The sequence below is a fragment of the Bradyrhizobium sp. CSA207 genome, assembly GCF_029051685.1.
Classification (GTDB): Bacteria; Pseudomonadota; Alphaproteobacteria; order Rhizobiales; family Xanthobacteraceae; genus Bradyrhizobium.
Map to the genome: position 1 here is coordinate 112,286 of NZ_JAACFT010000015.1, position 55,484 is coordinate 167,769.

A 55,484-nucleotide genomic window follows, 5' to 3' on the forward strand; every position below is an offset into this window, starting at 1 on the left:
GAGGTCACCTATCTCGCACAGGCCTCCGGGGCCAAGGCATTTTTGTGCCACGTCGATTTCCCCGAGCACGCTGCGGCCGTCAGCGGCGGCGCGCTGGAATTCACCTGGAGCATCGACGGCAAGGCGTCGTTCGGCGAGACGTCGGTTGCGGATGCCATCGCCTCGCAGGCGAACGCCGCGGTCGAGAACGTCGCAGTCGAGCACGACGATCCCTGCTGGTTCTTCTTCACCTCGGGGACCACGGGCCGTTCCAAGGCGGCGGTGCTCACCCATGGCCAGATGGGCTTTGTGATCACCAATCATCTTGCCGATCTCACGCCGGGCACGACCGAAGCTGACGCGTCGCTGGTGGTGGCGCCGCTGTCGCATGGCGCCGGCGTGCACCAGCTGATGCAGACCGCGCGCGGCGCACGCACCGTGCTGCTGCCGACCGAGAAGTTCGACATCAACGAGGCGTTCCGCCTGATCGAGGCGCATCGCGTCAGCAATCTCTTCGTGGTGCCGACCATCCTGAAGATGATGGTCGAGCATCCCGCGGTCGACAAATACGATCATTCCTCGCTGCGCCAGGTGATCTATGCCGGCGCGCCGATGTATCGCGAGGATCAGAAGACCGCACTGAAGAAGCTCGGCAAGGTTATCGTGCAATATTTCGGCCTTGGCGAGGTTACCGGCAACATCACCGTGCTGCCGGCAGCGCTGCATGATCCCGAAGACGGTCCGCATGTGAAGCTCGGCACCTGCGGCTTCGAGCGCACCGGCATGCAGGTCTCGATCCAGGACGACGAGGGCCGTGAGCTGGGCGCCAATCAGAGCGGCGAGATCTGCGTGATCGGCCCTGCGGTGTTCGCCGGCTATTATGATAACCCCGAGGCCAATGCGAAGGCGTTCCGCAACGGCTGGTTCCGCACCGGCGATCTCGGTCACATGGACGAGGAGGGGTTCGTCTATATCACCGGCCGCGCCTCCGACATGTACATCTCGGGCGGCTCCAACATCTATCCGCGCGAGATCGAGGAGAAGATCCTGACCCATCCGTGCGTCGGAGAGGTCGCCGTGCTCGGCGTGCCCGATCCGACCTGGGGCGAGGTCGGCGTCGCCGTCTGCGTTGCGCGCGAAGGCGAGAAGCCCGTGAGCGAAGCGGAGATGGCGGCGTTCCTTTCGCCGAAGGTGCCGCGCTACAAGATGCCGAAGCGATTCTTTTTCTGGGACGCCTTGCCGAAGTCCGGATATGGCAAAATCCCAAAACGCATGGTACGCGACGAGCTCGAGGCACGCAGGCTGCTCGATCTCGACAAGACGAAAGCGGGCTGAGCGGTCGTCATGCGCAGCATCAAGCAGCCGGGCACGCCGATTCCCGAGCGCATCCAATGGGTGGAGGCGAGGGGACGTGCCTTCTCGTTCACGCTTCAACCAGGTTTGCCGCTGCTGGAGGCTGCGCGCCGCGGCTTTGCGGCAGAGGGATTTGCCGGCGGCGTGCTGAACTTTGGCAGCGGCGCGCTCGGACCGTTCGCCTATGTGATGCCGGCGCTGTCCAAGACCGGCGAGAATGCCGCGTTCTACAGCGACACGTTTCGGCCCGCGGGCGTGACGCGCACGAAGCTCGGCAGCATGACGCTCGGCACACGGGACGGCGCGCCATTCTTTCATTGCCACGGGCTCTGGACCGAGGCCGACGGCAAGGCGAGCGGCGGACACATGCTGCCGGACGCGACGATCGTCGCCGAGCCGTTTTTGGTCGAGGGTTTTGGGATTGATGGCGCGATGTTTACCGCCGAACCTGATCCCGAGACCAACTTCAAGCTGTTCGGGCCGGTCGCGGCTGCAAGCGGTGGCGCACGCGCGACGAGCCGCGCCTTTGCCCTGCGGCTTCGCCCGAACCAGGATTTTCCCGGCGGCCTTGAAGAGTTTTGCCGCGCGCATGGTGTCACCCGCGCGAAACTCCACGGCGGCGTCGGCTCGACCATCGGCGCACGCTTCACCCATGGCGGCATCACCGAACCATTCGCCACTGAGCTCGCCGTCACCGCCGGCACGATCGCACCAAGCAGTTCGGGCGCGCTCGAGGCCACACTCGACGTCGCCTTGATCGACTACACCGGCGGCCTCGCCGAGGGTCGGCTGATCCGCGGCGATAATCCGGTTTTGATGACCATGGAGCTGGTGCTCGAGGCGCTGGGCTAGGCCTCGACCGGTGCTTGCAGTAGTGCTCGAATGCCACTTCCATGAAATGATTGTTCCTGATATGTTCCTGATGTGAATTTTAGCGGGGACGGGAACATGGGCCGGAAAGGACGCCGTCAGACCACGTTGCGAGCGCCGTATCTCAAGCGCGTATGGCTCGATCGCTCGCAGGTGGAGGATTGGGAGATCTATCCGTTCTGCCTTCCCGTGTTCAGGGACGAGTTCGACCTGAGCTTCGATACGGCGATCACCATCATCGTCGGCGAGAACGGTACCGGCAAATCGACCATCCTTGAAGGCATCGCGGGGATGGCCGGCTTTGCCAGCACCGGCGGCCGCAAGGGCTTTCAGGAGATCGATGGCGGCGGCATGGAAGTCACCGGCGTAGAGCTGTCTACCGCCTTGAAGGCTGCCTGGGTACCGAAGGTGACCGACGGCTGGTTTTTCCGGGCGGAGACATTCTTTTCTGTCGCGCGCTATCTGGACCGCTCGGCCGGGAGTGCTGCGCAACTCATGGAGGGTGTGTTTGGCGCGAGCGTTCAGGAGGCGCCAGACTATCTCTCCTTTTCCCATGGCGAGGGCTTTCTGGTCTTCTTCGAGGAACGCTGCCAAAAGCAGGGCATCTATATCTTCGACGAGCCGGAATCAGCGTTGTCGCCGGCGCGGCAGATGGACTTCCTCAAGCTCCTGCACCGGATGGATCGCTCCGGAAATTGCCAGGTCATCATGGCGACCCATGCGCCTCTGCTGATGGCTTATCCAAATGCGCAGCTGCTACGGCTCGGGAAATACGGCCTGGAGCCGACAACGGTGGAGCAAACCGATCACTACCGGGTGATGCGCGAATTCTGTGACGATCCGCGGGGGTTCGTCGAGGCGACGTTGACGGAGTAGCCGCGGGACGCGACCGACACTCGCTCTCTCCATCGTCATTGCGAGGAGCTCTTGCGACGAAGCAATCCAGAATCTCTCCGCGGCGGCAGTCTGGATTGCTTCGCTGCGCTCGCAATGACGGAAGATAGGCCCGTGCATCGATCTCAAATCGTACCTTCAGCGTGTCGTGACGATCGCGATGCGCCCCTCGGCCGGGTTGGGATGGTTTTCTATTCGATAATCAGAAATACGGATAAAGAGAAATATTTGCAGTCGCAGACCTTCCCATGGGTGTTTTGCCCGCCGCGCCACGCAAGAATTTGTGGGCTGCGCGAACGCTCCGCCGCAGCGGCGCCACGAACAGGTCTCCCCCCGGCCCCAAAATGCGCTACGATGATTCCAGCGCGCCTCAAAGTCGCGCACGATCAATGAGACGCATGAGGAAACGAGATGAGGGTGACGATTGGACGGCGCACGGCCGTGGCTGCGGCGCTGGCGGCGGTGGGAGCGGCGGCATTGACTGCGGCTTTTACACCGGCCTGGGCCCATGGGCCGACCCGGCAGAAGGTGCGGGAATCCATCGAGATCAACGCAGACCCGGCCAAGGTGTGGGCCGCGATCGGCAACTTCCAGGACATGAGCTGGCTGCCGCCCGTCACCAAGACCGAGGGCGAGAAGGGCAATGAGATCGGCGCGACGCGCCGTCTGACGCTGACCGGCGGCGCCACTGTCGACGAGGAGCTCTACAAGTTCGACGGCGCTGGGATGACCTATTCCTACCGCATCACTGCCGTTGACGTGAAGGCGCTGCCGGTGACCAACTATTCCTCGACGCTGACGGTGGCGCCGAGCGCCGACGGCAAGGGCTCGACGCTGGAATGGGCCGGCGCGTTCTACCGCGGCTTTCCCAACAACGATCCGCCGCCGGAGCTGAGCGACGAGGCCGCCGTCAAAGCGGTGAAGGGGCTTTATCAGGCCGGGCTCGAGTCGCTGAAGAAGAAGATCGAAAGCGGAAGCTGAGCGTGCGGGCTCTGGTTCTGGCGGCGCTTGCCGCCAGCATCGCGCATGCGTCCGCTGAAGAGGCCTTCGTCACCAACCAGCTCAGCGACGACCTGATGGTCGTGGACCTCGCCACCGCACGTGCGGTGGCAACCATCCCGATCGGCGGCAAGCCGGCCGGCGTAGCCGTCAGCGCGGATGGGCGCTTTGCCTATGTAACGAGCCCGGATGCCAAGGCCGTGACGGTGGTGGACGCAGCAACGCGGAAGGTCTCGGGGCGGATCGAGGTCGGCGGCGGGCCGCTCGGCATCGCGGTCGCGCCTGATGGCAAGACGGTCTACGTCGCCGACTGGTACGCCGCCGCGGTGCGCGTGATCGATGCGGCGACGCGCAGCGTCACGGCCAGCGTCGCGGTCGGTGCCTCGCCGTCGGGCCTCGCCGTGACGCCGGACGGCCGCTGGCTGCTTTCGGCAGACCGCGACGACGACAGTCTCTCAGTCGTCGATACCGCGACACGCGAGCGCAAGGCGAGCATCAAGGTCGGCACGCGTCCTTTCGGCGTCACCATCGACGCCGATGGCAAGCGCGCCTACACCGCCAATGTCGGCTCCAACGACGTCTCCGTGATCGACCTCGCGGCAGGAAGCGAGATCGGCCGCGTGCCGGTCGGGATGCGGCCCTATGCGGTGGCGCTGGCGCAAGGGCGCGGCTTCGTTACCGACCAATATGGCGGCACTGTCAGCGTGTTCGATCTGGCGACGCTGAAGCCGGTGAAGCGTATCACCGTCGGCGACTACCCCGAAGGCATCGCCGCCACCGCCGACGGCAAGCGCATCATCGTGGCCAATTGGGAGAGCAACACGCTTCATATCATCGATGCGACCGAGCTGAAGGTGATCGGCGAGGTCAAGACCGGCGACGGCCCGCGGGCGTTTGGGGCGTTCTTACGGCGGACGGAGTAGAGCGGAGCAATTGTAGCCCGCATGGAGCGAAGCGGAATGCGGGGAGACTTTCCCGGATTGCGCTTCGCTCCATCCGGGCTACCGCGCCGGCCGCAACGCGCGCACGATCTCGTCCATGCGCTCAAACACGTGCTCAGGCCCATGCGCCCGCAGCGCCGCCGGCGCCGCATAGCCCCAGCACACCGCGCCGCAGGCAATGCCGACGGTGCGCGATGCCTCGATGTCGCGCACCTCGTCACCGATCGCGATGACGCGTGCGGGCACGACGCCCGCACGCCGGATGACGCAACGGAATTTTGCGGGCTTGCCGAACAGTGGGGCGGCGCAGTCGAAATGCGCGAACAGCGCCGCCGCATCGCCGAGCTTCTGTCGCGCATTGGCCTCGCTGTCCGACGTCACTAGCGCGAGCTGCACGCCGCTCTCGGCCAGCGTCCGCAGCATCGGCTCGACGCCTGCGAACAGCGAAATCTCCGCCGTTGCTTCCGCCTTCAGCCGCCGCGCATGTCGCGCGATCGCCGGCAACTTCCACAGCGGCACCTCGAGCCGGCTCAGAATCTCGCGGGTCGAGGCATGCCGCAGCGCCTCGACATCCTCATCGGCGACGCGGCGAAAGCCGAAGCGATCGGCGACGTCGTTGATGGTGCGTAGGAACCACGGAAAGCTGTCGGCCAGCGTGCCGTCGAGATCGAAGATGGCGAGGGAGTAGGGCAATGGAGAGGTATGGAAACGGACCACGATGTCAATCAACAAAATTTAAGATTGCAAACAGCCAAGATGCATGACGAGAATGTTCTGTCGGACATCGGGAGCTGAGGAAATGCAGACGAACATGACGTTGGGAGACGGGATACTCTCGGTTCTCTTAGGTGTCCTGGGTTCACTTATTGCGGCGTATCTCTTTCTCTACGCCCCGAGATGGCTTTCTAGGGCCTCTATCGTGTGGGCTGAGCGATCGAAACGTGCATCGCTTGCTCGAATTCAAATCCTAAAAAGTCAGCTGGATCAAATCGACGAATTCCAGAAAAGTCCGGCGGCGTTTCTCGCCTGGAGCATCGCAAGCATAAGTCGTGCTGTTCTCTACGGATTGTTGGGTATGTTTCTCTCCATTCATAACTTTGCAGCCAAGGCGGACTATTCCCTCGATGTGCTTCTAGTCAAATTCAATCTTAGAGATCCGAACTTCGTTTGGGGAATGAGCGACGACAGAGTGATCGCTGTACTCTACAATGGAGCCATTGTGGCGTCGAATATTCTCATCGCGATGAGTGTGTATTCCTTCGTTCGCCTTGGACAATTTCGCAATCTTGACGAAAGGCGCATGGATTTCGAAGCCGAGATTGAGCGTTTGACCAAATAAATCCTACTCCGCCGCCTCGCTCGCCGCGCGCCTCCGCTTCGGCTTCCGCGCCTTCGCCAGCACCGGCGCAAGAAACTTCCCCGTATAGCTCCGCGGCGCTTTCGCGATGTCTTCCGGCGGGCCCCAGGCGACGATTTCGCCGCCGCCGTCGCCGCCTTCGGGGCCGAGGTCGATGACCCAGTCGGCGGTCTTGATGACTTCGAGATTATGCTCGATGACGACGACCGTGTTGCCCTGCGCCACCAGCTCGTGCAGCACCTCGAGCAGCTTCTTGACGTCGTGGAAATGAAGGCCTGTGGTCGGCTCGTCCAGGATGTAGAGCGTGCGGCCGGTGGCGCGCTTGGACAGCTCCTTTGCCAGCTTGACGCGCTGGGCTTCGCCGCCCGACAGCGTCGTCGCCTGCTGGCCGACGTGGATGTAATCGAGGCCGACGCGGTGCAGGGTCTGGAAGGTTTCGCGCACGCGCGGCACCGCCTTGAAGAACTCGGCGGCTTCCTCGACGGTCATATCGAGCACGTCGGCGATGCTCTTGCCCTTGAACAGGACCTCCAGCGTCTCGCGGTTGTAGCGCTTGCCCTTGCAGACGTCGCAGGTGACGTAGACGTCAGGCAAAAAGTGCATCTCGATCTTGATGACGCCGTCGCCCTGGCAGGCTTCGCAGCGACCGCCCTTGACGTTGAACGAGAAGCGACCGGGCTCGTAGCCGCGCGCCTTGGATTCGGGCAGGCCGGCGAACCACTCCCGGATCGGCGTGAAGGCGCCGGTATAGGTCGCGGGATTCGACCGCGGGGTGCGGCCGATCGGTGACTGGTCGATGTCGATGATCTTGTCGATGTGCTCGAGGCCCTCGATGCGGTCGTGGGGCGCGGCGCCTTCGCTGGCGTTGTTCAGCTTGCGGGCGATGGCGCGGTAGAGCGTATCGATCAGCAGCGTCGACTTGCCGCCGCCGGAAACGCCGGTGACGCAGGTGAACAGGCCGAGCGGAATTTCGGCGGTGACGTTCTTGAGGTTATTGCCGCGCGCGTTCACCACCTTGATGGTGCGGCGATGGTTCGGCGGACGCCGTTCCGGCACCTCGACCTCGAGCTCGCCGGTGAGATACTTGCCCGTCAGCGATTTCGGGTTGCGCATGATCTCGGCGGGCGTGCCCTCGGCGATGATGTTGCCGCCATGCATGCCTGCGCCGGGGCCGATGTCGAGGACGTGGTCGGCGAGCAGGATGGCATCCTCGTCATGCTCGACGACGATCACGGTATTGCCGAGGTCGCGCAGGCGTTTCAGCGTATCGAGCAGGCGCGCGTTGTCGCGCTGGTGCAGGCCGATCGACGGCTCGTCCAGCACGTAGAGCACGCCGGTCAGCCCCGAGCCGATCTGCGAGGCCAGCCGGATGCGCTGGCTCTCGCCGCCGGACAGCGTGCCGGAGGAGCGGGAGAGGGTAAGATAGTTGAGGCCGACGTCGAGCAGGAAGGTGAGGCGCTCACGGATCTCCTTGAGGATACGACCGGCGATCTCGTTTTGCTGCGTGTTCAGCGCCTCCGGCACGGTCTCGAACCAGGCGCCGGCGCCCTTGACCGACAGCTCCGAGATGTCGCCGATATGCTTGCCGCCGATCTTGACGCAGAGCGCCTCGGGCTTCAGCCGAAAGCCCTTGCAGGCCTCGCAGGGCACGTCGTGGAAATACTTCGCCAGCTCCTCGCGCGCCCATTCGCTCTCGGTCTCGCGATAGCGGCGGTTGATGTTGGTGATGACGCCCTCGAACGGCTTCTTGGTGTCGTAGGAGCGCACCCCGTCCTCGTAGGAGAACTTGATCTCGTCCTCGCCGGAGCCGTAGAGGATCGCGTCTTTGGTCTTCTTCGCAAGATCCTTCCACTTGGTGTCGAGCGTGAACTTGTAGTGCTTGCCGAGCGCGGTCAGCGTCTGCACGTAATAGGGCGATGACGATTTGGCCCAGGGCGCGATCGCGCCCTTGCGCAACGTCACGTCCTTGTCGGGAATGACGAGATCCTCGTCGACATGCTGCTCGACGCCGAGCCCGCCGCAGGCGGGGCAGGCGCCGTAGGGGTTGTTGAAGGAAAACAGTCGGGGCTCGATCTCCGGAATGGTGAAGCCGGAAACGGGGCAGGCGAACTTTTCCGAGAACAGCATGCGCTCAGGACCGCTCTTGTCGTGGATCTTTGCGGTCTTCTTTTTTTCTTCCGCAGGCGCCGCCGCTCCCGGCGCGTCGGCGAATTCGACGACGGCGAGGCCCTCGGCGAGCTTCAGCGCGGTCTCAAAACTTTCGGCGAGGCGCTGGCCGATGTCGGGCCGCACCACGATGCGGTCGACGACGACGTCGATGTCGTGCGGGAATTTCTTGTCGAGCGTCGGCGCCTCCGCGAGCTCGTAGAAGGTGCCGTCGATCTTGACGCGCTGAAAGCCCTTCTTGAGCCATTCGGCGAGCTCCTTCCGGTACTCGCCCTTGCGGCCGCGCACGACCGGCGCGAGCAAATAGAGGCGCGTTCCCTCGGCCAGCGCCAGCACGCGGTCGACCATCTGCGACACGGTCTGGCTCTCGATCGGCAGGCCGGTGGCAGGCGAATAGGGCACGCCGACGCGCGCCCACAGCAGGCGCATGTAGTCGTAGATCTCGGTAACCGTGCCGACGGTGGAGCGCGGGTTCTTCGAGGTCGTCTTCTGCTCGATCGAGATCGCCGGCGACAGGCCGTCGATCTGGTCGACGTCCGGCTTCTGCATCATCTCAAGGAACTGGCGGGCATAGGCCGAAAGCGATTCGACGTAGCGGCGCTGGCCCTCGGCATAGATGGTGTCGAAGGCGAGCGAGGATTTGCCGGAGCCGGAGAGGCCGGTGAAGACCACGAGCTTGTCGCGGGGAATCTCGACGTCGACATTCTTGAGGTTGTGCTCGCGCGCGCCACGGATCGTAATTGCGCGCAGGCTTGAGCCCGCGTTCTGCTGTTGGCGCTTCGCCTTGATCACTTCATCCATCCTGGTGGTCCTCAAGGAATCCCAAAGACGCGCGATCGCGCCAACGCTGTAGGCGCGCTTCGCCCGGAACCGGGTACGGCGCCGATGGGTATGTCAGCGAACGTAGGAAGAACGGCGACGGATTTCCAGTGACCTTTGCGAATCGTCAACGGATTGTTGACGCGCTGGCGGCATCTGGCAGCAGCGGCGTCCGGAACCGCGCGATGGCGCGCCGCTGCGAGGTCTCGCAAAAACAGAAAGGCCGGCGCACGGCCGGCCTTTCGTAACTCGATGCCGTTGAAAGCGAAGCTCAGTACTTCGCGACCACCGGGCCCCCGAAGTGATAGTTCACGCCGACCTGCACGGTGTGGAGGTTGAGCGTGCCGGTGGGCAGGGTGCCGGAGAAGTAGGTCTCGCCGCCGAGGCTGCGATAGAGATACTCGCCCTTGACCGACCACTGCGGAGCGAAGAACGCTTCGACGCCCGCGCCGACGGTCCAGCCGGAGTGCCACTTGCTGTCCGAGGCGGTGACGCCGAGCGCGGAGAGGCTAAGCTTGTTGTCGATCCAGGCGTAGCCGCCGGTGCCGTAGAACAGGACCTGATTGACGGCGTAGCCGATGCGGCCGCGCACGGTGCCCATCGCATCGGTCTTCGAGCTCAGCGTGGTGGAGACAACACCGAAGCCGGGGACAGCGACGGGGCCGGTCGCCGAAGCGCTGACGTCAGCCCAGGCGCCATCAGCCTCAACACCGAACACGACGTTGCCGGTCTGCCAGTTGTAGCCGGCGGTGCCGCCGACGAAGCCGCCCTTCATCTTCGGGTCGCCCGAGCCGTTCTCCCAGGCGCCGCCACCGACGATACCGAGGTAGAAGCCGGTCCAGTTGTAGACCGAGGCTACAGCCACCGGAGCCTTGGTGTAGGGGCGAGCCGCGAGATCGGCGGCCGAAGCCGGTGCAGCGAGTGCAAGCAAACTGGCCGAAGCCAACAAAACCTTTTTCATTTTCAACTTAATCCCAGTCCCAGTTTCTGTTGTTGCCTTCCGCGAGCGGAAAGACATCGGACGCTGTGGTCCAACTGATGTCGTGCATACATCATTGAAGCCGCAAGTTGTGTACCCGAAAAGCCACAGTATGCTGAAAGGTAGTGCTGGCTGCCCTATTCGCGCCGCCTGTGCAGCAAAAAGGCCGGCGCTAGGCCGGCCTTTGATCGTGAGCATTAATCAGAGGGATCTCAGTACTTCGCGATCACCGGACCACCCCAGCGATAGTTGACGCGGATGAGGCCCATGTCGACGTCCTGACGGATGCGCTCGGTCTGAACGAACGCACCGCCAAACGTGAAGTCGACGTTACGATTGCCGAGGAAAATGTGATCGTACTCGAAGCCTACAGACCAGTTCGGAGCGAAGCCGAACTCGAGGCCCGCACCGACGGTGCCGCCCCAGCGGGTTTCGCGAGTCGAGCCGAACACCGTACCGGCACCTACGAACCCTGGTGCGACGAGAAGGTCATATTTGTCGTTAACCACCGCAGCGCCGCCCTTCACGTAGAGCAACACATTGTTCCAGGCATAGCCAACCTGGCCGGTGATCAGGCCGAAAGCATCGATTCGCGTACGATCCTGCTGAACCGCTAGAGTTGGGCTGATGTTGTCTCCGCGGAAATCAGCCCAGTTGCCTTGGCCTTCGACACCGAACACCCAATTCGCGGACTGCCAGCGGTACCCGATCTGGCCACCGACTGTGCCGCCGGTCGCGTCATGGCAGCCATCGGTGACGAGAGCGCCGCCTGCGGGAGTCACGAAGTCCCAGCAGTTGCGGCTCGAGCCGCCGCCGCCGTTGATGCCGATGTAGAAGCCGCTCCAGTCATAGATGGCGGCCACCATCGGCGCCGGAGCCTTGGTGTAGGGACGCGCGGCGAGATCCGCCGCGCTTGCGGGAGCCGACAGGCCCAACGCCACTGCACCGATTGCACCAATCAAAATCTTATTCATTGCCAGTCTCCCCATTTTCGTCCGCTCCACGAAATCCCCGAAGCGGCTGATCAGGCGCGACGCCCATATGAATTAATTCCGAGGCAAGCGTAGCCTAATCGTGAGGCAGAGTCCGTTTCCGAAATGCAACAGTCGCGAACATTGGAAGCACCTCTAAGCTGGTGAATGTTAATTTGTTTTTCCTCATTTGCGGGAACCCAAAAAAGTTCCATCCGGGCCTTCGAATTTTTCGCTCCCTGGAGGAGTTATGGTGCGTGCATCCGTGCGTCAGGCCCTGAAGAACAAATCTGGAACAAAATTCAGATTGATGCTATATGTGGGGATAACCGGAGGGGACGCGGGCTGATCGGCCCTCGCGAAGCGTATAGGGTCCCCAACAGGGTGGCGGAGGAGCGCGGGCGCGCGGCCCGGCCTTTTGAAATCAGTGGCATTCGGAGTGGAGAGCGGCGATGGCGGGAAGCGTCAACAAGGTCATTCTGGTCGGAAACCTCGGCAAGGATCCGGAGATCCGGCGTACCCAGGACGGGCGGCCGATTGCGAATTTGAGCGTTGCGACCTCGGAGACCTGGCGCGACAAGGCGACCGGCGAGCGCAAGGAAAAGACCGAGTGGCACCGTGTCGTGATCTTCAATGAAGGCCTGTGCAAGGTTGCCGAACAGTACCTGAAGAAGGGCGCCAAGATTTACGTCGAGGGCGCGCTCCAGACCCGCAAATGGACCGACCAGAGCGGTGTGGAGAAGTACTCGACCGAAGTGGTGCTTCAGGGCTTCAACTCGACCCTCACGATGCTCGATGGCCGCAGCGGTGGCGGAGGCGGCAGCTTTGGCGATGAGCCGGGCAGCGATTTCGGCTCCTCTGGTCCCGTCAGCAGCGCTCCGCGCCGCCCGGTGGCCGCCGGCGGCGGGGGTGGCCGCAACAGCGATATGGACGACGATATCCCGTTCTGAGGCGAGCACCCGCGGGCGCTTCTCCCTGAATATCGCCTTGTTCGCGTAAAGCGAGAGGGAATATTACCAAAAGGCTGGTAGAGCTTGGCTTTCCCGGGCTTGGCTCATGTGGCGCCTCTGCTTTGACGGCGGGCGATGTGAATGGTATTAACTTAATGTTAATTCTATTTACATGGCTTGCCTGTTGATCGGAGGACGCGTCGCATGCGTCTCGCGCCACTGCTTGAGGCCGCTCCCGCCATCCCGCTGCATGCCTTCGCGGCCATGATCGCCTTCGGGCTTGGCCTCGTCCAGTTTGCGGCTCCCAAGGGCACGCTGCCGCATCGGACGATCGGGTGGATCTGGGTTGCGCTGATGGCGGCCGTGGCCGCATCGTCGTTCTGGATCCATCAGATCCGCCTGGTCGGGCCGTTCAGCCCGATCCACCTGTTGTCGATCTTCACATTGGTGATGCTTCCGCTGGCAGTATGGCGGGCGCACACCCACCGCGTCACCGATCATCGACGCATCATGATCCTGCTGTTCGCGGGTGCGCTGGTGGTGGCAGGCCTGTTCACGCTGGTGCCCGGGCGCATCATGCACCGGGCGATTTTCGGGGCCTGACGGACGGGTTTGCGGCGGGCGATTTCGAGCCTGTTTCCAAAGGTGGCGCGGAGCGCGTAAGTCTCTGGAAAAACAGTCGGAAAAAGCGCTTCCAATACCCTTGCAAGGGTGGTTATCAGGGGCCCGATGCGCTATATGATTCCCAGATAAATACTCACCGGATTCCCCTTTGGCTGACGACGACAAGAAGCCCGGCGACCAGCCGGCGCAACCCTCGGACATTCGCCCCGTCTCCATCTTCGAGGAGATGAAAAAGTCCTACCTCGATTACGCCATGAGCGTAATCGTGGCGCGTGCGCTGCCCGATGCCCGCGACGGACTGAAACCGGTGCACCGCCGCATCCTGTACTCGATGCACGAGCAGGGGCACACGCCGGACAAGAAGTACGTCAAGTCCGCCCGCGTGGTCGGCGACGTCATCGGTAAGTATCACCCGCACGGCGACCAGTCGATCTACGACGCGATGGTCCGCATGGCGCAGGACTTCTCGATGCGCGTGCCGCTGATCGACGGCCAGGGCAATTTCGGCTCGGTCGATGGCGATCCGCCTGCCGCGTATCGTTACACCGAAGCGCGTCTCACCCGGTCCGCGCTGGCTCTGCTGGCAGATATCGACAAGGACACCGTCGATTTCCAGCCGAACTACGATAACAACGAGACCGAGCCGTCGGTTCTTCCAGCCAAGTTCCCGAACCTTCTGGTCAACGGCGCGGGCGGCATCGCAGTCGGAATGGCCACGAACATTCCGCCGCACAATCTCGGCGAGGTCATCGATGCCTGCGTGGCGCTGATCGATAATCCCGCGCTCACCATCGACGAGCTGATCAACATCGTTCCCGGACCGGATTTTCCAACTGGCGGCGTCATTCTCGGACGCGCCGGCATCCGCGCCGGTTATCACCTCGGCCGCGGCTCGGTGATGATGCGCGGCAAGGTCACGATCGATACCATTCGCAAGGAGCGCGAGGCGCTCATCGTCACCGAAATTCCGTATCAGGTGAACAAGGCGACGATGGTGGAGCGCATCGCCGAGCTGGTCAAGGAGAAGAAGATCGAGGGCATCGCCGATCTGCGCGATGAATCCGACCGCGACGGTTTCCGCGTCGTCATCGAGCTGAAACGCGACGCCGTGCCCGACGTGGTGCTGAACCAGCTCTACAGATTCACGCCGCTGCAAACGAGCTTCGGCGTCAACATGGTTGCGCTCGACAGTGGTCGGCCGCGGATCATGAATCTGAAAGACCTGCTCGCCATCTTCGTCGACTTCCGTGAGCGGGTCGTCACGCGGCGGACCAAGTTCCTTCTGGGCAAGGCGCGCGACCGCGCGCATATCCTGGTCGGCCTGGCGATCGCTGTCGCCAATATCGACGAAATGATTCGCGTCATCCGAACCTCACCGGACCCGACCACGGCGCGCGACACCCTGATGTCGCGCGACTGGCCGGCCCGGGACGTCGAGGACATGCTGACCCTGATCGATGACCCGCGCCACCGCATCAGCGAGGACGGCACGATCCGGCTGTCGATGGAGCAGGCCAGGGCTATTCTCGATCTGCGCTTGCAGCGCCTCACAGCACTCGGCCGCGACGAGATCCGCGAAGAGCTCGACACGCTCGCCGGCGAAATTGCCGATTATCTCGACATCCTGCGCTCACGCGCTCGCGTGCTGGATATCGTCAAGACCGAGCTTGCCGAGGTGAAGGCCGAGTTCGCGACCCCGCGCCGGACCGTGATCATCGAGCAGGAGGGCGAGGTCGAGGACGAGGACCTGATCCAGCGCGAGGACATGGTCGTCACCGTGTCGCATGCCGGCTACGTCAAGCGCGTGCCGCTGTCGGCCTATCGGGCGCAGCGCCGCGGCGGCAAGGGCCGCGCCGGCATGCAGACCCGCGACGAGGATTTTGTCAGCCGCCTGTTCGTCGCCTCCACGCATACGCCGGTGCTGTTCTTCTCCTCGCGCGGCCAGGTCTACAAGGAAAAGGTCTGGCGGCTGCCGATGGCCGCGCCGAACGCGCGCGGCAAGGCGCTGATCAACATCCTGCCACTGGAGCAGGGCGAGCGCATCACCACCATCATGCCGTTGCCAGAGGATGAATCGACCTGGGGCAACCTCGACGTGATGTTCGCGACCACCGGCGGCAATGTCCGCCGCAACAAGCTGTCCGACTTCGTCGACGTCCGCCGCTCCGGCATCATCGCGATGAAGCTCGACGACAATGAAGCGATCGTCGACGTGCAGATCTGCACCGAGCGCGACGACGTGCTGCTCACCGGCGCCGGCGGCCAGTGCATCCGCTTCCCCGTCACCGACGTGCGCGTGTTCACCGGGCGCACCTCGATGGGCGTGCGCGGCATTGCGCTGGCTGAGGGCGACAAGGTGATTTCGCTGGCGATTTTGCGCCATGTAGAGACCATTTCGGACGAACGCTCGGCCTATCTGAAGATGCGCCGCGCCGTGGCCGGCGAGGCGGCGGCGGAGGAGCCTGCGGCGGATGTCGAGGCCGAGGAGACCTCGGGCAGCTTCCAGCTCGCGCAGGAACGCTATATCGAGATGTCGGCGCAGGAGCAGGTCGTGCTGACCGTCTCCGTCAACGGCTTCGGCAAGCGGACCTCGTCCTACGAGTACCGCACCACGGGCCGCGGCGGCAAAGGCATCGTCGCCATGAACGTCAACAACCGCAACGGCAATCTGGTGGCCTCATTCCCGGTCGAGGACGCCGACCAGATCATGCTGGTCACCGACAAGGGCCAGCTGATCCGCTGCCCGGTCGAAGGTATCCGCATCGCCGGCCGCTCGACGCAAGGCGTGATCGTGTTCGACACCGCCGAGGACGAGCACGTCGTCTCGGTCGAGCATATCACGGAAGAGGCCGAGAGCGGGAACGGCGCGAACGGGGAGTAATGTGTAGCCCGGATGGAGCAGAAGGTCGGCGCGAAGCGCCGACCGAGGGCATAATCCGGGACCGCATGTCGCTGAACCTTTGGAATCCCGGATTACGCTTGCGCTCCATCCAGGGTACGCACTCTAGCTAAATCTCCAGCTCCGTTCCGAACTCCACCACCTGCTTGGTCGGCACGCCGAAGAAGGCCGCGGAGCGCTCAGCATTGCGCTGGAGGAAGGCGAACAGGGTTTCGCGCCAGACCCACATGCCCGGCACGTCCTCGCGCGGGATGATGGTCTCGCGGCCGACGTAATAGGTGATGTCGGAGAGGTCGATGCCGGGCAGCTTGCCCTGCCGGCAGGTGAGTGTCAGCCCCTCATAGATGGTCGGGTTCTGCATGAAGCCGTAATGCAGGATGACGCGGGTGATGCCGGGGATGATCTCGATCACGTCGGCGCGTTCCTCGTCGGCGACATGCGGCAATTCCTCGATCAGGACGGTGACGAGGACGACGCGCTCGTGCAGGACGTGGTTGTGCTTGACGAACTGCGTCAGCGCCAGCGGCACGCCTTTCGGTGCCGAGGCGAGGAACACGGCGGTGCCGGGAAGGCGGGCGCTGCACTTGTTGATCGCAGTTTCGATCAAATCCTCCTCGGGCTGGCGCAGCTTCGCGCGCGCCGCCTCGACCAGCTTCACGCCGGCGCGCCAGGTCAGCATCAGGAAGGCGACGAGGGCCGCCAGCAGCAGCGGAAACCAGCCGCCTTCGAACAGCTTGATCGAATTGGCCGAGAAGAAGATCACGTCGATCACGAAGAAGAAGCCGTTGACCGCGACCACGAGCCACGGCGAATAGCCCCACTGGATCGCGACCAGGGCGGCCAGCAGCGTGGTGATCGCCATCAACAGCGACACCGCGATGCCGTAGGCGCCTGCAAGCGCGTCCGAGGTGCCGAAGCTCAGGACCGCGCCGAGCGTTGCGGCCGCGAGCAGCCAGTTTACCAGCGGCACGTAGATCTGGCCGATCGCGTGGCTGGTGGTGTGGCGGATCTGCATGCGCGGCAGGAAGCCGAGCTGAATCGACTGCTGCGTCAGCGAGAACACACCGGAGATGATCGCCTGCGAGGCGATCACGGTCGCCACCGCGGAGAAGGCGACCAGCGGATAGTGCAGGGCATCGGGGCAGAGCTGGAAGAACGGATTCTCGATCATCGTGGGATCGGTGATCAGCAGCGCAGCCTGGCCGAAATAGTTCAGCACCAGCGCAGGCAGGCAGACCGCGAACCAGGCGAGCCGGATCGGAAAGCGGCCGAAATGCCCCATGTCGGCATACATGGCCTCGCCGCCGGTCACCGCCAGGAATGCGGCGCCCAGGATCGCGAAGGAGACATGGAAATCCTGGTGGATCAGGAAGTCGAAGGCGTAGAGCGGGCTGAGCGCGGCCAGCACCGCGGGCGCCTTGACGATGCCGTGGATGCCGAGCGCAGCGAGCACGATGAACCAGGCCATCATCACCGGCCCGAAGATGCGGCCGATGAAGCCAGTGCCCTGCTTCTGCATCATGAACAGGCCGACCAGGATGGCGACGGTCACGGGCACAACGACGGGCGCGAGCGAGGGCGCATCCACCTTGAGGCCTTCGATGGCGCTCAGCACCGAGATTGCCGGGGTGATCGCGCCATCGCCATAGAGCAGGGCGGCGCCGACGAGGCCGACCACCAACAGGTGGGCGCGCCATGTGCCGGGCTGGCCGTGGCGGGCGTGCAGCAGCGCCAGAAGCGCGACGATGCCGCCTTCGCCGCGATTGTCCGCGCGCAGGATCAAAAGCGCATATTTCAGTGAGATGATCAGCAGCAGCGCCCAGAGGATGAGCGAGGCAACCCCCAGGACAGCTTCGGGAGCGAGGGTAATCCCATGGGCGGCCGCCTTGGCGGCTTCCTTCAGGGCGTAGAGGGGGCTGGTGCCGATATCGCCGTAGACCACCCCGAGGGCGCCCATGGTCATGGCAAGCGGCAGCGGATCAGGATGATGGCCGGAAGCGACAGCGGGCGTACTGGACAAAAGCGACCCCCCAATGGGTTCGCGCCCAACGGGCCATTCCGCCGGGCGCGAGCATCAGGCAGTCTGCGACGAGACGTCGCAAATATCCATGGGGTTCATACTGGGATGAGATGACTCGAAGCTGACAGACCCAACTACGGGGTTCGGTCGGCGCTCACGAGGCGAGCCTCGCGGACATTGGTCTTGGTGCCGGCGCGGCGCAGGCAGGAGGCCTCGAAGTTCGGCCAGGCCTGCTGCGAGCAGTCCTTGCCGATGGTGCGGATGTCGAGGCGGTCGCTCTTGGCGAGTACTTGCGGCACGCTGGCTTCGACGGTCGGAGCAAAGCCGGGCAGAAGGGTGAGGGCTGCGGCAACACACGCGGAGAGTGCGATCGCTGAAAGAGCCTTGATCATTGACGGTCCCCTGTAATGTGGCCGCTACGCCCAGTGTGCGGCCTGTCATTTGTTGGCCGGATTAGTAACCATGGCCAGTTTCCGGACGTCTTCGCGGGCGCATGAAATGGTTTCGTTCGCGCTCCCTTTGTTTCGTGGCCGCTCCCAGGACGAAACAAACCGGGGGATTCCGACATGGTCATGCGGGAAATGGGCAGAAAACCTGCCCGGCTTGCCGGGCCGGGCCGGGCGCGGTAGGAGGAAGCCATGCCGCGCATCGCCTTCTATCCGGGTTCCTTCGACCCCATCACCAACGGCCATCTGGACGTGGTCCGGCATGCCGTTCCCCTCTGCGACAGGCTGGTGGTCGCGATCGGGGTCCATCCCGGCAAGACGCCGCTGTTCTCGACCGAGGAGCGCCTGAAGATGCTCCACGACATCTGCGGGCCGCTGGCCGCCCAGGCCGGCTGCGCCTTTGAGGCCACCACCTTTGATGACCTCAGCGTCACCGCAGCGCGCAAGCACGGCGCGACCATCATGATTCGCGGTTTGCGCGACGGCACCGATCTCGACTACGAGATGCAGCTCGCCGGCATGAACGAGGCCATGGCGCCGGAGGTGCACACGGTCTTCCTGCCGGCTTCCCCCATGGTCCGCCCGATCACCGCCACACTGGTGCGCCAGATCGCAGCCATGGGCGGAGATGTTTCGACATTCGTGCCGCCGCTTGTAACAAGCCTGCTCAAGGCCAAATTCGCCGGGTAGCGGCGCGCTTCTTCATTTTACCTGATCCGGAGTTTTCATGATCCGTCGTCTCGCAATCCTTGCCACGATGTTTGCCGCGCTCCTCGGCGCGGTCCCGGCCGGCGCACAGGCCCTGCCGGCGGGTCTCGACAAGGCCAACGCCATCGTCATCGACACCACCAAGGGCCGCATCGTCATCAAGCTGCGGACCGACCTTGCGCCCCAGCACGCCGAGCGCATCAAGCAGCTCGCGCGCGAGGGTTATTACAACAACGTGCCGTTTCACCGCGTGATGGACGGCTTCATGGCGCAGACCGGCGACGGCCAGAACTTCAACGGCACCGGCGGCTCGAAATACCCGAACCTGAAGCAGGAGTTCTCCAAGGTGCATTTCGCACGCGGCATCGTCGGCATGGCCCGGCGCGGCGACAGCGTCGATACCGCCAACTCGCAGTTCTTCATCATGTTCGCCGACGGCGGCAGCCTCGACAATCAATACACCGTGGTCGGCGAAGTCGTGCAGGGCATGGACGTCGTCGACAAGCTGAAGAAGGCTCCTCCCGGTTCGAGCGGCGGCACCGTCACCGATCCCGACAAGATGGTGAAGGTGCAGGTCGCCTCCGACATCAAATAGGAGAGGCGATGGCGCGCTCCGGCGACAAGCTGCTGGTAGCTGCCGCGGCGCTTCTGCTCGGCACCTCCGGCGCGGCCGCCGAGGACGCGCGGGTCAATACCATCCAGGAGATATTCCAGCATCTGCGCACCTGCTGGAAGCCGCCCGCGGTGGCCAAGGCTCGCCCCATCGACATCACCGTCGTCGTGAGCTTCAACCGGGACGGAAACATTCTGGGCCATCCGAGGATTAGTTATGAATCCGCTGAGGCCTCCGACGATGACCGGCTGCAATACCGGATCGCGGTGATGGAGGCATTGCAACGCTGCACGCCGATGCCATTTACCGATGCGATGGCCGGCGCCGCTGCGGGGCGTCCATTCGCGATCCAGTTTCGCAACCGGAAGAGTTCACCCCCAACCCAAGAGAGACGAGCATGAGCGCCACCGAAAACACCCTGATCCTCGAAACCACGCAGGGCCCCGTCACCATCGAGATGCGGCCCGACCTCGCTCCCGGCCACGTTGCTCGCATCAAGGAGCTCGTGCGCGAAGGCTTCTACGACGGCATCGTGTTCCACCGTGTCATCGAGGGCTTCATGGCGCAGACCGGCTGCCCGCACGGCACCGGCACCGGCGGCTCGGGCAAGAAGCTGAAGGCCGAGTTCAACAAGGAGCCGCATGTGCGCGGCGTCACCTCGATGGCCCGTGCGGCGAGTCCCGACTCCGCCGACAGCCAGTTCTTCATCGTGTTCGACGACGCCCGCTTCCTCGACAACCAGTACACCGTGTGGGGCAAGGTGACCGAGGGCATGGAGAACGTCGACAAGATCAAGCGCGGCGAGCCAGTGCAGAACCCTGACAAGATCGTCAAGGCACGGATGGCGGCGGACGCGGCGTAGCCGCTCAATCCTCATCCTGAGGAGCGCGGAACGCGCGTCTCGAAGGATGAAGGCCCCCGCTGCTGCAGTTCGGCCTTCATGGTTCGAGACGGCGCTACGCGCCTCCTCACCATGAGGGGCCGGCTGTATTGCGCCAGGCATCAACCATGCGCACCGATCTCTTCGAATTCGATCTGCCCGCCGAGCGCATCGCCCTGCGCCCTGCAAGCCCGCGCGACTCCGCAAAGATGCTGGTCGTGGAGAACGGCGTGCTGCGCGATCAGGCCATCTCGGACCTGCCGCAATGGCTCAAGCCGGGTGACCAGCTCGTCGTCAACGACACCAAGGTGATCGCGGCGCAGCTCAAGGGCCGCCGCATCGGCCGCGAGACCGAGCCGAAGATCGAGGCCACGCTGATCAAGCGCCTTGATGGTTCGCGCTGGCAGGCGTTGGTGAAGCCCGCCAAAAAACTTCTTGCCGGCGACCGCATCCGCTTCGGCAATGAAGGCAAGGTCTGCCTGCTCGGCCATCTCGACGCCGAGGTCGAGGCCAAGGGCGCGGAAGGCGAGGTGACGCTGTCGTTCTCGTTCCACGGCTCGGCGCTCGACCAGGCGATATCAGATATCGGCAGCCCGCCGCTGCCGCCCTACATCGCCTCGAAGCGCGCGCCTGACGATCAGGATCTTGCGGACTACCAGACGATGTTCGCGGCGAATGAAGGCGCTGTTGCCGCGCCGACTGCAGGCCTGCATTTCACGCCTGCATTGGAGCAGACACTGCGCGACCGCGGGGTGGGCATCAACCGCGTCACGCTGCATGTCGGGGCAGGAACGTTCCTTCCGGTGAAGGCGGACGACACCGAAGGCCACAAGATGCATGCCGAATGGGGGACGATCTCGGCGGAGACGGCGGAGCGGCTGAACGCCGGGCGAAAGAACGGCGGCCGCATCGTCGCCGTCGGCACCACGTCGCTGCGGGTTCTGGAAAGCGCCGCCACCGAGGACGGCACCATCCAGCCCTTCGCGGCCGAGACGTCGATCTTCATCACCCCCGGCTATCGCTTCCGTGCCGTCGATATCCTGATGACCAATTTCCACCTGCCGAAGTCGACGCTGTTCATGCTGGTGTCGGCGTTCTCCGGGCTGGAGACGATTAAGCAGGCCTATGCGCACGCGATCGCAAACGGCTACCGGTTCTATTCGTACGGCGATGCGTGCTTGTTGTTTCGGGCGGAGCAGTAGGGTGGGCAAAGGCGCATCGCGCCGTGCCCACCATCAAGTTCATGGAAAGTGAAGGTGGGCACGCTTCGCTTTGCCCACCCTACGATACCCGCTACGCCATCACCCGCTGCGGCAGCAGCTCGGCGATCTGCACAGCGTTCAGCGCCGCGCCCTTGAGCAGCTGATCCGCCGCCACGAACATCGAGATCGAATGCCCGCTAGGGTCGCTGAGGTCCTTGCGGATGCGGCCGACCATGACGTCGTCCTGGCCCGAGGCGTCGATCGGCATCGGGAAGTAATTCTTCGCGCGGTCGTCAACCACCTTCACGCCGGGTGCCCGGGCCATGATGGCGCGGACCTGGTCCTCGGTGATCTCCTTCTCGCATTCGAAGGTAATGGCCTCGCAATGGGCGCGCAGCACGGGCACGCGGACGCAGGTGACGCCTATGGCGATCTTGTCGTCCTCGAAGATCTTGCGGGTCTCGTTGATGACCTTGGTCTCTTCGTCGTTGTAGCCGGTCTCGGGATCGACCGCGGTGTTGTGGTTGAAGAGGTTGAAGGCGTAGGGGTGCGGCATCACCTTGGGCGTGTAGACCTGCCCGTTGAGATTGGCGCGGGTGGACTCGACAAGCTCGTCCATTGCGGCGGCGCCGGCGCCGCTCGCGGCCTGATAGGTCGAGATGATCACGCGCTTGATGCGGTTGTTCTGGTGGATCGGCCAGAGCGGCACCAGCGCGGTGATCGCGGCGCAGTTCGGGTTGGCGATGATGCCCTTGTGGTCGCGGATGCGGTTCGCGTTGATCTCGGGGATCACCAGCGGCACGTTCGGATCCATCCGGAAGGCGGAGGAGTTGTCGACCACGACCGCTCCGGCCTTGACCGCGATCGGCGCGTACTTCTTCGAAATGGCGCCGCCGGCGGAGAACAGCGCGATGTCGACGCCGTCGAAGGCGCGCTCGCTGAGCTCCTCGATGACCACGTCCTTGCCCCGGAATGACACCGTCTTGCCGGCCGAGCGGGCGCTGGCCAGCGCCCTGAGCTTGCCGACGCGAAAGCCGCGCTTGTCCATGGTGGCGATGAATTCGGCGCCTACTGCACCGGTGACGCCGACAATCGCGACGACGGGATCGTTACTCACATTCTCCTCCATTCAAGTTGAGCATGATCTTGTCGGAAAACCGGATTCCGCTTTTCCGGATCATGCTGTGAGCTGAAGACAACAAAAAAGCCCCGGACCATCGTGGGCGGGGCTTCGGTAAAGCTGATGCGTTTTAGTCGACGACTACGCGCGCACGCCTCCCCGGGCCCCGAAGGCCGTGGCGGTTTTGGTCGTGCATTTGGTGGTCGCGAACATGGCGGCGACTTATGCGGGAGAGTCTTGCGACCGTCAATGGCTTTTCGGCGGGATTGTGGCCGAGGGCGCCACCCCGATGCTACTTTGCCCGGGCGCCCGGCGGCTCGAGGATGACCTCCTTGAGGTCGTCGCCGCTGATGACGACGATCGCGAAGTTGAGCCGTCCGCGTTCGCGCACCAGACCGCCGCTGATCGCCTTGCCGGATGCCGCTTGCTCGGCGACGCGCACCGCATCCGCGAGGCGATGCCTGATGGCACCGAGCGCCGCGAGATTGCTGCGATCGTCCAGATCGAGCTCGGTCAGGGGGAGGGCGGCTTCCCCGCCGACGAGCTCGCCGGTCGAAGCATTGATGGTGTGGCGCCAGATCCGATCATTGTGCAGGGTCTTCACCCTGTAGACCGGCACACCGGCGCCGCCGTCGAAACTCACATCCGCTGTGGTGGCGCCAGCGTGCCGCGCCTCGGCAATGGCCATGGCCTGGCGCAGCGAGACCGACGAGCTGCGGAAGCGTTCGATCTCGCGGCTCACGGTCTGGCGGTCGGCCTCGGCATCACCATCTGTGTGGCTGTGGAGAGTGGTGGGGCTGGCGTCGGCGGTACCGATCGCACGCGCCGGTGCTGCGATCAGCAGCCCCGACAGGGCGATCGCAAGCAGCCTCCAGGAGCGTGATCGTGCCGCCTTCATGCTCGAGATCTCTGGCATTGTTCAAAAACCTTGACCGGCTGATGACGATCGCAAAGAAGTCGCGGCCGACCATGGGCAGCGGCCGGCCGCGGATCGTCGCAACGGGCTGAACCCGTCGCGGCGATCAAAGTCTGAAAGGCGGTCCGGACCGCTTTTGGGGCTGGTGAAAAAGGGCCCGGACCTGCTTGTAACAAAACCATACCGTATCGTTTTATTTCGGTCAACGGCGCAACCGTGAGCCCCGTGGGGGATAGATCGCGAGCTCACGGAATTGTCAGCGGGTGGGGCGGCGCCGCCGCGCACCTTTGGCGGCATCCTGGACGCGGTCCGCAGGCCCGAGCGCACCGGCCAGGAACAGCCTGATTGCCGCGCGCATCCGCTTTTCGGCGGATTTGATTTCCGTCGGCATTCCAAACGTCGCCATGCGGTGGGTGTGGCCGACGACGACGTCGAGAAACACTTCGGCTGCAATGGTGGTGTCCTCGACGTCGAGGGCGCCTTGCGCCATCAGATGATCGAAGAAGCGCGCGGTCGTGGCGACGGCCTTGAGCCAGCCTTCTTCCTTGCCGAGCTTGGCGATGTCGGGAAAATTGATGGCCTGTGACGTCATCATGCGGCTGAAGGCCATGGCGTCGGGCCCGCAGGTGAAGGTCAGCATCTCCCGCCCGATCTCCACCAGGCGCTGCTCGGCCGAGATGTTGGACGAACTGCCGAGCTGCATCTCGGCGGCCGCGGACAGCGGCGCAAGCCAGCGCTCGATCTCGCGCCTGAGCACGGCGGCAAACAATCCGCGCTTGTCGCCATAACGGGCATATACCGTAGGCTTGCTCACCCGGGCCGCTTCAGCGACCGCATCGAGCGAGGTCGCGTCGAAACCGCGATCCAGGAAGAGGCGGGTGGCAACCTCGATCAGCCGCTGATCACGCTCGATCGCGGCGCTTTTGGTCGGCCGGCCGCCGCGAGATTTCGGCACTTCGCGCCGCGGCGCCGCGGGCCTTGTCCTGGTCGCGGTCAATCCCATGCCCGATGATTCCTGCGCGTTCCCAACACTCGTCATTGCTCTATAACGCGCGGCAGCCGGGGCGTCATGGCGAATCTGGCCGAATTGGCCATATCGCCCCGGCGCCATCTCAAGGTAGCGTCGAAGTCCAGGCCTGGCCGGCTGCGGCCTTCTCGTAGCCGTACTGATACAGCGCCCGCATGTAGGTGGTATCGAACCCTTCCGAGGCCGGCGCAGGATAGTCGCGCGCGATGTAGGAGAGGTGGAAGCCCAGCTGGTTGCGCTTGGCGAAATCGTAGGTCGAGAAGATGATGGATCGCGTCTGCGACTGCGTGATCGAGGACAGGCTGCGTGAGGCGACGTCGATCGTGCCGTTTGCGACGAGCTCGAAGTTGCGCTCGATCTTCTTGTTGACCAGGATGTAGATGTCCATCTTCGCGTTGCCGGGCAGACGCCCCTGGAACAGCAGGGCTTCCGGCAGCGTCAGCACCGGGGCCGTCACGCCGCCGTCGACATGCATCTCCTGAAATCTGTGTCCCTGGCCTTCAGCCTCGATCAGGATCGGCGGAAACACCAGCGGAATGCTGGCGGAGGCCGCCATCACGTCGCGGAACAGCTTGAGCGCTTCGGGCGTGCCGACCGCCGCGATCTTGCCCATGTCCCAGATCGCGGTCCGCTGGGTGTCGAGATCGGTGGTGACCACCAACAGCCTCCGGCCCTTGGCATATTCGCGCGCGACCTGCGCCAGGATCTCCGGCCCGACATAGCGTGCCACCAGCTCGCGCAGCCGCGTATTGCCGAACAGGCCGGATCCGAACAACACCCGTATGATGCTGGGATCATTCAGCAGGGTCTCGGCGATGCCGCTGGTGTAGACGTCCTTCAGCGTGTCGTCGTATTGCGGCCCGAGAAACGCAAAGGGCGCGATCAGGCCGCCGGTGCTCACGCCCGAGACGACCGAGAAGGTCGGTCGCGTGCCTGTCGCGGTCCAGCCGTTCAGCACGCCAACACCGTAAGCGCCATCGGCTCCGCCGCCGGAGAGCGCCAGATAGCTCCTGGTCACGGGGAAGTTGAATTTCGTGATGGGCTCGTCGGTGTAGCGCCTCAACCCGTCGATATCGAGCACGCGCGAACTGCCGGCATCGGCCGCGGTGTAGGGCGTCCGCGGCAGTGACGTGCAGGCGCCAAGCGCGAGGCTGCACGCGAGCACGGCGGATCCGAGCAGGCGAAGGCCGGTTCTCCTCATCCGGGCGGGGAAGAGGATCGTTTCAATCTGGACGCAAGGGGAAGGCATTCGCCGTCAATCACCGTCTACGCTACGCCGCCGGCGTTTCCGGCATTCCCCCATCCTGGCCCCGCTGATAGAACTATACGGTATCGTTTTGTTTAACAAGCGGTCCTGCGCTGCGCCCGCGCGGTTCAATTGTGTCCGGCCTGGGGCGGGTCGGACCGCCGCGGCTCAAGAACTGGGCGGTTGATCGGCCTCTCCCGACACGCAATAAGCACCGCCATGAGTCTTCCCGCTGACAGTCTTCCCAATCATTTCGAGCTGCTCGCCACCAATGGCGCCGCGCGCACCGGGCGCCTGACCACGCCGCACGGCGTGGTGCGGACGCCCGCCTTCATGCCGGTCGGCACCGCCGGCGCGATGAAGGGCATGCACTGGCGCGAGGTGCGCGAGGCCGGCACGGACATCGTGCTCGGCAACACCTATCATTTGATGCTGCGTCCCGGCGCCGAGCGGATCGAGGCGCTCGGCGGCTTGCAGAAATTCACCGGCTGGAACGGGCCGATGCTCACGGACTCCGGCGGCTTTCAGGTGATGTCGTTATCGGACCTGCGCAAGGTCAGCGAGCATGCCGTGACCTTCCGCTCGCATATCGACGGCGCCAAGGTCGAGCTGTCGCCGGAGCGCTCGATCGAGGTGCAGCGTTTCCTCGGCTCCGACATCGCCATGCAGATGGACGAATGCGTGCGGCTGCCGGCCGGGCATGATGACATCGAGCGCGCGATGCGGCTGTCGCTGCGTTGGGCCGAACGCAGCAAGCGCGCGTTCGAGACCGCGCCCGCGGGCTACATGCTGTTCGGCATCGTGCAGGGCGGCGACGTGCCGCAGCTTCGTCATGCCAGCGCCCAGGGCCTCGTCGAGATCGGCTTCCACGGCTATGCCATCGGCGGCCTCGCCGTCGGCGAACCGCAGGCCGTGATGTTGGCGATGATCGACGAGGCCGCGCCAGCACTGCCGTCCGACCGGCCGCGCTACCTGATGGGCGTCGGCACGCCAGATGACATCCTCGAAGCGGTGAAGCGCGGCATCGACATGTTCGATTGCGTAATGCCGACGCGCAATGGCCGGCATGGCGTTGCCTTCACCCGGTTCGGCCAGGTCAACCTGCGCAATGCGCGGCATGCCGACGATCCGCGTCCCCTCGACGACGAGAGCGCATGGCCCTCGACGCGTAACTGTGCGCGCGCGTACCTGCACCATCTGGTCAAGGCCGGCGAAACGCTGGGCGCGATGCTGCTGTCCGAGATCAATATCGCTTACTACCAGTTCCTGATGCAGGGTATCGGGGACGCGATCGCACACGGAAAGTTCGAGGAGTTCTATCAGCGCACGCGCGAAGACTGGGCGAGCGGCGACATCGCCCCGCGCTAGACATGATCCGGAAAGGTGTGGAGCGGTTTTCCCTCGCAACAAACGCGGAGCGCGTTTGCGCGGAGATCATGCTCACACCGTACAAGTTCAGTTGCAGAGGAAGCGCTGCTTGACGGCGTGCTTGGTCACAAAGCCGTAGCCGCAGGTGTCGCAAGTCCAGAGATAGCTGATCACGTGGTCGGAAACGTACGCAGAGGCTTCGGCTGCGACCATGGAGTCGGCGCAGACGGGACACGTGGGCAACTCGCTGCAACGCGGATCGCGGCTCGGTGCGATGGTCGACAACACTTCAGCGACAGCTGACATCGTGGTGACCTCACTGCTTTAAGACGTAAGTCTAACATAAGCAGAATCAGTTGACGAGGTCGCAACACAAATGCGTCGATTTCTGATAATTACAGCTCACGCGATTTTGCGATGCAGCGTATTTAACATGTGCCGCATTGCTGCTTGCGTGTCGTCACAGGCTGTCTGCAACTGCATAAAGCTGCGATCAGCGCGCCAATTGTTGCCACAGGGAGTTCATCATGGACGCATCGTCCAACACGGGTGCAGCGCACCAACCCGGCCGCGGCCGGATTTATGATTCGATCGTCGAGGTTTTTGGCGACACGCCGATCGTTCGCTTGCGCCGGCTGCCGGGCATGCACGGCGTGAACGCGACAATTTTGGCAAAACTTGAATATTTCAATCCGGCTGCAAGCGTGAAGGATCGCATCGGGGCAGCCATGATCATCGCCATGGAGAAGGCGGGAATCATCAAGCCGGATACCGTGCTGATCGAGCCGACCTCGGGCAACACCGGTATCGCGCTGGCCTTCGTGGCCGCCTCGCGCGGCTATCGGCTCAAGCTGGTGATGCCGGAATCCATGTCGATCGAGCGGCGCAAGATGCTGGCGTTTCTCGGCGCCGAACTGGTGCTGACACCGGCGGCGCAGGGCATGAAGGGCGCGATCGCCGCGGCCGAGGAGCTCTTGAAGACGACGCCGAATTCGGTGATGCCGCAGCAGTTCAAGAACCTCGCAAATCCCGAAGTGCATCGCCGCACCACCGCCGAGGAGATCTGGAACGACACCGACGGCAACATCGATTTCTTCGTCGCCGGCGTCGGCACCGGCGGCACCATCACCGGGGTCGGCCAGGTGCTCAAGCCGCGCAAGGCCTCGTTGCGGGTGGTGGCGGTCGAGCCGGAGGAAAGCCCCGTGCTCTCGGGCGGTCAGCACACCCCGCACAAGATCCAGGGCATCGGCGCAGGCTTCGTGCCCGACATTCTCGACCGCTCCGTGATCGACGAGATCGTCAAGATCAACTCGACGACGGCGATCGAGACCTCGCGAGCGCTGGCGCGCCACGAAGGTATTCCGGGCGGCATCTCCTCGGGCGCCGCGATCGCTGCGGCCCTCCAGATCGGCAAGCGGCCGGAAGCTGAGGGAAAAACCATCCTGGCTATAGTGCCGTCCTTCTCCGAGCGTTATCTTTCGACTGCTCTGTTTGAAGGAATCTAGCCCATGGCGGATCAACCGAGGCGGCCGCGGACGTTGGGCGATGCGCGCTCCGAAGCCGAGGCAGCGTTCAAGAAGGTGACGGCCAAGGTCGCCGAGGCGCCAGTGAAGAAGACTGTCGTACCCGGCGTCAAGGAGCAGGTCAGCTTGCGGATCGACCAGGACGTGCTGGAGCATTTCCAGGCGGGCGGGCCCGGCTGGCAGGACCGCATCAATGACGCGCTGCGCAAGGCGGCGGGGAAGTAGGCGCTTCCGGCACATACGGTCCTCATCCTGGAGTTACCGCGGAGCGGTCGTCTTGAAGGATGGCCGCGGGACAGAGCCGGGCCCTGATGGTTCGAGACGGCGCTGACGCGCCTCCTCACCATGAGGGGAAGACGAAAAAGCCCGGCTTTGAGCCGGGCTTTGGTTTTTGGATCGGGCTCCGCGGTTTACCGGCGGAACATGCCGCCCATCATGCCGCCAACGACGCCACCGACGAAGGCCGCACCGGCGGCATCGCCGCCACCGTTGCTGCGGGGGGCAGGAGCCGGCGCGCTGCCGGCTGCGGGGGCACTGCTGGCACGCCGGGCCGCCTTCTGGCTGTTATCGCTCGCGGTCGGCGTGCCGGCCACGATCTCCGCGAGCAGGGCCTTGTGTTGGAGCTTGTTGAGGTACCCTGACGACGGATACCCGCGTGCTGCCTGCCAGCGCTTGAGCACCGAGCGCGTCTCATCGCTGAAGACACCGGTCAGCTTGGTGTCGAAGCCGAGCCCGGTGAGACGGCGCTGCACATCGCGACGCTGGTTCTTGTCCAGCCCCATCTGGTCTTCGGTGAGCTGGCTGGCCTCGTCGGTAAAGGTCGCGGGATCGATGCCGGCATTGAGCGCTCGGGTCGTGGTCGACGGGCCGCTCTTGATCGCCGCGAGCCGTGCCAGCGCCAGCGCCTTGAACTGACCGTTCGGATAGGCGGAGAGATAGGCGTTAAGCTCTTCCGGCTTGTTGGATTCCTTCACGGAGCGCCAGTATTCGAGCTCGACACCGTCCGAGCTGCCGCCGGTGGCAGCCGCCGGCACGCTGCCAGCCGCCGTCGGCGACGCGTTGGCCACCTGCGTCGTTGGCGCCTGGTTGAGGTAGACCGCGCCGATCAGGTTGGTGTGACCCCAGGGCAGCTGGCCCTTGTGGGTCTCCTCGTTGACCTGGGCACGCACCTGGGTCATCGCCTGCTGGATCTCGACGCCGGGCTTGGTGATGTTGTCGATCAGCGCGCGGGTGAACGGGCTGTTGTTGCCTTCCTGGCCGTCGAGCGCGGTCTGTCCCGGGCCGGTGGCGAACGCGATCAGCGTGCCTTCGCCGGACTTCATTTCGGCAAGGCCGCTCTGCACGTTGACGCTGCGGGTTGCGGAGTTCGACTTGATCTTCGCGGCAAACGGATTGTCGCGGCAGGCGTCGAGGAAGACGAGCTTGACCTTGGCATCGCCCATGGTTTGATCGAGGGTCAGGTCGATGTTGATGGCGGCACCGAGCTTGACGTCCATCTCCGATTTGATGTCGGCGTCGACCGGCAGCAGATAGTTGGAGCCGCCGACGGCAATGCCGTGACCGGCATAGTAGAACACGGCGACATCGGAGCCCTGCGCCTTGCGGCCGAAATCAAGCAGCTTCTCCGTCATCTGGTCGCGCGACAGGTTCGAACCTTCAATCACCTCGAAGCCGACATTGCGCAGCGTGGCCGCCATCGCCTTGGCGTCGATCGGCGGGTTCGGCAATTGTGCGACGTTCTTGTAGGCGCCATTGCCGACCACGAAAGCGACGCGGCGATCAGCCTTCGCGGCGCTGACCGACAGCGCCATGCACATCAGCGAGGCGAGCAGGGTGAGAGTGCGCATCTGAAATCCCCATCAGAATCGAATTGCAGTCAGCAACAAATTGGCAGCGAACTTACACAAATTGCCCGGCTTCGCGCCAGCAAAACGACCAGTCGCCCAACTCACTGCATTGCGGCCGAATGTGCACGATGGAATGCCCCTCCAACGTGATCCAAATCACGCTCGACCATATGTTTTGTCGCGCGAGACAGCGCGCGGGTTCACTGCGCGCGGGCAGGAACCGGGGCGGCCGGCTTCAGATTCAGGAGATTGCCGAACAGGATCAGTGCCGCACCGAGCACGGTCCAGGCGTCGAGCCGCTCGGAATACAGCAGCCAGCCGGCGGTCGCGGTGAGGGGAACCCGCAGGAAGTCCATGGGAACCACCACCGTCGCGTCCGCATAGCGCATCGCGCTGGCGAGGCAATAATGTGCGAACGTGCCGCAGACCGAGATCACCATGACCCAACCCCAGACATGGGCGGGCGGCCAGGCCCAGACATAGAGCGTCGGCAGGAAGCCTGCGACCGACTGCACGACCAGCATCCAGAACAGGACCGCCAGCGCACTCTCGGTACGGGTGAGCGACTTGACCAGCGCCATGGACACGCCGAAGCCGACGGCTGCGCCGAGCGCGATCAACTGGCCCTGATTGATCTCGCCGGTCGCGGGCCGCACGATGACGATCACACCGACGAGGCCGAGCACGATCGCGGCGATCTTCCACGATGTCATGCGCTCGGATAGGAAGCTGGCGGCGAGGATCGCGGTCCAGATCGGCATGGTGAATTCGATCGCCACCACCTGGCCGATCGGGATCAGCGTCAGCGCGACGAACCAGCCGAGCTGCGAGACGTAGTGGATCAGATTGCGCGCGATGTGCTGAGGCAGGCGCGTCGTCTTGAGCGTGCCGAAGCCGCCGGCGCGCCGGATCATCGGATAAAGCATGCAGAGGCCGAGCAGCGAGCGCACTTCCATCACCTGGAAGACGTTCATCTCGCGAACAGCCTCGCGTCCCGCGACCGCCATCACCAGCGTCAGCGACAGCCATCCGGCCATCCACAGTGCGGCCATCGTTTTGGACGGTGTCGTGGTCATTGCAGCGGGATGCGGTGGTGAAATCTGAAGGGACGGCGGGTATCGGCGACATCGCTGCCGTTTGCAACGGCCAAATCTGCCGGTGCAGCGATGCACGGTGGCGTGCTAAGGCTTCGACGAACAACGAGAAAAACGGGAGGACTTTGCTCATGCGCATCCTGCAGCCGGCCGAATGGTCGAAACCGCGCGGCTTTTCCCATGGTGTGGTGGTGGAGGGGGCGGGCCGATGGGTGGTGCTGGCCGGACAGACCGGCGGCGACGAGACCGGAAGTTACGCGCCTGATATGGCCGCGCAGGTCGCAACCGCGCTGAAGCGGATCATGAAGCTGCTGGCAGAGGCGGGCGCCGGCCCCGAGCATATCGTCCGCCTGACCTGGTACCTGACCAGCCGCGGCGAATATGAGGCCGCAGGCGCCGGCATCCGCGCAGCCTGGAAGGAAACGCTCGGGCGCAATTTCCCGCCCTCGACGCTGCTCTATGTCGGCGGGCTGGTGGACGAGCGGGCCAAGGTCGAGATCGAGGTGACGGCGTTCATTCCGAGCGCATAAAAAATCGATCCGGCGAAGTCGCCGGATCGATCATCGTATCACCGTGCTGGCTTACTTCGACAGCGCGATGTTGGCGCCACGGAATTGGCTGTCGGCGCGCATCGTGACGGTCTGCTTGTTGCCGCTCGTCTTCAGCGCGAGGTTGGCGTTGAAGCCCGCGGCGGAGACGGCCACCTCGAAATTTCCACCGCCGCCGCGGCCCAGAAGCGAGCCGCTGATATTGCGGCTGGCTTCGCTCCAGCTCCCGCTGATGGCGCCGCCTTCGGCCCGGACGCTGGCCGCGAGATTGAACTTGTAGGCGTCGCTGGCGCAGGTCAGCGACATCTCCATGGTCGGCCCGATCGGCGCGTATTTGGCCCGGCAGCGGATGCGCTCGGTGGAGCCGTCCTCCATGATGACGGTGCCGCCGCCGCTCCAGCTTCCCGCCATGGGTGCGAAGGGGCCGGACTGGGCGCTGGCTTCGGTGTTCGCGAACGCTGCCGCAAACAAAACGGCGGTCGCCGTCAGCAGCCGCCGGTTTAGAGCACTGGTCCCGAATTGCTTATTGGCGCGATGCTTCCCACCGCCCGCTGCACGGTATGCCTGCAGATGCTCCATTCCACTTCCCCGATCCGGCGTTGCCGCTGAGTTGACCGTTGGCATATGCACCATTGATCGAAACTTTCACAAGACCCTCCCGGCCGATGGTGCCGGAAACGTTAGCGCCGGGCGCGGTGATTTTTCCGTCGGCAACGGTCAGCATGGAGCTTGCGGTGGGCTCGCAGGAGCCGCTCTTGGTGACGATGGTGACCTGCCAGTTGCCGTCATAGGGGGTCTGGGCGAAGGCAGGAGCGGCGAGGGTGCCGGCGAAAACTGAAGCGGCACAGAACACCGCAATGCGATCAAAACGCATAAATTCCGTCCTTGAATATGGCTGAGATGCTGTCACTTATTCGGACGAAATGTGACGGAAATTTGTTGCAATGCCAAATGGAAAATTGTTCCTGTGAAAACAATGGTTTATTTGCATTTCCGGCTCCGGTTTTTCGAAGCGGAATCAATGCGACTTCACGTTAAGGGTAAATGTCAGGAGAGACTCGGAGCCGAGGTCGCGAACTGCTCGTCCTGGGGCTTGGCCGGCAATGCCTTGTGGACCTTGGCGTAGTCGATGACGTCGGCGAGCAATTTGAGCCCGAGCGGCGCGAGTGCGCGCTCCCACAGCTCCCGTGCCGTCTCGCCATTCTTGACGAAGCACCAGTCCTGAGCGGCGATGGCGCCGGCGTCCATGCGGTCGGCGAGATGGTAGATCGTGCCACCGGCGATCGGATCGCCTACCTTGATGGTCCATTCGACCGCAGCCTTGCCGCGGTGGCGCGGCAGCAGCGAAGGGTGATAGCCGATCCCGCCGAGCTTCGTTGCGGCGAGCGCGTCCTTGCCGATCCGCGCGTGGCTGTGCGCCGTGATAATCAGGTCGGTGTCGGGCGCGATCTCGGAGGCGACGACCAGCTTCGGATTGGCCTGCACCACCGCCTCGATGCCGGCGGCCCTCGCGGTCGCGGCGAGGCGATCCTCGGCATCGGCGACCACGATCCGCACGATTGATACGCTATGCTCCCGGAGCATGTTCAGGGTGGTCACACCGAAATGGCGGGAGCCGACAAGTGTAATGCGCATGGGTGTCCGATCCGTTTCGCAGCTGCGTCATCCCCCGATAACACGTCCGGACGTCCTGTCACCATCCGCGCGGCATTTGCGCCGGTTATCAACAATGCGCTGAGCGCCGCGCATCACGAAATCACCTGGCGGTAACACGTTCTCAACCAGTCCGGCGTATCGACGAATCCGTCGCGGATTTGTATTGCGTACCGCGACACCGAAATGTCCCGCCGGCGCGGCTGCGCCGCGCGGGCATTTCTGCCGGGACCGATTTCATGCCGAGCGCGATTGAGCAGATCGTCGACACCTTTGTGCGACTGAAGAACCGGCGTGGCCTCGACGAGCTGATGATGCACAGGCAGCGGCTGGCGGTCGATCTGAAGAGCAGGTCCGGATTTGATTTCAGTCTGCCGATCGGCAAGATCGATGAGGAGATCGCGATCATCGAAGCCGGCCTCAGCCGGCTCAAGGCGGATTCCGCCGGTCTCGGCGCGACGAGACCCGTCTGAAGCAATCAGTCGCGCCGGCCGCCGTCGATCACCGTGAACAGCGGCCGCGCCGGGGTTGGCTCGACCAGAAGCTCGTCCACCAGCGCAGTGGCTGCATCGACGTATTTGCGCGTCGGCTTGTCCAGCGGACGCCTGGCCTCGTCGTCGAGGGCGATTTTTGCCGCCTCGACCAGCTTGCGCATCCGCGCCGCATGGTCGTCGCCTGCGGTCAGCGTTGCGCGCGCCAGTGAGCGCAGCACAAATAGCTCGCCCTCGAGGCGGAGCAGACGGTCGTTGAGCCTGGTGAGGACGGCGTTGAGATCGGCCATGGCGGTTGTTCGGTGCGGAGGATCTATCTGATCTAGCGGTGATCGGTGAACGGAGTCCCAACGGCATTGGCGCAATTGGCCCGATTCTCCTGTCCACCTCGCGCCTCTCGCACGCGCGGCGTGCTCGCAACGACGGAGTATGTTTTGCGCGATGGATGACCGTGTCGGGGCTCGCCTACCACCCCACGCCGGCCCAGCGCCTTCCGAACACCGGCGGCTTGGTCTTCACCGCTTGCCAGCCGAAGAAATGATGCTTGCCGGACCAGCTGTGTACCACGCCGCTGCAGACGCTGCATTTGAAGCTGCCGGCGTGCGGCTCGGTGTGCTCCTCGCGGGTCGCGCTGTAGCTCATGCTGCAGCCGGGGCAGGTGAATTCTTCGATTGTCCAGATGGTGTTGGCCATTGCACCGAGATTGTTTTTGTGACGTCGAGATAAGCGTAGATGCGAGGCTTTGCAGCGGCGTAAACCGGTCGGCCGAAATCCGGTTAATGGCCGTTAGGCAAACCCGGTCGGCTACGGCCTCCATCTTTCAGGGCGCAATGAAGCGCCGGCCGGTCCAAATCGTGCCGCCGGTGGGCGTGAACGACCACGTCCAGGGCGGTGTGCACGCCCGCCGGGTCACCCGGTCGCCTTGACGTCGGATGCATTGCTGGCAATAACGCTGGACCGCGCAAGCGCCGGACGTCGCGTCGATGCCGCAAGGAAAGTCGTGCCCGTGAAAAGTCTCCGTCAGCTCCTGACCGGAGAGGACATCATCCAGCTCGTGATCCGGCTTGGCCTGTTGGCGCTGCTGATCATCTGGACGTTCCTGATTATTCGTCCGTTCGTGCCGATCCTGGCCTGGAGCTGTGTGCTCGCGGTCGCCTTCTATCCGGCCTTCAACTGGCTCGCCAAATTGCTCGGCGGCCGGCCCAAGACCGCGGCGGCGATCCTCACCCTGCTCACGCTCGGTATCGTCCTCGGCCCGGCGACCTGGCTTGGCATCAGCGCTGTGGACGGCGCGCGGGAGCTGGCGCACCAGCTCGGCACCGGCGACCTCGCGCTCCAATCGGCGCCGGAGCAGATCAAGTCGTGGCCGGTCATCGGCCCGACCCTGTTCGAGCTCTGGGATCAGGCCTACAGCAACATCCGCGCGGTGCTGCGCGAGGTGGCGCCCTATCTCCAGCCGCTGGCCGGACCGCTGTTGTCGCTCGCGGGCGACGCCAGCCTGGGAACGCTGCAGTTTCTGGTCTCGGTGTTCGTCGCCGGCTTCCTGTTTCCGCACGGGCCGCGGCTGGTCGCGGCTGGACGCGGCTTCCTGTTTCGCATCGTCCCCGAGCAGAGCGAGCATTTTCTGAGTCTTGCGGGCGCCACCATCCGCGCGGTGGCGCAAGGGGTGATCGGCGTCGCCATCGTGCAGGCGCTGCTCGCCGGCTTCGGCTTCAAGCTCGCGGCCGTGCCGAGCGCCGGCCTTCTCGCCTTCATCGTGCTGCTGCTCTCGATCGTGCAGATCGGCGCCTTCCTCGTGTTGCTGCCCGTGATCATCTGGATCTGGACCGCCAAGGACGTCACCACGGCGCTGCTGCTCACGGTGTTTCTCGTCCTTGTCGGCTTCATCGACACCATGTTGAAGCCGCTGGTCATGGGGCGCGGCCTGACCACGCCGACGATCGTGATCTTCGTCGGTGTGATCGGCGGCACGCTGGCCCACGGCATCGTCGGCCTGTTCATCGGACCGATCATCCTGTCGGTGGCGTGGGAAATGGCGGCGGCCTGGATCAGGACGGAAGACCGTGCGGAGGCGGGCAAAGGCTGACCGCGCGCCTGGCAGGCGATCCGCCCGCCATAGGCCCAGGCCTGTGATCAAAGCGCCGCCGAACTTGTCTATTGAAGTAGACAAGTTACCATTGGCGCGATTCTATTTTTCGATTACGGCAGCAATGGCGAAATCTTCCAAGCTGGTTGCCGCCAAGCGCGGCAAGGTGTTGTTGGTCAGACGCCGATCGGACGGCCTGTGGATGTTCCCGGGCGGCCGCAAGCGCGCGCGTGAGTCCGACAAGGACTGCCTGCGGCGCGAGATCAGGGAGGAGCTGCCCAAGCTGAAGCTCGGCAGGATCAGCCTCTGGAAGGAAGTGACGGCCAGGAACAAGCGCTCCGGCCGCAAGATGAGCGACGCGATCTTCATTGCCAAGGGCGCCAAGGGCCGGCTCGCCATCGGCGACAAGAAGGAGATCGACCGCGCCGCCTGGCAGAAGCCGCGCGGCATCCGCCTGACCCCGACCTCGCGCTACATCCGCGACCGGCTGTTTCCGAGGAAGCAGCGGCGGCGGAGATGAGCTAGTCCTCGTCCTCCATCGCGTGCGTCCGCCCGACGTATGATCGCGAAAAGCTCGCGCCCGGTTGCGATGCGGATGTCCTGGCCACTTCAGTCTCGCGCTGCTCCTTGCGGGCCTTGCGCGCGCGCTTCATCGCGAGCTTGACCTGAGGATTCGGCGAATCCTCAGCGAAGAACAGGACGACTTCGCAACTCGGACATTGCCGCGAATAGCCATCCTGCAACCGTCCCGCGCGATCACGAAACACGGTCTTGCAGCGCGTGCACTGAATTTGGACAAAGCTCACGTGTGGACAACAATAACTATTGGAAATGCAGCGTTACGTGACGCCAAATGTCTGAAGAAAGGTTGAATGCCGGACAGATCAACCGGCAGGTCTCGCTGCAGCCGGTACAACGAACGCGAGCAGGCAGGCGGCGCTCTCGGAATCCGCGGCTGCGTCATCTCCGCAAGAGGGTGGTAGCCGCGTCCGCTAAAGTTGCCCGCTCGGCCGCTATTGCTTGGCGGCCAGCGCCTCCAGGCAATGGTTGAGATAGACGGTGCGATCTCTCGGCAGCACTTTTTCCAGATCCGCCTTCATGGCGCATTCGCGCTGCCGTATCTGCTCGGCCCGGCGTTTTTCCGCGGCCTCGCGATATTCGGGAGCGACCTTGTTGGGATCGACGAGGGCCTGGGATCGGGCGGGGGCGGCGGCAGAGAGTGCGACGGCTGCGATGATAATGATTGATTTCAAATGAGCCTCCGTAAAAGGGCTCATCCTAGCGCCCGGTTTCGGAAGGCTCAAACGCAAAGTGCGGCGAGGGCGAACGACAGCGCAGCTCTGTCCGAGCCGTATCGCCGGAGGCCGGTCGGAGGCGTTGGTTTCGGCTAGCTGCGTCTGGCGCAAGTCGATGCGCCAGGTGACCGTCACTTCGAGGCTTGGTCGATCTTGTGGCCCAAATGCCCGGTATCGTGATCGCGACGCAACTGGCTCAGTGACGTCTCGTTCAGCTGAAGCAGGACCTCACCGAGTGTTGTCGTATCCGGATACCCGGCCGCAAAACCCTTTCCGTAGATCTTGCGCAATGTGCCGACCAGCGTGTTGCCGTGCTTCTTGCTGATCCCGCCATCCTTGTCCCGATGGCGGCCATCCAGGCCCGTTTCCTTCATGTGTCTCTCCCTGTACGGCGTCTGCGCGCCTGGAGAGACCGTGCTCCCAAATGAGTCGATAGGCAACTGCATGGCGCGCGCGTGTTGAGCGTCGGTTCGTGCCACCGCAACAGCGTTGCCGTCGCGGGTCCAACGTGTGGAAAAAATCGGCGAAGTCGTGTGAACCAGTTCACAGTCGATTTTTGAGGCCACTGCTATGAAGGCCTCATTGCTTTACCGATTGATATTTTGAAAACGCCCCAGCGCTCCTTACCAGGCGCTGGGGTTTTCATTTGGATCACCGCAACACCCAGGGGTCGCCAAGCGCAATCTGATGGGCGGTGGCTTCTGAATAGCGAAGGCGGGGCGGCTACGCGGCCTGCTCCTCAAACGAGGAGTATACTCGGCCGGTTGGATCAACGATCTGAACGTCCCAGCACCCGTCCTCGACGAGCTCTCTGGCCTTCTTGAGGGCGGCCGCGAGTGACAGCCGCTTGAGGCTGACGACGCCTGCCGTGTCGAAACCGCTGATTTCAAACATGCCGCTCCCTCCTGTTTTGCTGAATCCTATACCTTTTTGGGGAGCTGTCTGCGGCTTTGTCGTGCTTCGAAGCAGGCTGCCCCATGACCAATTCCATCGCATAGACCCCGTAATCGGCCGGGTGGCTGAAGATGCCGGGCGGCCCAGCCGCTAACGTGGAATTAAGCTGAAAGGCCGACAATTTTGCGCAGTTGTAGGTGGGTGCTGCGTAGAGGAGTCGTCGCGAGGACGTTCCGGCGTCGGCTTCCTTTTGCCCGCTCGTTTGAGGTCGATGCACATGACCACGACATCGGAAGCGCAAGGCCTCGTCGAACAATTCGACCCCGTAGCACTCGCACTCGCCGCCGCACCCGAGCCCGCAGCGCCAGAAGCTCCGGTACCGCTCAAGCGGTCCAGCCGGAAATCGGTCCTGGCGCTGTCGGTATGTGCCCTGGCCATCAATGGCTCGGCGGCCATCTACACATTGCCGTCTGATTTTCCGTCGCTGACTGTCAGCAGTTTGGCTGAACTGCTTCCGCGCCGGGAAGCATCCGCGCCAAAACCGGATCCGGTTGTCGCTGCCTTGAAGGATATTCAGTCGGCCCAGCAGCAACACACGGCTTCGCTGCAGGAGAACAACCACGCATTGCAGCACAATGCTGCACTGCTGCAGCAGGATTCAATGGTGCTCCTTTTTCTGCGACAGAGCATCACGGACGAACGGGTCGATGTGAGGAAGATATCTTCGCAGCTTTCCACGCTCATTGCGAAGGTCGACACGCTGCAAAGTGCAATGATGTCGGACGTCACGTCCTCCATCCGAAAAGCGCATGCTCGCTACGGACTGTCCGCAGCGATGCGCAAGCGGATGGCTCGGCAGTCGAAATCTGTAGGGCCCGTTTCGGTTGGAGGAGCTCCCCTGAGCATGCCGGCTGCGACGTCGGCTCCGGAAAGCTGAGGAATCGTCAAACAAACCGCGTGGGACTGTGTCCGCGCCAGTTCGAATGGCATAGGCTGCGCGATTTAGTGCACTGGCACTGTAATTCTTGCGCTTCACACCCTCCGCAACCGCCCGCTCGACCTCGGCAGCGAGCACGCTCAGGTGATCCGCCAGCTTGGTGAATAGTTCGAGTTTTCCACCGAGCGAAAGATGCAGCCAATGTCGAAAACCGAACAGACTAAATTGCCGAGTTTTCCTAGCCTCGGGGCTGGCCCAAACGGCGGATCTTCTGGGGCACTATATTGATGAAGGGGCGTTGTAATGGATGATCGTGCGCGACTGAATGATCGTCATTTCGCTCTGCGCCAACACCTTGAGGCACTCGTTTCTCAAGTTTCCGAACTTGAGATCCTTCGAGGCCAAGTAGCCGAGGCCGAGCGCAGAATCTTCGGTGTGGCACGCGAAACTAGGAAGGCGGTTTATGAGGAGTCCAGTTGGCCCGGCCAGCACGCGATAACCTGAATCGGCGACGAAATCGGGCCTTTGAAGACTTAGCTGCTACCGCCCCAACCCCGGGGGCTGGATTTTGGACAATCGTGATTACCGACAGCAATTTGAGAACATGTCCGTCGATGAGTTGTGGGCTTTGTTCACGGACGTCGATCAGATTCTGGCCGCGAGGATCATTGCTAAAAAGGAAGAACTAGATAGGCGCCTCGATCGGCTCCGCCGAACGGACGGACCGCGTTCATCAGAGATCAGAGAACGTTCATCATTGCCGGCTCGCCATCGCCCCTGAGAATTGCGCCGCGTTTGCCACATGTCCGGCAGACGATCGCGAGCAGGCCGACAGCAACTGCCAGCAGAGCGAACCTGATGATGCCCAGCATCAGTCCGATTACGAGAGCGTTCAATGTCTCGCTCCCGTGTGCACGGGGTGCACGCAGGTTTTTTGGGAAGAGGAGAGGGGGCTCGCCTTGATGCGTAAGCCCTTAATTTTGCTTGGTGAGCGCGCTGGGGCTCGAACCCAGGACCCCGTGATTAAAAGTCACGTGCTCTACCGGCTGAGCTACGCGCTCCCATGGCCGCCGATGGCTTTAAAGAGATCACCATCATCTTCGGTCATTTGAGAAGCATGTCTTGCCGCTACGTTTTGATCGCGTCGCGGGGAATGCCGGTGAGGCTGTTTTCCCGATCATGCTTTCGGCTCGCGCTGTGTAGGGGGATGGGGCGCGGAGGTCAATAGCGGGGGTGCTTGCCGAAACTCGCGGCAAAAGCGGGGATTTGTTCGCCGTTTCCGTGGCTTACCGGGGGATTTTCAACCGGTTGGCGGGCGTCATCCACGCCGAACATCGAGACGCCTTGCGGGCGCGGGGCTTCGACCCGCGCCATAGCCGGGGCGCGATCAGTTCGTCTCCCGCCGCACCTCGTTCGGCACCGGCTGCGGCGTGCCGGCGGACGTCGGCAGCGCGACCGGGCGCAGGCCGATCAGCTCGGCGCTGCGGATCGCGCTATCACGCCAGAACTGGAACGAGTTGATGCGGCTGAGCTCGAGGATTGCGATTGCGACCGCGGCCAGGAACGGCAGGCTCTGCAGCACGAGCACGCCGGCGAAGATGTAGATCTCGGTGATCTGCCGGTAGCTGTTGGAGGCAATCAGGACGCCGGCGCCGATCAGCAACAGGGCGCCGATCACGGCCTCCCAGAACGCCTGGAACTCGATCGACATCCGCGACAGGCCGCCCTTGGAGGTGCGCGCGAACGCAATGTGCTCGGTAATCAGGCCCTGCGCCACCGCGCGCGACACCGTCCACTGCACGCTCATCGCCGCGATCATGGCGCCCAGCATCTGGCCGGGTTTGATCGCGACGCGGGCGCGGTACATCGACAGGAAGTGCGCGAGCGAGACGATGAACGCGCCGATGATCGGCAGCGTCAAAATCTTGTCGGGGATGGCGATGTCGGCAAAGGCGACGATCGGCACCCAGACGAGGTTGAGCAGCGCGACCACCACGCCGAGGCTTTCGGCCCCAAGCCAGTTCAGCCAGCCCAAACCGTATTCGCGCTTCTGGTCCGGCGTCAGCCGGCTGCGGCCAGGCAGGAAGTGCCGCCAGTGCTTTTTCACGATCTGCAGGCCGCCATAGGCCCAGCGGTGACGCTGCTTCTTGAAGGCCTCGTAGGTGTCGGGGAGCAGGCCCTGGCCATAGCGGTGGTTGGTGTAGTGAGTGGTCCAGCCGAGTTCCTGGATCGCAAGCCCGAGATCGCTGTCCTCGCAGATCGTGTCGCTCGACCAGCCGCCGGCCATGTCCATCGCGGCGCGGCGGATCAGGCACATCGTGCCGTGCACGATGATGGCATTGGTCTCGTTGCGCTGGACCATGCCGATGTCGAAGAACCCGGCATATTCGCCGTTCATGATGTAGTGCATGATCGACAAATCGCCGTCTCGATGCTCCTGCGGTGCCTGCACCAGGCCGACGCTCGGGTCGGCGAAGGCCGGCACGAGGTCCTTTAGCCAATCGGGATCGACGACATAATCGGCATCGAGAATGCCGATGATCTCGGCATCCGCTGCGGTGCGGTCCATGGCAATGCGCAGCGCGCCGGCCTTGAAGCCCTGCACCTTCTCGGCGTTGATGAACTTGAAGCGTTCACCGAGCGCGCGGCAATGATCCTGGATCGGCTGCCAAAAGGCGGGGTCGGGCGTGTTGTTGATGATGACGACGCATTCGTAGTTCGGATAGTTCAGCCGCGACAGCGCATCGAGCGTCTGCTTGAGCATGTCGACCGGCTCGAAATACGCCGGGATGTGGATCGAGACTTTCGGATAGTAGTTCTCCGGCACGTCGGCGATCGGCTTGCTCTTGGTCAAAAGCCGCTGCGGCGACCGGCCGAGCGCCACGGCTGCGATCTCGTCGATCCGCGCCATCGCAATCAGGACGAGCGGAACAAGCAGGATCATGCCGAGTGTCAGTGCGAAGGCCGAGCCGAAAATGAAATAGTGCCCGTTCCAGAACGCGAACACGGTCGCGGCCCAGGCGCCGACACCGTTGGCGGTCGCCGACAGCAGGAAGGCCTGCCGCGCGGTCGGTTGCTCCAGCCGCAGGATCGGCAGCGACAACAGCACGCCGACCAGCAGCGCGATTCCCATCAGCTTCCAATAGTCGGGATTCTCCACCGGGCCGGTCCAGGCGAATTTCGGCTCGCGGCTGGCGTTGAGGATGCCCCAGTACGGACCGACGCCGCCTTCAAAGTACTTCCAGGGCTGATCGATCGCCTCGACGATGTTGTATTCCATGCCGATGGCTTCGGCGCGGCTGACGAAGTTGCGGAGCGTCAGCGCCTGCTGGAACGGACCGGGATCGGCGTTGCGCAAGTTGTAGCCCGCGCTCGGCCAGCCGAACTCGGCAATCACGATGCGCTTGCCCGGGAACAAATTGCGCAAGAGGTTGTAGCGGTCGACGGCCTGGTCGACCGCCTGGTCCGAGCGGAAGTTTTCCCAATAGGGCAGCACGTGGGCGGCGATGAAATCGACATTGGAGCCCAGGTCGGGATTGTCGCGCCAGATGTTCCAGATCTCGCCGGTGGTGACGGGAACGCGGACCGAACCCTTCACCTTCTTGATCATCTCGATGAGGTCTTCGACCTTCTGCTCACCGCGATAGATCACCTCGTTGCCGACGACGACGCCGTTGACGTTGCTGTTCTTGCGGGCAAGCTCGATGGCGGCCTTGGTCTCGCGCTCGTTGCGGTCCTTGTCCTTGCCGATCCAGGCGCCGACCGTGACCTTGAGCCCGAACTCGGCGGCGATCGGCGGCACCAACTCGTTGCCTTCCGTTGCGGAGTAAGAGCGGATGGCACGCGTGAGGGTCGAGAGCTTCTTCATGTCCGCGCGAATCTTGTCGGCGTCGACGTTGTTGTCGACGACATGTCCCGGCTCGAACGGCGTGTAGGAGAGGCTCGGCAACAGACCCTTGAAGTCGGGCGCGGGTTCCTTGTCGCGCATGACTCCCCAGATGCCCGCGTGGAGCGCGGTCACAAGCAACAGAACGGCGGCGACAACGCGCATCGCGGCTAAACCAAAAGGGGCTGAGGGTGGCAGGGAAGCGGATCCGACCCCGAGATCCGACCGAGTCCGCGGCAAAGGGAGCATACCTCTGCCGCGCGGTTTCACAACTGTCATGGCCTCATGACCTTATGAGGGCATGGCCGTTTCGTAAGCACGCGGCAGTGCCAACCCGAGCTATCGCCGATCGTTCCTGAACGAAGGCTGAAGCGGTCGCGGCTATTTCGATGGCGCGGGCGACGGGCTTGCCGCAGGCGAGGGGCTGGCGGCGGGCTGCGGCGGCTGCGAATTGGCGGCGGTCGCCGCCGCCGGCTGCGAGGCTGTGGCCGCCGCCTGCTGCGGCTGGGAAGCCGGGTTGATCCAGCAAGCGTGCACACGGCTGTCCAGGGTCTCGGCGACCTTGGGGTCGATCTGGCCACCGAAGCGGGTCAGGCAGCGGAAGGCGGCCTGGATGTGGCCGCCGGGGCAGCCGAAGCGGTCGTAGAGATCGAGATGGCGGAACGCGGTATCGAGGTCGTCCCGCCACATCAGCCGCACCACGCGCCGGCCTAGCCAGACGCATTCAGGATTGCCGGCGGGACCATTGACGACTTGGGCTGCCTCCGCGAACTCGTCGGTGCGGCGCTGGTTCTGGGCCGCATCCTTGGCGGCATCTGCGGGCTGAGCGGCGGCCTTGCCCTGGTCGGGGGCGGGCGCGCCGCTCTGGGCGAAGGCGCCACCGAGGCCAACCAACAGGACAAGGGTGGAGACGGCCAAGGTGGCGGCGAACTGCCGCAGGACCGCATTTCGTAACTCGAACACCCGTTGCCGCATGAATTCCCCAATATATCCGCTGACCGTCCGCGTCAGGACCTCGCGGACGCGCAGGTGATGGCGTCCAAATGGGTCTCCAATGCGGCGGAAAAGTCCCGCAAAATCTGATGACCTGTATTTCGAATTTTGTCCAGCAAAGTCACGATCCTAGGGCCCCGGTCCAACGGCCGCAGCAAGATTCGTCGGGGAGGGAACGGGTCGATCCGATGGTCACCCCTTGGCAGATGGCGTGCAAGCAGGTAATCGACGGACCCTTCGCGGAGGATGGAACCGATTTCTCTTCGTACGCCACTGGCGCTGCTGCTCGTTTCCCTTGGTGCGATTGCTGCCGTGTGGTGGTGGTTGGCCACGCCGATCACGCTCGCGCGCGCGCCGATCGATCCGGCCGACAAGGTCCAATGCGTCTCCTACGCGCCGTTCCGGGGCGAACAGTCGCCGCTCGACGCGTGGACCCGTATCGAGGCCGATCAGATCGAGCAGGACCTGCGCCAGCTGAAGGAGATCACCGACTGCGTCCGCACCTATTCGATGGAGAACGGGCTCGACCAGGTGCCGGCGATCGCGGCCCGGATCGGCGGGCTGAAAGTGCTCCAGGGCATCTGGCTCTCCAGCAACCGCACCAAGAATTTTGAGCAGGTCGCGCTCGCTATCCGCCTCACCAAGGATTTCCCCGGAATCATCACCAGCCTCATCGTCGGCAATGAGGTGCTGCTGCGCGGGGAGATGACGACCGGCGATCTCGTGTCCTTCATCCGCTTGGTGAAGGCGCAGGTCAGCGTGCCCGTCACCTATGCCGACGTCTGGGAGTACTGGAACCGGAATCGCGAGGTCTACGATGCCGTCGACTTCGTCACGATCCACATCCTGCCCTATTGGGAAGACGTGCCGGTGCGCGCAAAATTCGCCGCCGCCCACGTCGAACAGATCCGCGAACGGATGGCAGTGGCGTTTCCCGGCAAGGAAATCCTGATTGGGGAGACCGGCTGGCCGAGCGAGGGGCGTATGCGCGACGGCGCGCTGCCGTCGCGTACCAACCAGGCGCGGGTGGTCTCGGAAATCCTCAGCCTCGCCAAAGCGCAGAAGTTTCGCGTCAATCTGATCGAGTCCTACGACCAGCCGTGGAAGCGCAAGCTGGAAGGCACCGTGGGCGGCTATTGGGGCCTGTACGACTCGGTGCGCCGGAATCTCAAATATCCACCGGGTCAGCCGATCAGCAATTTCCCGTACTGGAAATGGTACATGGGCGCCGGCATGGGCTTGTGCGTGCTGGTGTTTGCGGTCGCCCTCATCACGCTGCGCCGGCGGCCATGGACACCGCGCTTCTCGGCATGGCTCGGTGTCGGCATCTCGGCGACGTCAGCGGGCATCCTGCTCGGGGTCGGCGCCGACAAGATGTACTATGAAAGCTACGGCATAGGCGGCTGGCTGCACTGGGGCGCGCTGCTCCTCGCCGGCATCCTGTCGCCGATCTTCTGCGCGCAGGCGCTCGTCATAGGAAGAAGCCTGCCGACCTTCCTCGATCTGCTTGGCCCGAGCGCGGGGCGGAAATGGTCGAAGCTCACGGCCGTGCTCGGCGTGACTCTGGCGGTGACCGCGGTGATCGCGGCGGAGACCGCGGTCGGCTTCGTGTTCGACCCGCGCTACCACGACTTCCCCTACGCCTCGCTGACGATGGCGGTGGTGCCGTTCGCGATCCTGATGCTGAACCGGCCGCAGATCGGCCAGCGCCCGATCGCGGAGGCGGTGTTCGCAGGCGTGCTGACCTTGGCGGCGGCCTATGTCCTCGTCAACGAAGGCCGCGAGAACTGGCAGTCGCTGTGGACCTGCGCAATCTGTCTGTTGTTCGCGCTCACGCTGTGGCGGGCGCGGGCCGAGCAAATCCAAGGATAAGCAGGCCGATCGCGAGCCCCGACAGCACGACATTGTAGAGCACGATGCCGAGGCCGGCGGCGATGATGCCGACGGTCAGGAGCACGATCGAAGGCCGAATCAAGTTTAGCGTCGCCACCACCAGCGCGACAATGCCGAACACCGAGTTCTTGAACAGCACCGTCGAGACCGAACGGGCCTTGCAGAGCATGGTCTGCAGGCCGGCATCGCAGGCGAGCGTGACTTGCGAGTTTTCGATTCCGAGATAGCGCAGATAGAGCGCATAGCCAACGGCCGCGAAGCCGACGACGATCAGGAACTGCACCTGGTAGGGCGAGAGGCGAAAGGGCTTTTTTGTCATGGCGGCAATATGGTCAGGAAGGCCGACTCGGGCAACAGGGGGGTGGAAGTTTTCTCGCGAGCTGGCGTGAGATTGTTCAGCGCTCCTGCTGAAGGATTGCCGCTTTAGAGGGAAGCTATCGCCTGAAGAACGACGACAGCGTCGACCCCGCAGACGCCGTCTCCGGCTTGGCCGACGCAGGTTGCGCCGCAGGCGCAGGTGCAGGTGCGGGCTCCTCGCGCTTCGACGAGCGCTTGGAGGAGTAGCTGCGTCGGTGCTTGTCCGGCTTGGCGTTGGAGGCGGGAACAGGTGCGGTCTCGGCTTGCGGGACGGCGTCCTGGCTCTTCTCGGAGTTCTTCTCCTGAACCCGATCTTGAGTCTTGTTCTGCGCTTTTTCCTGGCCGCGCATCGACAGTCGCTGGCCGTCGAACACCGTCGTCTCGCAGTGGCGGTCGTTCTCGGCGAGGCCGGCGCAGAGCTTTGCAGCGGCGGCCGCGTTGATCAGGGGACCGGCACCCAAGTGAAGCTGCATGCCGAGGCCGCTGTTGCCTTCCTTGATCATGATGATCGGCCGCAGTGCCGCGATCTCCGGATTGGATTTGGTCAGGCCGCGCCACAGCGCGCGTAGGCCGTCAAGCGAGTTGGCGCCGCCGAGATCGATGGCAAAGCGCGTCTGCTGAACGGCGATCGCGGGAGCTTCGCTCTCGGCGGCTTCCGGCGGCTTGGCTGGTGCCGCGGCGACCTCGATCGGGGCGGGCGCCGGTTCGGCCTTCTGCTCGGCGGCCTTCTCAGTTGTCTCGGGCTGAGTCAGTTTCGATGCGGCGGGATCGGGCGGCGCCATGATCGACTTGGACGGCACCAGCGGAAGCATCGGCAGTGCCATCGCCGGCGACTGCGATACGAGCGAGGCGGCGGCCGCCGTCTGCGGCGGCGGGCTCGCTTGATTCTTTGCCTGATCCTTAGCGCCGTCCTTCGGCGAGTCCTTGGCGGCGTCTGCGCGCGGCTTGTCATTGGCCGGGGCCGGCGTCGAGGCGACGGGCGCAATGCTGGGGGCTGCGGGCGCCGGCTGTGCGACGGCCACCGGCGTGTCCTGCGGCTTCGCTGCGGACGCGGGCGGCGTGGCGCTCTGCTTGGCGACGGCGCCGGTGACGGAATCGAGCCCTTGCTCCAGCACGGTGACGCGCGAATAGAGCCGGTCGCGATCGGTGTTCAGCGTCTCGATGGCGGAGGCGAGGCGACGGGCCTCGTTCTGGCTTTCCTTCGTCAGCATCTGGAGCCGGTCGGCCTGGCGCGACAGATCGACGGACGCGACCTGGTCGCGCCGCCAGCCGAGCTGGGCCTGGTTGGCATACACGGCCAGCACGACGGCGCCGACGGCGGCCACGCCCCACGAGCCCAGCCGCCACATCAAGCTGCGGTCGAACGTTCTCTCTTCGGCCACAAGTCCGGAGAACAGCCCGCCGGTCTCCTTGGTGCCGAAGGCATCCGCCAGTGGATCGGAATCCTTTGCCATGAACCTAAAGTTGCCCAGCCCTGTCCGGCTTCCCCGAATCAATCAGGGAACATTAACAGGAAATGCGCCCCGCACTTGAACTCCGGGCGTTTGCGGGGGTAGCAAGGCGGAGCTTATGAGGCGGCCTTGCGCCGCCAACGCCAATCGATTCGGCTGAATTTGACAGGATTTCGATGACCGACCGCTCAAGCCTCACGATTGTGCTCGCCGCCGGCGAAGGCACGCGCATGCGATCGAGCCTGCCAAAAGTGCTGCATCCCGTCGCAAGCCAGAGCCTGCTCGCCCATGTGCTCGCCGCCGCGCCGCAGGGAACCGGCACCTCGCTCGCCGTCGTGATCGGCCCTGACCATCACGCGGTGGCGGACGAGGCCAAACGAATCCGCCCCGACGCGCTCACCTTCGTGCAGGCCGATCGGCTCGGCACCGCGCATGCGGTGCTGGCGGCGCGCGAAGCCATAGCGCGCGGTGTCGATGATCTCCTGATCGCGTTCGGCGATACGCCGCTGATCTCGGCCGAGACCTTTGCCCGGCTGCGCGCGCCGCTGGCCAAGGGCGCCGCAATTGCAGCGCTCGGCTTCCGCGCCGCCGATCCCACTGGCTACGGCCGCTTCATCGTCGAGGGCGACCGCCTCGTCGCGATCCGCGAGCAGGCCGACGCCAGCGCCGAGGAGCGCAAGATCGACCTGTGCAATGCCGGCGTGATGGCGATCGACGGCCGCCGCGCGCTCGCAATCCTCGAGCGGATCGGCAATACCAATTCGAAGGGCGAATACTATCTGACGGATGCGGTCGGCATTGTCGGCGAACAGGGATGGGAGTCCGTGGTGATCGAGACCAGCGAGGACGAGGTGCGCGGCATCAACACGAAGGCGCAGCTTGCGGAAGCGGAAGCCGTGATGCAGGCGCGGCTGCGGAAGGCGGCGATGGAGGCGGGCGTCACGTTGATTGCGCCGGAGACTGTGCATCTCGCCGCCGATACCGTGTTCGGCAAGGACGTGACCATCGAGCCGTTCGTGGTGATCGGACCGGGCGTGTCGATCGCCGATGGCACGGTGATCCATTCGTTCTCGCACATCGTGCAGACCACGCTCGGCAAGAACGTGTCGATCGGTCCCTATGCGCGGCTGCGTCCCGGCACCACGCTCGGCGATGGCGCAAAGATCGGCAATTTCGTGGAGACCAAGGCTGCGACCCTGGAGGCCGGCGTCAAGGTCAACCATCTCTCCTATGTCGGTGACGCCACCATCGGCGCCAATTCCAATATCGGAGCCGGCACCATCACCTGCAACTACGATGGCTTCAAGAAGCACAAGACCATCATCGGGCAGGGCGCCTTCGTCGGCACCAACTCCTCGCTGGTGGCTCCCGTGACGATCGGCAACGGCGCCTATATCGGCTCCGGCTCGGTGATCACCCGCGACGTGCCCGACGATGCGATGGCGCTGGAGCGGAGCCCGCAGACCATCCGCGAAGGCGGCGCTGCGCGCTATCGCGAGATGAAGACGGGCGGCAAGAAGCTCGAAACGAAGCCGGAGAAGTGAGCGGTGCTATTCGTCGTCGGAAAATTCCGAGAAGATCGCGCGCGTCAGGCGCCAGCCGCGCGGCTTGGCGCGTTTCGCCGGTTCGCCCGCAGCGTGCTTGATGAAGACAGGCTTGCTTTCCTTGCCGCGCTGGGGCGGCGGCCAATGCGCAAGGTGCGTGCCCGTGGTCTCGCTGGCGTGCACGTACAATGATGATAGACCTTTGCGGTCGGATGAGCCTTTCATGGCCTTGTCTCCTGAGACCGGAATCGTTGGTCAAATATGTTGACAGGAGGTTAACGTGCGCGGTCTAACGCCGGCCAATTCGACGCAGGCGAAGGTCTGCCGCCACCTGCTGCTGTCGCAATCGGCAATAATTATTGAGTAACTGGTTCCTTAGGAATTTCGCTAGAAACTGCACGCGTCGTTTTGATCATTTTCGACGATTTGGGGGATAGTGATCCGCATGTGCGGGATTGTCGGCATTCTCGGGCGCGAGCCGGTTGCAGAGCAATTGGTGGATTCGCTCAAACGTCTTGAATATCGCGGCTATGACTCCGCCGGTGTCGCCACGCTCGAAGGCAGGCATCTTGAACGCCGCCGCGCCGAAGGCAAGCTGAAGAACCTCGAGAAGCGGCTGGAAGCGGAACCGCTGAAGGGCACCACCGGCATCGGCCATACCCGTTGGGCCACCCATGGCAAGCCGACCATGCATAATGCTCATCCGCACGCGACCGAGCGCGTTGCGGTGGTTCACAACGGCATCATCGAGAATTTCCGGGAACTGCGCGCGGAACTCGAGAAGAACGGCACGGTGTTCCACACCGAGACCGACACCGAGATCGTGCTGCACCTCGTCGACGATATGCTCACGCGCGGGAACAAACCCGTCGAGGCGGTGAAGCTGACGCTCGCACGGCTGCGCGGCGCTTTCGCGCTCGGCTTCATTTTCGCCGGCGAGGACGATCTCATGATCGGCGCCCGCAACGGGCCGCCGCTCGCGATCGGCTATGGCGACGGCGAGATGTATCTCGGCTCGGATGCGATCGCGCTCGGTCCGTTCACCGATACGATCAGCTATCTCGAAGACGGCGACTGGGTCGTGCTGACCCACAGCAGCGCGACCATCTTCGACAAGAACGGGCATGCCGTCCAGCGCGACAAGATCAAGCACGCCGCCTCGACCTCGCTGGTCGACAAGGCGAACTACCGCCATTTCATGGCGAAGGAAATCCACGAGCAGCCGGAAGTGGTCGGCCACACCCTGGCGCGCTATGTCGACATGGCGACCGAGCGCGTTTTGCTGCCGGTCAAGCTTCCCTTCGGCTTCAAGAACATCCAGCGCATCAACATCACCGCCTGCGGCACCGCGAGCTATGCCGGCTTCGTCGCAAAATACTGGTTCGAGCGTTTTGCGCGCGTGCCGGTCGAGGTCGACGTCGCGTCCGAATTCCGCTACCGCGAGGCGCCCTTGCGCAAGGGCGATCTTGCGATCTTCATCTCGCAGTCCGGCGAGACCGCCGACACGCTCGCGGCGCTGCGCTACGCCAAGGACCAGGGCGTGCACACGCTCGCCGTCGTCAACGTGCCGACCTCGACGATCGCGCGCGAGAGCGAGACCGTGTTGCAAACGCTCGCCGGGCCCGAGATCGGCGTCGCCTCGACCAAGGCCTTCACCTGCCAGCTCATGGTGCTGGCAAACCTTGCCATTGCGGCCGGCAGGGCACGCGGCGAATTGTCCGACGAGGACGAGACCAAGCTCGTCCACGGGCTGGTCGAGATTCCGCGCCTGATGGCAGCGGCCCTCAAAACCGAGCTCCAGATCGAGAAGCTCGCGCGCGAGATCGCGAAGTCGCGCGACGTGCTCTATCTCGGCCGCGGCACCAGCTTTCCGCTCGCGCTCGAAGGCGCCTTGAAGCTGAAGGAGATCTCCTACATCCACGCCGAAGGCTATGCCGCCGGCGAGCTCAAGCACGGGCCGATCGCGCTGATCGACGAGACCATGCCGGTCGTCGTCATAGCGCCCTATGACCGGGTGTTCGAGAAGACGGTGTCGAACATGCAGGAAGTCGCCGCCCGCGGCGGCAACATCATCCTGATGACCGACGCCAAGGGCGCGGAGGAGGCGACTATCGAATCCCTCGTCACCATCGTCATGCCGGACATGGCGGCAGCCTTCACGCCGATGGTCTATGCCGTCCCGGTGCAGCTGCTCGCCTATCATACGGCAGTGGTAATGGGCACCGACGTCGACCAGCCGCGCAACCTCGCCAAGTCGGTGACGGTCGAATAGGCGGGAGGGAGCAGCCGCGGGTCGCGATGTGGTCTTCCAAAATCTGCTAGAAGACCCTAGCTTGAGTGTTGCGACCGACCTGGAACCCGAATGACCACCCGCGACGACGCGCCTGCACCTCTGCCTGATCCCATCCCGGAGCCTCATACTGGCCTGATGGGCCGCTTTCGCAACTATTTCCTGACCGGCCTCGTAGTGACGGGGCCGATTGCGATCACCCTGTATCTGGTCTGGTGGTTCGTCACCTGGGTCGACGGCGTGGTGCGGCCGTTCATTCCGCTGGCGTACCGGCCCGAAACCTATATGCCCTACGTCGTTCCCGGCTGGGGACTGATCGTCGCAGTTTTCACGCTGACCTTGCTCGGCTTCCTGACCGCCAACCTGATCGGCCGCACCCTGGTCGATCTCGGCGAGACTTTTGTCGGCCGGATCCCGGCGGTGCGCGCGATCTATCGCGGCTTGAAGCAGGTGTTCGAGACTTTGTTCTCGGGCAAGGGCTCGAGCTTCCGTAAAGTCGGCCTGGTCGAATTCCCATCGCCGGGCATGTGGTCGATCGTGCTGATCTCGCAATCGCCGAACGAGGACGTCGCCCGCAGTCTGCCGGGGCAGGAGGAGCACGTCTCGGTGTTCCTGCCATGCTCGCCGAACCCGACCACCGGCTTCTTCTTCTACGTGCCCAAAAGCAAGATCATCGAGGTCGACATGAGTACCGAGGACGCCGCGACGCTGATCATGTCGGCTGGCGTGGTGCAGCCGGGATCGGCGCCCGACCCGCGGAAGGCGGCAGCCCTCGCCGGCATGGCGAATGCCGCCCGCATTGCCAATGCCTCCACTTCGCGGCCCGAGCCTGCGAAGGTGGAGTAGGGCCATTCCTATGCGGGATGGCCGCGTTCACGCACGTCTTCGCAGCCTCTGCTAGTCTTCCGGTTGAACGGAGCGCATCGCTCGGAATTCGAATCGGAGTGTACGATGTCCCCAACCATTGCGATCCTCGCACCCGGCGCCATGGGCAGCGCTGTCGCCCGCCGACTGAGCGAGCAGGGCGCGCGCGTGCTGACCTCGTTGAAGGGGCGGAGCGAGGCGACGCTGAAGCGGGCAGCGGATGCCGGCATGATCGGCGCCGAGGACGACGCGGTCGCGGACGCCGACATCATCCTTTCGATCGTGCCGCCGGGCGAAGCCGTGGCGCTCGCCGAACGGCTTGCCGCGCTGATCGTCAGGCGCGCAAAGAAGCCGGTCGTGGTCGACTGCAACGCCGTCAATGTCGACACCGTGCAAAGAATCGAGGAGATTATCGGCTCGGCGCAGGCGCCGTTTGTCGATGCCGGCATCATCGGATTCCCGCCGCAGCCCGGCGGCAAGAGCCCGGCCTTCTACATGTCGGGGGAGCACGCCGGGGACGTCGCGGTGCTGAAAGACCTCGGGCTTGACGTGCGCATCGTCGAGGGACCTGTCGGCGCGGCCTCTGCGCTCAAGATGTCCTATGCCGGCATCGTCAAAGGCCTCGCCGGCATCGGCTCGGCCATGGTGGTCGCGGCAACCAAGGCCGGCGCGGCCGATGCGCTCCGCGACGAGCTTGCGCTGAGCCAGCCCGCGGTTTTGGCGCGGCTCGAAGTCGCGCTGCCCGATATGATTCCAAAAGCCTATCGCTGGGTCGCCGAGATGCGGGAGATTTCCGGATTTCTCGGGGCGGACCATCCGGCCAGCCAGATCTATGAGGGCTTTGCGCGCTGGTTCGAGCATCTCGCGGAAGATGCGAACGGCAAGGCCGTCGATGCGAGCCTGCTGAAGGCGTTCGCGGCGAAAAGCGCGAAGAAGGGGTGAAGGTGGAGCTGCGTGCGCACCTCACTTCGCCCCGCTTGCGGGGAGAGGTTGGATTGCATCGAAGATGCAATCCGGGTGAGGGGGAGTTTCCGCCAGTCGTGCTGGTCGACATCTGCAGAGCTTTATCTACATCGTCATTGCGAGCGCAGCGAAGCAATCCAGAGTCCCTCCGCGGCAAGATTCTGGATTGCTTCGCTGCGCTCGCAATGACGAGAGAGACCACGCGAATCCATCCCGTCACGATCTTTGCGGCAGCCGCGTCCAGCTGCGGCTAACCCGCCCCGATCAGCGGGATCGCCTCATCGCGCTCAAACAGATACAGCAGACACCTCAGCGCTTCACCGCGCTCGCTTTTCAGCTTCGGATCGTCCTTCAAGATGCGCAGCGCCTCGTCGCGGGCCTGGGTGATCAGCTGGGCATGCACCTCCGAGCGCGCGATGCGGTAGCCGGGCAGGCCGCTCTGGCGCACGCCGAGCACGTCGCCTTCGCCGCGCAGCTTCAGATCCTCCTCGGCGATGCGAAAGCCGTCGGTGGTCTCGCGGATCACTTTCAGCCGCGCCTTCGACATCTCGCCGAGTGGCTCTGAGTAGAGCAGCAGGCAGGTGGATGCTTCCGAGCCGCGCCCGATGCGGCCGCGCAATTGGTGCAGCTGGGCAAGACCAAAGCGCTCGGCGTTCTCGATCACCATGATGGTGGCAGCCGGCACGTCGACGCCGACCTCGACCACGGTGGTCGCGACCAACAGCCCGATCTCGTGGGCGGCGAACTGGCCCATCACGCGGTCCTTTTCCGCGCCCTTCATCTGGCCGTGGACCAGGCCGACGCGCTCGCCGAAATGCCTTTGCAAGCTTTCAAAGCGCTTTGTCGCATTGGCGAGGTGCTCGGTGCCTTCGGCCTCGGATTCTTCGACTAGTGGGCAGATCCAGTAAACGAGTTTGCCCGCCTGCAACGCGCGGCCGATGCTATCGGTAACCTCGCCGAGACGGCTCATCGCGATGGTGCGGGTTTCAATCGGCTGCCGGCCAGCCGGCTTCTCGCGCAGCTCGCTGATGTCCATGTCGCCGAAATAAGTCAGCACCAGCGTGCGCGGAATCGGCGTTGCGCTCAGCACCAGCACGTCGACGGCTTCGCCTTTCGACGTCAGGGCCAGCCGTTCGCGCACGCCAAAGCGGTGCTGTTCGTCGACGATGGCGAGCGCAAGGTCGTTGAAGATCACGTCGTCCTGGATCAGCGCGTGGGTGCCGACGAGCAGGTCGATCTCGCCCTCAGCCAGCCGCAACAGGATCTCGCGCCGCTCCTTGCCCTTTTCGCGGCCGGTGAGGATCGCGACCCGCATCCCGGCGCGTTCGGCCAGCGGCGCGATGGTCTTGATGTGCTGGCGCGCCAGAATTTCGGTCGGGGCCATCAGGGCCGCTTGCTTGCCGACTTCAGTGACGGCGGCAGCAGCGAGCAGTGCCACCACGGTCTTGCCGGAGCCGACGTCGCCCTGAAGCAGGCGCAGCATGCGCACGGGTTGCTGAAGGTCGCTTGCGATTGCCGCCGCCGCGTC

Annotated in this window: 55 protein-coding genes and 1 tRNA gene (2 of these 56 running past the window's edge); 27 read left to right on the top strand and 29 right to left on the bottom strand. The window is 63.9% G+C overall.

The window, feature by feature from the left end; translation table 11 throughout:
- From GWG65_RS18630 to GWG65_RS18650, 5 genes are all read left to right on the top strand, one after another.
- Nucleotides 1-1,314, top strand: the 3' portion of a protein-coding gene (locus GWG65_RS18630; protein WP_275196997.1) for an acyl-CoA synthetase. 294 nt of this gene lie to the left of the window's left edge; 1,314 of the gene's 1,608 nt are visible here — the last part of the coding sequence; its start codon lies beyond the left edge, outside the window; it ends in the stop codon at nucleotides 1,312-1,314.
- 9 nt (nucleotides 1,315-1,323) lie between these two features.
- Nucleotides 1,324-2,184, top strand: coding sequence for a DUF296 domain-containing protein (locus GWG65_RS18635; protein WP_275196998.1), 861 nt, complete (start codon nucleotides 1,324-1,326; stop codon nucleotides 2,182-2,184).
- Between the two features lie 96 nt (nucleotides 2,185-2,280).
- Nucleotides 2,281-3,078 carry an AAA family ATPase gene (locus GWG65_RS18640; RefSeq protein WP_275196999.1) on the top strand — a complete coding sequence of 266 codons (798 nt, stop codon included), beginning with the start codon at nucleotides 2,281-2,283 and terminating at the stop codon, nucleotides 3,076-3,078.
- A 429-nt stretch (nucleotides 3,079-3,507) separates the two neighbouring features.
- Nucleotides 3,508-4,077 carry an SRPBCC family protein gene (locus GWG65_RS18645; protein WP_275197000.1) on the top strand — a complete coding sequence of 190 codons (570 nt, stop codon included), beginning with the start codon at nucleotides 3,508-3,510 and terminating at the stop codon, nucleotides 4,075-4,077.
- A gap of 2 nt (nucleotides 4,078-4,079) precedes the next feature.
- Nucleotides 4,080-5,018: a cytochrome D1 domain-containing protein gene (locus GWG65_RS18650; protein WP_275197001.1), complete on the top strand. Its 939-nt coding sequence runs from the start codon at nucleotides 4,080-4,082 to the stop codon at nucleotides 5,016-5,018.
- A 78-nt stretch (nucleotides 5,019-5,096) separates the two neighbouring features.
- Here GWG65_RS18650 and GWG65_RS18655 read toward each other — a convergent pair whose 3' ends face one another.
- Nucleotides 5,097-5,729 carry an HAD-IA family hydrolase gene (locus GWG65_RS18655; RefSeq protein WP_275197075.1) on the bottom strand — a complete coding sequence of 211 codons (633 nt, stop codon included), beginning with the start codon at nucleotides 5,727-5,729 and terminating at the stop codon, nucleotides 5,097-5,099.
- 106 nt (nucleotides 5,730-5,835) lie between these two features.
- Between GWG65_RS18655 and GWG65_RS18660 the strand changes: the two genes are divergently transcribed.
- Nucleotides 5,836-6,375: a hypothetical protein gene (locus tag GWG65_RS18660; protein WP_275197002.1), complete on the top strand. Its 540-nt coding sequence runs from the start codon at nucleotides 5,836-5,838 to the stop codon at nucleotides 6,373-6,375.
- 3 nt (nucleotides 6,376-6,378) lie between these two features.
- On the opposite strand, the gene uvrA is transcribed toward GWG65_RS18660, so the two are convergent.
- From uvrA to GWG65_RS18675, 3 genes are all read right to left on the bottom strand, one after another.
- Nucleotides 6,379-9,360: an excinuclease ABC subunit UvrA gene (gene uvrA, locus GWG65_RS18665; protein WP_275197003.1), complete on the bottom strand. Its 2,982-nt coding sequence runs from the start codon at nucleotides 9,358-9,360 to the stop codon at nucleotides 6,379-6,381.
- A 289-nt stretch (nucleotides 9,361-9,649) separates the two neighbouring features.
- A complete protein-coding gene (locus GWG65_RS18670) occupies nucleotides 9,650-10,339 on the bottom strand; it encodes an outer membrane protein (protein ID WP_275197004.1) in 690 nt (229 codons plus the stop codon).
- A 230-nt stretch (nucleotides 10,340-10,569) separates the two neighbouring features.
- Entirely contained in the window at nucleotides 10,570-11,331 is a 762-nt protein-coding gene (locus GWG65_RS18675; protein WP_275197005.1) for an outer membrane beta-barrel protein, read from the bottom strand.
- A 449-nt stretch (nucleotides 11,332-11,780) separates the two neighbouring features.
- Between GWG65_RS18675 and GWG65_RS18680 the strand changes: the two genes are divergently transcribed.
- The 3 genes from GWG65_RS18680 to gyrA all read left to right on the top strand — a co-directional run bounded on the left by GWG65_RS18680 (nucleotide 11,781) and on the right by gyrA (nucleotide 15,783).
- Nucleotides 11,781-12,278, top strand: coding sequence for a single-stranded DNA-binding protein (locus tag GWG65_RS18680; protein WP_275197006.1), 498 nt, complete (start codon nucleotides 11,781-11,783; stop codon nucleotides 12,276-12,278).
- 204 nt (nucleotides 12,279-12,482) lie between these two features.
- Nucleotides 12,483-12,881: a DUF2306 domain-containing protein gene (locus GWG65_RS18685; protein WP_275197007.1), complete on the top strand. Its 399-nt coding sequence runs from the start codon at nucleotides 12,483-12,485 to the stop codon at nucleotides 12,879-12,881.
- Nucleotides 12,882-13,050: 169 nt separating this feature from the next.
- Complete coding sequence (gyrA, locus tag GWG65_RS18690) at nucleotides 13,051-15,783, top strand: DNA gyrase subunit A (RefSeq protein ID WP_275197008.1); 2,733 nt, start codon at nucleotides 13,051-13,053, stop codon at nucleotides 15,781-15,783.
- 127 nt (nucleotides 15,784-15,910) lie between these two features.
- Here gyrA and GWG65_RS18695 read toward each other — a convergent pair whose 3' ends face one another.
- Both GWG65_RS18695 and GWG65_RS18700 read right to left on the bottom strand, forming a co-directional pair.
- Entirely contained in the window at nucleotides 15,911-17,764 is a 1,854-nt protein-coding gene (locus GWG65_RS18695) for a KUP/HAK/KT family potassium transporter (RefSeq protein WP_275197076.1), read from the bottom strand.
- Nucleotides 17,765-17,955: 191 nt separating this feature from the next.
- Complete coding sequence (locus GWG65_RS18700; protein ID WP_247388016.1) at nucleotides 17,956-18,213, bottom strand: hypothetical protein; 258 nt, start codon at nucleotides 18,211-18,213, stop codon at nucleotides 17,956-17,958.
- A gap of 246 nt (nucleotides 18,214-18,459) precedes the next feature.
- Here GWG65_RS18700 and coaD point away from each other — a divergent pair, with 246 nt between their 5' ends.
- From coaD to queA, 5 genes are all read left to right on the top strand, one after another.
- Complete coding sequence (gene coaD, locus GWG65_RS18705; protein ID WP_275197009.1) at nucleotides 18,460-18,957, top strand: pantetheine-phosphate adenylyltransferase; 498 nt, start codon at nucleotides 18,460-18,462, stop codon at nucleotides 18,955-18,957.
- A 37-nt stretch (nucleotides 18,958-18,994) separates the two neighbouring features.
- Nucleotides 18,995-19,570: a peptidylprolyl isomerase gene (locus tag GWG65_RS18710; RefSeq protein WP_275197010.1), complete on the top strand. Its 576-nt coding sequence runs from the start codon at nucleotides 18,995-18,997 to the stop codon at nucleotides 19,568-19,570.
- 8 nt (nucleotides 19,571-19,578) lie between these two features.
- Complete coding sequence (locus tag GWG65_RS18715) at nucleotides 19,579-19,989, top strand: hypothetical protein (protein ID WP_275197011.1); 411 nt, start codon at nucleotides 19,579-19,581, stop codon at nucleotides 19,987-19,989.
- Nucleotides 19,986-20,450, top strand: a complete 465-nt coding sequence (locus GWG65_RS18720) for a peptidylprolyl isomerase (protein WP_275197012.1) — start codon at nucleotides 19,986-19,988, stop codon at nucleotides 20,448-20,450. Before GWG65_RS18715 ends, GWG65_RS18720 begins: the two co-directional genes overlap by 4 nt.
- Before the next feature lie 146 nt (nucleotides 20,451-20,596).
- Nucleotides 20,597-21,670: a tRNA preQ1(34) S-adenosylmethionine ribosyltransferase-isomerase QueA gene (queA, locus tag GWG65_RS18725; protein ID WP_275197013.1), complete on the top strand. Its 1,074-nt coding sequence runs from the start codon at nucleotides 20,597-20,599 to the stop codon at nucleotides 21,668-21,670.
- 91 nt (nucleotides 21,671-21,761) lie between these two features.
- Here the strand turns inward: queA and GWG65_RS18730 are convergent, their stop codons facing one another.
- From GWG65_RS18730 to GWG65_RS18745, 4 genes are all read right to left on the bottom strand, one after another.
- Complete coding sequence (locus tag GWG65_RS18730; protein WP_275197014.1) at nucleotides 21,762-22,799, bottom strand: aspartate-semialdehyde dehydrogenase; 1,038 nt, start codon at nucleotides 22,797-22,799, stop codon at nucleotides 21,762-21,764.
- Nucleotides 22,800-23,082: 283 nt separating this feature from the next.
- A complete protein-coding gene (locus GWG65_RS18735; protein ID WP_275197015.1) occupies nucleotides 23,083-23,688 on the bottom strand; it encodes a PepSY domain-containing protein in 606 nt (201 codons plus the stop codon).
- A 274-nt stretch (nucleotides 23,689-23,962) separates the two neighbouring features.
- Nucleotides 23,963-24,709 (bottom strand): TetR/AcrR family transcriptional regulator, encoded by a 747-nt coding sequence (locus tag GWG65_RS18740; RefSeq protein ID WP_275197016.1) that lies wholly within the window; start codon nucleotides 24,707-24,709, stop codon nucleotides 23,963-23,965.
- Nucleotides 24,710-24,818: 109 nt separating this feature from the next.
- A complete protein-coding gene (locus GWG65_RS18745; protein WP_342760655.1) occupies nucleotides 24,819-25,934 on the bottom strand; it encodes a patatin-like phospholipase family protein in 1,116 nt (371 codons plus the stop codon).
- Nucleotides 25,935-26,198: 264 nt separating this feature from the next.
- Between GWG65_RS18745 and tgt the strand changes: the two genes are divergently transcribed.
- Nucleotides 26,199-27,347, top strand: coding sequence for a tRNA guanosine(34) transglycosylase Tgt (gene tgt / locus GWG65_RS18750; protein ID WP_275197017.1), 1,149 nt, complete (start codon nucleotides 26,199-26,201; stop codon nucleotides 27,345-27,347).
- 87 nt (nucleotides 27,348-27,434) lie between these two features.
- On the opposite strand, the gene GWG65_RS18755 is transcribed toward tgt, so the two are convergent.
- On the bottom strand, nucleotides 27,435-27,653 hold the full coding sequence (locus tag GWG65_RS18755; protein ID WP_148739682.1) for a hypothetical protein: 219 nt from the start codon (nucleotides 27,651-27,653) through the stop codon (nucleotides 27,435-27,437).
- Nucleotides 27,654-27,874: 221 nt separating this feature from the next.
- Here GWG65_RS18755 and cysK point away from each other — a divergent pair, with 221 nt between their 5' ends.
- Together cysK and GWG65_RS18765 are read left to right on the top strand one after the other, a co-directional pair.
- The gene (gene cysK, locus GWG65_RS18760; RefSeq protein ID WP_275197018.1) at nucleotides 27,875-28,852 is read left to right on the top strand and encodes a cysteine synthase A; all 978 of its coding nucleotides are present in this window, start codon (nucleotides 27,875-27,877) and stop codon (nucleotides 28,850-28,852) included.
- Between the two features lie 3 nt (nucleotides 28,853-28,855).
- The gene (locus tag GWG65_RS18765; RefSeq protein ID WP_275197019.1) at nucleotides 28,856-29,095 is read left to right on the top strand and encodes a BrnA antitoxin family protein; all 240 of its coding nucleotides are present in this window, start codon (nucleotides 28,856-28,858) and stop codon (nucleotides 29,093-29,095) included.
- 185 nt (nucleotides 29,096-29,280) lie between these two features.
- Here GWG65_RS18765 and GWG65_RS18770 read toward each other — a convergent pair whose 3' ends face one another.
- Both GWG65_RS18770 and GWG65_RS18775 read right to left on the bottom strand, forming a co-directional pair.
- Complete coding sequence (locus GWG65_RS18770) at nucleotides 29,281-30,717, bottom strand: caspase family protein (protein ID WP_275197020.1); 1,437 nt, start codon at nucleotides 30,715-30,717, stop codon at nucleotides 29,281-29,283.
- Between the two features lie 200 nt (nucleotides 30,718-30,917).
- Entirely contained in the window at nucleotides 30,918-31,793 is an 876-nt protein-coding gene (locus tag GWG65_RS18775) for a DMT family transporter (protein ID WP_275197021.1), read from the bottom strand.
- Between the two features lie 149 nt (nucleotides 31,794-31,942).
- Here GWG65_RS18775 and GWG65_RS18780 point away from each other — a divergent pair, with 149 nt between their 5' ends.
- A complete protein-coding gene (locus GWG65_RS18780; RefSeq protein WP_275197022.1) occupies nucleotides 31,943-32,341 on the top strand; it encodes a RidA family protein in 399 nt (132 codons plus the stop codon).
- A gap of 51 nt (nucleotides 32,342-32,392) precedes the next feature.
- On the opposite strand, the gene GWG65_RS18785 is transcribed toward GWG65_RS18780, so the two are convergent.
- The 3 genes from GWG65_RS18785 to GWG65_RS18795 form a co-directional block, all read right to left on the bottom strand.
- On the bottom strand, nucleotides 32,393-32,938 hold the full coding sequence (locus GWG65_RS18785; RefSeq protein WP_275197023.1) for a hypothetical protein: 546 nt from the start codon (nucleotides 32,936-32,938) through the stop codon (nucleotides 32,393-32,395).
- Nucleotides 32,883-33,233: a hypothetical protein gene (locus tag GWG65_RS18790; RefSeq protein WP_275197024.1), complete on the bottom strand. Its 351-nt coding sequence runs from the start codon at nucleotides 33,231-33,233 to the stop codon at nucleotides 32,883-32,885. Before GWG65_RS18790 ends, GWG65_RS18785 begins: the two co-directional genes overlap by 56 nt.
- Before the next feature lie 173 nt (nucleotides 33,234-33,406).
- Entirely contained in the window at nucleotides 33,407-33,994 is a 588-nt protein-coding gene (locus GWG65_RS18795; RefSeq protein WP_275197025.1) for a formyltransferase family protein, read from the bottom strand.
- 257 nt (nucleotides 33,995-34,251) lie between these two features.
- Here GWG65_RS18795 and GWG65_RS18800 point away from each other — a divergent pair, with 257 nt between their 5' ends.
- Nucleotides 34,252-34,485, top strand: a complete 234-nt coding sequence (locus GWG65_RS18800) for a hypothetical protein (RefSeq protein ID WP_275197026.1) — start codon at nucleotides 34,252-34,254, stop codon at nucleotides 34,483-34,485.
- 5 nt (nucleotides 34,486-34,490) lie between these two features.
- Here the strand turns inward: GWG65_RS18800 and GWG65_RS18805 are convergent, their stop codons facing one another.
- Nucleotides 34,491-34,793 carry a hypothetical protein gene (locus tag GWG65_RS18805; protein WP_148739671.1) on the bottom strand — a complete coding sequence of 101 codons (303 nt, stop codon included), beginning with the start codon at nucleotides 34,791-34,793 and terminating at the stop codon, nucleotides 34,491-34,493.
- 175 nt (nucleotides 34,794-34,968) lie between these two features.
- Complete coding sequence (locus GWG65_RS18810) at nucleotides 34,969-35,196, bottom strand: hypothetical protein (protein WP_275197027.1); 228 nt, start codon at nucleotides 35,194-35,196, stop codon at nucleotides 34,969-34,971.
- A 307-nt stretch (nucleotides 35,197-35,503) separates the two neighbouring features.
- Here GWG65_RS18810 and GWG65_RS18815 point away from each other — a divergent pair, with 307 nt between their 5' ends.
- A complete protein-coding gene (locus tag GWG65_RS18815) occupies nucleotides 35,504-36,589 on the top strand; it encodes an AI-2E family transporter (RefSeq protein WP_275197028.1) in 1,086 nt (361 codons plus the stop codon).
- A 124-nt stretch (nucleotides 36,590-36,713) separates the two neighbouring features.
- Entirely contained in the window at nucleotides 36,714-37,109 is a 396-nt protein-coding gene (locus tag GWG65_RS18820) for an NUDIX hydrolase (RefSeq protein ID WP_275197029.1), read from the top strand.
- 493 nt (nucleotides 37,110-37,602) lie between these two features.
- On the opposite strand, the gene GWG65_RS18830 is transcribed toward GWG65_RS18820, so the two are convergent.
- From GWG65_RS18830 to GWG65_RS18840, 3 genes are all read right to left on the bottom strand, one after another.
- A complete protein-coding gene (locus GWG65_RS18830) occupies nucleotides 37,603-37,842 on the bottom strand; it encodes a hypothetical protein (protein ID WP_275197031.1) in 240 nt (79 codons plus the stop codon).
- A gap of 173 nt (nucleotides 37,843-38,015) precedes the next feature.
- Complete coding sequence (locus GWG65_RS18835; RefSeq protein ID WP_275197032.1) at nucleotides 38,016-38,258, bottom strand: hypothetical protein; 243 nt, start codon at nucleotides 38,256-38,258, stop codon at nucleotides 38,016-38,018.
- 349 nt (nucleotides 38,259-38,607) lie between these two features.
- A complete protein-coding gene (locus tag GWG65_RS18840; protein WP_275197033.1) occupies nucleotides 38,608-38,778 on the bottom strand; it encodes a hypothetical protein in 171 nt (56 codons plus the stop codon).
- A gap of 271 nt (nucleotides 38,779-39,049) precedes the next feature.
- Between GWG65_RS18840 and GWG65_RS18845 the strand changes: the two genes are divergently transcribed.
- Entirely contained in the window at nucleotides 39,050-39,715 is a 666-nt protein-coding gene (locus tag GWG65_RS18845; protein WP_275197034.1) for a hypothetical protein, read from the top strand.
- Between the two features lie 740 nt (nucleotides 39,716-40,455).
- Here the strand turns inward: GWG65_RS18845 and GWG65_RS18850 are convergent.
- The 4 genes from GWG65_RS18850 to GWG65_RS18865 all read right to left on the bottom strand — a co-directional run bounded on the left by GWG65_RS18850 (nucleotide 40,456) and on the right by GWG65_RS18865 (nucleotide 44,576).
- Complete coding sequence (locus GWG65_RS18850) at nucleotides 40,456-40,611, bottom strand: hypothetical protein (protein WP_275197035.1); 156 nt, start codon at nucleotides 40,609-40,611, stop codon at nucleotides 40,456-40,458.
- 89 nt (nucleotides 40,612-40,700) lie between these two features.
- Nucleotides 40,701-40,776 (bottom strand) — tRNA-Lys (locus GWG65_RS18855).
- Nucleotides 40,777-41,102: 326 nt separating this feature from the next.
- Nucleotides 41,103-43,766, bottom strand: a complete 2,664-nt coding sequence (locus GWG65_RS18860; RefSeq protein WP_275197036.1) for a glycosyltransferase — start codon at nucleotides 43,764-43,766, stop codon at nucleotides 41,103-41,105.
- A 216-nt stretch (nucleotides 43,767-43,982) separates the two neighbouring features.
- Nucleotides 43,983-44,576, bottom strand: a complete 594-nt coding sequence (locus GWG65_RS18865; protein WP_275197037.1) for a beta-1-3, beta-1-6-glucan biosynthesis protein — start codon at nucleotides 44,574-44,576, stop codon at nucleotides 43,983-43,985.
- A gap of 264 nt (nucleotides 44,577-44,840) precedes the next feature.
- Here GWG65_RS18865 and GWG65_RS18870 point away from each other — a divergent pair, with 264 nt between their 5' ends.
- A complete protein-coding gene (locus GWG65_RS18870; protein WP_275197038.1) occupies nucleotides 44,841-46,466 on the top strand; it encodes a beta-(1-6) glucans synthase in 1,626 nt (541 codons plus the stop codon).
- Here the strand turns inward: GWG65_RS18870 and GWG65_RS18875 are convergent.
- Nucleotides 46,426-46,806 carry a hypothetical protein gene (locus GWG65_RS18875; protein WP_275197039.1) on the bottom strand — a complete coding sequence of 127 codons (381 nt, stop codon included), beginning with the start codon at nucleotides 46,804-46,806 and terminating at the stop codon, nucleotides 46,426-46,428. The genes GWG65_RS18870 and GWG65_RS18875 overlap by 41 nt on opposite strands.
- Before the next feature lie 115 nt (nucleotides 46,807-46,921).
- On the bottom strand, nucleotides 46,922-48,298 hold the full coding sequence (locus GWG65_RS18880; protein ID WP_275197040.1) for a hypothetical protein: 1,377 nt from the start codon (nucleotides 48,296-48,298) through the stop codon (nucleotides 46,922-46,924).
- Between the two features lie 173 nt (nucleotides 48,299-48,471).
- Between GWG65_RS18880 and glmU the strand changes: the two genes are divergently transcribed.
- A complete protein-coding gene (gene glmU / locus GWG65_RS18885; RefSeq protein ID WP_275197041.1) occupies nucleotides 48,472-49,839 on the top strand; it encodes a bifunctional UDP-N-acetylglucosamine diphosphorylase/glucosamine-1-phosphate N-acetyltransferase GlmU in 1,368 nt (455 codons plus the stop codon).
- A gap of 6 nt (nucleotides 49,840-49,845) precedes the next feature.
- Here glmU and GWG65_RS18890 read toward each other — a convergent pair whose 3' ends face one another.
- The gene (locus GWG65_RS18890; RefSeq protein WP_148741521.1) at nucleotides 49,846-50,064 is read right to left on the bottom strand and encodes a hypothetical protein; all 219 of its coding nucleotides are present in this window, start codon (nucleotides 50,062-50,064) and stop codon (nucleotides 49,846-49,848) included.
- Between the two features lie 220 nt (nucleotides 50,065-50,284).
- Between GWG65_RS18890 and glmS the strand changes: the two genes are divergently transcribed.
- The 3 genes from glmS to GWG65_RS18905 all read left to right on the top strand — a co-directional run bounded on the left by glmS (nucleotide 50,285) and on the right by GWG65_RS18905 (nucleotide 53,935).
- The gene (gene glmS / locus GWG65_RS18895; protein WP_275197042.1) at nucleotides 50,285-52,111 is read left to right on the top strand and encodes a glutamine--fructose-6-phosphate transaminase (isomerizing); all 1,827 of its coding nucleotides are present in this window, start codon (nucleotides 50,285-50,287) and stop codon (nucleotides 52,109-52,111) included.
- A 90-nt stretch (nucleotides 52,112-52,201) separates the two neighbouring features.
- Complete coding sequence (locus GWG65_RS18900) at nucleotides 52,202-52,975, top strand: DUF502 domain-containing protein (protein WP_275197043.1); 774 nt, start codon at nucleotides 52,202-52,204, stop codon at nucleotides 52,973-52,975.
- A 105-nt stretch (nucleotides 52,976-53,080) separates the two neighbouring features.
- The gene (locus GWG65_RS18905; RefSeq protein ID WP_275197044.1) at nucleotides 53,081-53,935 is read left to right on the top strand and encodes an NAD(P)-dependent oxidoreductase; all 855 of its coding nucleotides are present in this window, start codon (nucleotides 53,081-53,083) and stop codon (nucleotides 53,933-53,935) included.
- A 271-nt stretch (nucleotides 53,936-54,206) separates the two neighbouring features.
- Here GWG65_RS18905 and recG read toward each other — a convergent pair whose 3' ends face one another.
- Nucleotides 54,207-55,484, bottom strand: the 3' portion of a protein-coding gene (gene recG, locus GWG65_RS18910; RefSeq protein WP_275197045.1) for an ATP-dependent DNA helicase RecG. 831 nt of this gene lie beyond the right edge of the window; the window shows 1,278 of its 2,109 coding nt (coding positions 832-2,109); its start codon lies beyond the right edge, outside the window — the gene reads right to left on this strand; the stop codon is at nucleotides 54,207-54,209.

Bases quoted from the DNA above. Each gene is read 5' to 3' on its own strand.
- GWG65_RS18635 (WP_275196998.1), top strand. From the start codon at position 1,324: ATGCGCAGCATCAAGCAGCCGGGCACGCCGATTCCCGAGCGCATCCAA.
- GWG65_RS18640 (WP_275196999.1), top strand. From the start codon at position 2,281: ATGGGCCGGAAAGGACGCCGTCAGACCACGTTGCGAGCGCCGTATCTC.
- GWG65_RS18645 (WP_275197000.1), top strand. From the start codon at position 3,508: ATGAGGGTGACGATTGGACGGCGCACGGCCGTGGCTGCGGCGCTGGCG.
- GWG65_RS18660 (WP_275197002.1), top strand. From the start codon at position 5,836: ATGCAGACGAACATGACGTTGGGAGACGGGATACTCTCGGTTCTCTTA.
- uvrA (WP_275197003.1), bottom strand. From the start codon at position 9,360: ATGGATGAAGTGATCAAGGCGAAGCGCCAACAGCAGAACGCGGGCTCA.
- GWG65_RS18670 (WP_275197004.1), bottom strand. From the start codon at position 10,339: ATGAAAAAGGTTTTGTTGGCTTCGGCCAGTTTGCTTGCACTCGCTGCA.
- GWG65_RS18675 (WP_275197005.1), bottom strand. From the start codon at position 11,331: ATGAATAAGATTTTGATTGGTGCAATCGGTGCAGTGGCGTTGGGCCTG.
- GWG65_RS18680 (WP_275197006.1), top strand. From the start codon at position 11,781: ATGGCGGGAAGCGTCAACAAGGTCATTCTGGTCGGAAACCTCGGCAAG.
- GWG65_RS18685 (WP_275197007.1), top strand. From the start codon at position 12,483: ATGCGTCTCGCGCCACTGCTTGAGGCCGCTCCCGCCATCCCGCTGCAT.
- GWG65_RS18695 (WP_275197076.1), bottom strand. From the start codon at position 17,764: ATGACCATGGGCGCCCTCGGGGTGGTCTACGGCGATATCGGCACCAGC.
- GWG65_RS18700 (WP_247388016.1), bottom strand. From the start codon at position 18,213: ATGATCAAGGCTCTTTCAGCGATCGCACTCTCCGCGTGTGTTGCCGCA.
- coaD (WP_275197009.1), top strand. From the start codon at position 18,460: ATGCCGCGCATCGCCTTCTATCCGGGTTCCTTCGACCCCATCACCAAC.
- GWG65_RS18710 (WP_275197010.1), top strand. From the start codon at position 18,995: ATGATCCGTCGTCTCGCAATCCTTGCCACGATGTTTGCCGCGCTCCTC.
- GWG65_RS18715 (WP_275197011.1), top strand. From the start codon at position 19,579: ATGGCGCGCTCCGGCGACAAGCTGCTGGTAGCTGCCGCGGCGCTTCTG.
- GWG65_RS18720 (WP_275197012.1), top strand. From the start codon at position 19,986: ATGAGCGCCACCGAAAACACCCTGATCCTCGAAACCACGCAGGGCCCC.
- queA (WP_275197013.1), top strand. From the start codon at position 20,597: ATGCGCACCGATCTCTTCGAATTCGATCTGCCCGCCGAGCGCATCGCC.
- GWG65_RS18730 (WP_275197014.1), bottom strand. From the start codon at position 22,799: ATGGAGGAGAATGTGAGTAACGATCCCGTCGTCGCGATTGTCGGCGTC.
- GWG65_RS18735 (WP_275197015.1), bottom strand. From the start codon at position 23,688: ATGAAGGCGGCACGATCACGCTCCTGGAGGCTGCTTGCGATCGCCCTG.
- GWG65_RS18740 (WP_275197016.1), bottom strand. From the start codon at position 24,709: ATGGGATTGACCGCGACCAGGACAAGGCCCGCGGCGCCGCGGCGCGAA.
- GWG65_RS18745 (WP_342760655.1), bottom strand. From the start codon at position 25,934: ATGAGGAGAACCGGCCTTCGCCTGCTCGGATCCGCCGTGCTCGCGTGC.
- tgt (WP_275197017.1), top strand. From the start codon at position 26,199: ATGAGTCTTCCCGCTGACAGTCTTCCCAATCATTTCGAGCTGCTCGCC.
- GWG65_RS18755 (WP_148739682.1), bottom strand. From the start codon at position 27,653: ATGTCAGCTGTCGCTGAAGTGTTGTCGACCATCGCACCGAGCCGCGAT.
- cysK (WP_275197018.1), top strand. From the start codon at position 27,875: ATGGACGCATCGTCCAACACGGGTGCAGCGCACCAACCCGGCCGCGGC.
- GWG65_RS18765 (WP_275197019.1), top strand. From the start codon at position 28,856: ATGGCGGATCAACCGAGGCGGCCGCGGACGTTGGGCGATGCGCGCTCC.
- GWG65_RS18770 (WP_275197020.1), bottom strand. From the start codon at position 30,717: ATGCGCACTCTCACCCTGCTCGCCTCGCTGATGTGCATGGCGCTGTCG.
- GWG65_RS18775 (WP_275197021.1), bottom strand. From the start codon at position 31,793: ATGACCACGACACCGTCCAAAACGATGGCCGCACTGTGGATGGCCGGA.
- GWG65_RS18780 (WP_275197022.1), top strand. From the start codon at position 31,943: ATGCGCATCCTGCAGCCGGCCGAATGGTCGAAACCGCGCGGCTTTTCC.
- GWG65_RS18785 (WP_275197023.1), bottom strand. From the start codon at position 32,938: ATGGAGCATCTGCAGGCATACCGTGCAGCGGGCGGTGGGAAGCATCGC.
- GWG65_RS18790 (WP_275197024.1), bottom strand. From the start codon at position 33,233: ATGCGTTTTGATCGCATTGCGGTGTTCTGTGCCGCTTCAGTTTTCGCC.
- GWG65_RS18795 (WP_275197025.1), bottom strand. From the start codon at position 33,994: ATGCGCATTACACTTGTCGGCTCCCGCCATTTCGGTGTGACCACCCTG.
- GWG65_RS18800 (WP_275197026.1), top strand. From the start codon at position 34,252: ATGCCGAGCGCGATTGAGCAGATCGTCGACACCTTTGTGCGACTGAAG.
- GWG65_RS18805 (WP_148739671.1), bottom strand. From the start codon at position 34,793: ATGGCCGATCTCAACGCCGTCCTCACCAGGCTCAACGACCGTCTGCTC.
- GWG65_RS18810 (WP_275197027.1), bottom strand. From the start codon at position 35,196: ATGGCCAACACCATCTGGACAATCGAAGAATTCACCTGCCCCGGCTGC.
- GWG65_RS18820 (WP_275197029.1), top strand. From the start codon at position 36,714: ATGGCGAAATCTTCCAAGCTGGTTGCCGCCAAGCGCGGCAAGGTGTTG.
- GWG65_RS18835 (WP_275197032.1), bottom strand. From the start codon at position 38,258: ATGAAGGAAACGGGCCTGGATGGCCGCCATCGGGACAAGGATGGCGGG.
- GWG65_RS18840 (WP_275197033.1), bottom strand. From the start codon at position 38,778: ATGTTTGAAATCAGCGGTTTCGACACGGCAGGCGTCGTCAGCCTCAAG.
- GWG65_RS18845 (WP_275197034.1), top strand. From the start codon at position 39,050: ATGCACATGACCACGACATCGGAAGCGCAAGGCCTCGTCGAACAATTC.
- GWG65_RS18860 (WP_275197036.1), bottom strand. From the start codon at position 43,766: ATGCGCGTTGTCGCCGCCGTTCTGTTGCTTGTGACCGCGCTCCACGCG.
- GWG65_RS18865 (WP_275197037.1), bottom strand. From the start codon at position 44,576: ATGCGGCAACGGGTGTTCGAGTTACGAAATGCGGTCCTGCGGCAGTTC.
- GWG65_RS18870 (WP_275197038.1), top strand. From the start codon at position 44,841: ATGGAACCGATTTCTCTTCGTACGCCACTGGCGCTGCTGCTCGTTTCC.
- GWG65_RS18875 (WP_275197039.1), bottom strand. From the start codon at position 46,806: ATGACAAAAAAGCCCTTTCGCCTCTCGCCCTACCAGGTGCAGTTCCTG.
- GWG65_RS18880 (WP_275197040.1), bottom strand. From the start codon at position 48,298: ATGGCAAAGGATTCCGATCCACTGGCGGATGCCTTCGGCACCAAGGAG.
- glmU (WP_275197041.1), top strand. From the start codon at position 48,472: ATGACCGACCGCTCAAGCCTCACGATTGTGCTCGCCGCCGGCGAAGGC.
- GWG65_RS18890 (WP_148741521.1), bottom strand. From the start codon at position 50,064: ATGAAAGGCTCATCCGACCGCAAAGGTCTATCATCATTGTACGTGCAC.
- glmS (WP_275197042.1), top strand. From the start codon at position 50,285: ATGTGCGGGATTGTCGGCATTCTCGGGCGCGAGCCGGTTGCAGAGCAA.
- GWG65_RS18900 (WP_275197043.1), top strand. From the start codon at position 52,202: ATGACCACCCGCGACGACGCGCCTGCACCTCTGCCTGATCCCATCCCG.
- GWG65_RS18905 (WP_275197044.1), top strand. From the start codon at position 53,081: ATGTCCCCAACCATTGCGATCCTCGCACCCGGCGCCATGGGCAGCGCT.